Origin of the sequence: Aneurinibacillus thermoaerophilus (assembly GCF_900099925.1) — a bacterium.
GTDB classification, from domain to species: Bacteria; Bacillota; Bacilli; order Aneurinibacillales; family Aneurinibacillaceae; genus Aneurinibacillus; species Aneurinibacillus thermoaerophilus.
The window spans coordinates 1-41,948 of the sequence record NZ_FNDE01000034.1 but is presented as its reverse complement, the minus strand read 5'-3'; the positions used below and the strand labels follow the sequence as shown (position 1 = coordinate 41,948).

At 42.9% G+C, this 41,948-nt stretch carries 38 protein-coding genes, 2 pseudogenes and 1 riboswitch; of the genes and pseudogenes, 36 read left to right on the top strand and 4 right to left on the bottom strand.

Features of this window, described 5'->3' with window-relative positions; all coding sequences use genetic code 11:
- The first annotated feature begins 213 nt into the window (after nucleotides 1-213).
- The 11 genes from BLR88_RS19650 (at nucleotide 214) to rfbB (ending at nucleotide 8,642) form a co-directional block, all read left to right on the top strand.
- Entirely contained in the window at nucleotides 214-372 is a 159-nt protein-coding gene (locus BLR88_RS19650; RefSeq protein WP_175493642.1) for a hypothetical protein, read from the top strand.
- On the top strand, nucleotides 344-763 hold the full coding sequence (locus BLR88_RS14670) for an integrase core domain-containing protein (protein WP_091261037.1): 420 nt from the start codon (nucleotides 344-346) through the stop codon (nucleotides 761-763). The genes BLR88_RS19650 and BLR88_RS14670 overlap by 29 nt, the downstream gene beginning before the upstream one ends.
- A 22-nt stretch (nucleotides 764-785) precedes the next feature.
- The gene (locus BLR88_RS19645) at nucleotides 786-944 is read left to right on the top strand and encodes a hypothetical protein (protein WP_175493641.1); all 159 of its coding nucleotides are present in this window, start codon (nucleotides 786-788) and stop codon (nucleotides 942-944) included.
- Nucleotides 945-989: 45 nt separating this feature from the next.
- Nucleotides 990-3,191: a hypothetical protein gene (locus BLR88_RS14665; protein ID WP_091261035.1), complete on the top strand. Its 2,202-nt coding sequence runs from the start codon at nucleotides 990-992 to the stop codon at nucleotides 3,189-3,191.
- A gap of 34 nt (nucleotides 3,192-3,225) precedes the next feature.
- Nucleotides 3,226-3,645, top strand: coding sequence for a TDP-4-oxo-6-deoxy-alpha-D-glucose-3,4-oxoisomerase (gene fdtA, locus BLR88_RS14660; RefSeq protein WP_091261033.1), 420 nt, complete (start codon nucleotides 3,226-3,228; stop codon nucleotides 3,643-3,645).
- Between the two features lie 62 nt (nucleotides 3,646-3,707).
- On the top strand, nucleotides 3,708-4,286 hold the full coding sequence (fdtC, locus tag BLR88_RS14655) for a dTDP-3-amino-3,6-dideoxy-alpha-D-galactopyranose 3-N-acetyltransferase (RefSeq protein ID WP_175493639.1): 579 nt from the start codon (nucleotides 3,708-3,710) through the stop codon (nucleotides 4,284-4,286).
- A gap of 18 nt (nucleotides 4,287-4,304) precedes the next feature.
- Nucleotides 4,305-5,396: a dTDP-3-amino-3,6-dideoxy-alpha-D-galactopyranose transaminase gene (fdtB, locus tag BLR88_RS14650; protein WP_091261031.1), complete on the top strand. Its 1,092-nt coding sequence runs from the start codon at nucleotides 4,305-4,307 to the stop codon at nucleotides 5,394-5,396.
- Nucleotides 5,386-6,318 carry a glycosyltransferase family 2 protein gene (locus BLR88_RS14645; RefSeq protein ID WP_091261025.1) on the top strand — a complete coding sequence of 311 codons (933 nt, stop codon included), beginning with the start codon at nucleotides 5,386-5,388 and terminating at the stop codon, nucleotides 6,316-6,318. The genes fdtB and BLR88_RS14645 overlap by 11 nt, the downstream gene beginning before the upstream one ends.
- Nucleotides 6,311-6,670, top strand: coding sequence for a GtrA family protein (locus tag BLR88_RS20585; protein WP_091261023.1), 360 nt, complete (start codon nucleotides 6,311-6,313; stop codon nucleotides 6,668-6,670). Before BLR88_RS14645 ends, BLR88_RS20585 begins: the two co-directional genes overlap by 8 nt.
- A 30-nt stretch (nucleotides 6,671-6,700) precedes the next feature.
- The gene (gene rfbA / locus BLR88_RS14635) at nucleotides 6,701-7,618 is read left to right on the top strand and encodes a glucose-1-phosphate thymidylyltransferase RfbA (protein WP_091261039.1); all 918 of its coding nucleotides are present in this window, start codon (nucleotides 6,701-6,703) and stop codon (nucleotides 7,616-7,618) included.
- Nucleotides 7,611-8,642, top strand: a complete 1,032-nt coding sequence (rfbB, locus tag BLR88_RS14630; RefSeq protein ID WP_091261020.1) for a dTDP-glucose 4,6-dehydratase — start codon at nucleotides 7,611-7,613, stop codon at nucleotides 8,640-8,642. Before rfbA ends, rfbB begins: the two co-directional genes overlap by 8 nt.
- 66 nt (nucleotides 8,643-8,708) lie before the next feature.
- Here rfbB and BLR88_RS14625 read toward each other — a convergent pair.
- A pseudogene (locus BLR88_RS14625) lies at nucleotides 8,709-9,750 on the bottom strand (IS630 family transposase).
- A 118-nt stretch (nucleotides 9,751-9,868) separates the two neighbouring features.
- Between BLR88_RS14625 and BLR88_RS14620 the strand changes: the two are divergent.
- The 14 genes from BLR88_RS14620 (at nucleotide 9,869) to BLR88_RS14555 (ending at nucleotide 28,389) form a co-directional block, all read left to right on the top strand.
- The gene (locus BLR88_RS14620; protein WP_057897468.1) at nucleotides 9,869-11,263 is read left to right on the top strand and encodes a sugar phosphate nucleotidyltransferase; all 1,395 of its coding nucleotides are present in this window, start codon (nucleotides 9,869-9,871) and stop codon (nucleotides 11,261-11,263) included.
- Between the two features lie 16 nt (nucleotides 11,264-11,279).
- The gene (locus tag BLR88_RS14615; protein ID WP_091261018.1) at nucleotides 11,280-12,449 is read left to right on the top strand and encodes a glycosyltransferase family 4 protein; all 1,170 of its coding nucleotides are present in this window, start codon (nucleotides 11,280-11,282) and stop codon (nucleotides 12,447-12,449) included.
- Nucleotides 12,340-13,611 carry a glycosyltransferase family 4 protein gene (locus BLR88_RS14610; protein WP_091261016.1) on the top strand — a complete coding sequence of 424 codons (1,272 nt, stop codon included), beginning with the start codon at nucleotides 12,340-12,342 and terminating at the stop codon, nucleotides 13,609-13,611. Before BLR88_RS14615 ends, BLR88_RS14610 begins: the two co-directional genes overlap by 110 nt.
- A complete protein-coding gene (locus tag BLR88_RS14605) occupies nucleotides 13,611-14,642 on the top strand; it encodes a glycosyltransferase family 4 protein (protein WP_057897471.1) in 1,032 nt (343 codons plus the stop codon). The genes BLR88_RS14610 and BLR88_RS14605 overlap by 1 nt, the downstream gene beginning before the upstream one ends.
- A 101-nt stretch (nucleotides 14,643-14,743) precedes the next feature.
- Nucleotides 14,744-16,171: a sugar transferase gene (locus BLR88_RS14600; protein ID WP_091261015.1), complete on the top strand. Its 1,428-nt coding sequence runs from the start codon at nucleotides 14,744-14,746 to the stop codon at nucleotides 16,169-16,171.
- A 183-nt stretch (nucleotides 16,172-16,354) separates the two neighbouring features.
- Nucleotides 16,355-16,849 carry a tetratricopeptide repeat protein gene (locus tag BLR88_RS14595; protein ID WP_057897473.1) on the top strand — a complete coding sequence of 165 codons (495 nt, stop codon included), beginning with the start codon at nucleotides 16,355-16,357 and terminating at the stop codon, nucleotides 16,847-16,849.
- A gap of 18 nt (nucleotides 16,850-16,867) precedes the next feature.
- The gene (locus BLR88_RS14590) at nucleotides 16,868-18,442 is read left to right on the top strand and encodes an O-antigen ligase family protein (protein ID WP_091261013.1); all 1,575 of its coding nucleotides are present in this window, start codon (nucleotides 16,868-16,870) and stop codon (nucleotides 18,440-18,442) included.
- Between the two features lie 594 nt (nucleotides 18,443-19,036).
- Nucleotides 19,037-21,316, top strand: coding sequence for a copper amine oxidase N-terminal domain-containing protein (locus BLR88_RS14585; RefSeq protein ID WP_091261012.1), 2,280 nt, complete (start codon nucleotides 19,037-19,039; stop codon nucleotides 21,314-21,316).
- Between the two features lie 94 nt (nucleotides 21,317-21,410).
- Nucleotides 21,411-22,550 (top strand): TolC family protein, encoded by a 1,140-nt coding sequence (locus tag BLR88_RS14580; RefSeq protein WP_175493638.1) that lies wholly within the window; start codon nucleotides 21,411-21,413, stop codon nucleotides 22,548-22,550.
- A 267-nt stretch (nucleotides 22,551-22,817) separates the two neighbouring features.
- Complete coding sequence (locus BLR88_RS14575; protein ID WP_057897477.1) at nucleotides 22,818-23,354, top strand: competence protein ComK; 537 nt, start codon at nucleotides 22,818-22,820, stop codon at nucleotides 23,352-23,354.
- Nucleotides 23,355-23,510: 156 nt separating this feature from the next.
- The gene (locus BLR88_RS14570; RefSeq protein ID WP_057897478.1) at nucleotides 23,511-24,038 is read left to right on the top strand and encodes a sigma-70 family RNA polymerase sigma factor; all 528 of its coding nucleotides are present in this window, start codon (nucleotides 23,511-23,513) and stop codon (nucleotides 24,036-24,038) included.
- Nucleotides 24,039-24,168: 130 nt separating this feature from the next.
- Nucleotides 24,169-25,104: an SLAP domain-containing protein gene (locus BLR88_RS14565; RefSeq protein ID WP_175493637.1), complete on the top strand. Its 936-nt coding sequence runs from the start codon at nucleotides 24,169-24,171 to the stop codon at nucleotides 25,102-25,104.
- A gap of 268 nt (nucleotides 25,105-25,372) precedes the next feature.
- Nucleotides 25,373-27,544, top strand: coding sequence for a copper amine oxidase N-terminal domain-containing protein (locus BLR88_RS14560; protein WP_091261005.1), 2,172 nt, complete (start codon nucleotides 25,373-25,375; stop codon nucleotides 27,542-27,544).
- Nucleotides 27,545-27,873: 329 nt separating this feature from the next.
- The gene (locus BLR88_RS14555; protein WP_091261003.1) at nucleotides 27,874-28,389 is read left to right on the top strand and encodes a hypothetical protein; all 516 of its coding nucleotides are present in this window, start codon (nucleotides 27,874-27,876) and stop codon (nucleotides 28,387-28,389) included.
- A 29-nt stretch (nucleotides 28,390-28,418) separates the two neighbouring features.
- On the opposite strand, the gene BLR88_RS14550 is transcribed toward BLR88_RS14555, so the two are convergent.
- Together BLR88_RS14550 and BLR88_RS14545 are read right to left on the bottom strand one after the other, a co-directional pair.
- On the bottom strand, nucleotides 28,419-29,372 hold the full coding sequence (locus BLR88_RS14550; protein ID WP_139184991.1) for a hypothetical protein: 954 nt from the start codon (nucleotides 29,370-29,372) through the stop codon (nucleotides 28,419-28,421).
- Nucleotides 29,373-29,469: 97 nt separating this feature from the next.
- The gene (locus BLR88_RS14545; protein ID WP_057897483.1) at nucleotides 29,470-30,930 is read right to left on the bottom strand and encodes an MBOAT family O-acyltransferase; all 1,461 of its coding nucleotides are present in this window, start codon (nucleotides 30,928-30,930) and stop codon (nucleotides 29,470-29,472) included.
- 175 nt (nucleotides 30,931-31,105) lie between these two features.
- Between BLR88_RS14545 and BLR88_RS14540 the strand changes: the two genes are divergently transcribed.
- From BLR88_RS14540 to BLR88_RS14510, 7 genes are all read left to right on the top strand, one after another.
- Nucleotides 31,106-31,759 carry a phosphodiester glycosidase family protein gene (locus BLR88_RS14540; protein WP_057897484.1) on the top strand — a complete coding sequence of 218 codons (654 nt, stop codon included), beginning with the start codon at nucleotides 31,106-31,108 and terminating at the stop codon, nucleotides 31,757-31,759.
- 95 nt (nucleotides 31,760-31,854) lie between these two features.
- A complete protein-coding gene (locus BLR88_RS14535) occupies nucleotides 31,855-33,300 on the top strand; it encodes a S41 family peptidase (protein WP_139184990.1) in 1,446 nt (481 codons plus the stop codon).
- A 140-nt stretch (nucleotides 33,301-33,440) separates the two neighbouring features.
- Complete coding sequence (locus tag BLR88_RS14530; protein WP_139184989.1) at nucleotides 33,441-33,923, top strand: hypothetical protein; 483 nt, start codon at nucleotides 33,441-33,443, stop codon at nucleotides 33,921-33,923.
- Nucleotides 33,924-34,004: 81 nt separating this feature from the next.
- Nucleotides 34,005-34,155: riboswitch (SAM riboswitch) on the top strand.
- A gap of 153 nt (nucleotides 34,156-34,308) precedes the next feature.
- Nucleotides 34,309-35,517 carry a methionine adenosyltransferase gene (metK, locus tag BLR88_RS14525; protein WP_139184992.1) on the top strand — a complete coding sequence of 403 codons (1,209 nt, stop codon included), beginning with the start codon at nucleotides 34,309-34,311 and terminating at the stop codon, nucleotides 35,515-35,517.
- A 165-nt stretch (nucleotides 35,518-35,682) separates the two neighbouring features.
- Entirely contained in the window at nucleotides 35,683-36,894 is a 1,212-nt protein-coding gene (locus BLR88_RS14520; protein ID WP_236781944.1) for a sensor histidine kinase, read from the top strand.
- A 19-nt stretch (nucleotides 36,895-36,913) separates the two neighbouring features.
- Entirely contained in the window at nucleotides 36,914-37,630 is a 717-nt protein-coding gene (locus tag BLR88_RS14515) for a response regulator (protein WP_175493636.1), read from the top strand.
- A gap of 55 nt (nucleotides 37,631-37,685) precedes the next feature.
- Entirely contained in the window at nucleotides 37,686-38,120 is a 435-nt protein-coding gene (locus tag BLR88_RS14510; protein ID WP_091261001.1) for a hypothetical protein, read from the top strand.
- Between the two features lie 102 nt (nucleotides 38,121-38,222).
- On the opposite strand, the gene BLR88_RS14505 is transcribed toward BLR88_RS14510, so the two are convergent.
- On the bottom strand, nucleotides 38,223-38,660 hold the full coding sequence (locus tag BLR88_RS14505) for a tetratricopeptide repeat protein (RefSeq protein WP_057897491.1): 438 nt from the start codon (nucleotides 38,658-38,660) through the stop codon (nucleotides 38,223-38,225).
- A 209-nt stretch (nucleotides 38,661-38,869) separates the two neighbouring features.
- On the opposite strand from BLR88_RS14505, the gene BLR88_RS14500 reads away from it, so the two are divergent.
- The 4 genes and pseudogenes from BLR88_RS14500 to BLR88_RS14485 form a co-directional block, all read left to right on the top strand.
- On the top strand, nucleotides 38,870-39,076 hold the full coding sequence (locus BLR88_RS14500; RefSeq protein ID WP_057897492.1) for an AbrB/MazE/SpoVT family DNA-binding domain-containing protein: 207 nt from the start codon (nucleotides 38,870-38,872) through the stop codon (nucleotides 39,074-39,076).
- A 12-nt stretch (nucleotides 39,077-39,088) separates the two neighbouring features.
- The gene (locus BLR88_RS14495) at nucleotides 39,089-40,675 is read left to right on the top strand and encodes a DEAD/DEAH box helicase (protein WP_057897493.1); all 1,587 of its coding nucleotides are present in this window, start codon (nucleotides 39,089-39,091) and stop codon (nucleotides 40,673-40,675) included.
- Complete coding sequence (locus BLR88_RS14490; protein WP_057897494.1) at nucleotides 40,672-41,436, top strand: ComF family protein; 765 nt, start codon at nucleotides 40,672-40,674, stop codon at nucleotides 41,434-41,436. The genes BLR88_RS14495 and BLR88_RS14490 overlap by 4 nt, the downstream gene beginning before the upstream one ends.
- Nucleotides 41,437-41,505: 69 nt before the next feature.
- A pseudogene (locus BLR88_RS14485) lies at nucleotides 41,506-41,948 on the top strand (hypothetical protein); the annotation flags it as partial.

The following is a 41,948-nucleotide window of genomic DNA, read 5'->3' as shown; positions in this document are numbered from 1 at the left end:
CGGAAAACATGGAGAAATTGATTTCTCTATGGTTCCGGTCCTTGATGCCGAAGAAGTTGTGAAAGAAAACGAACAACTTAAACGGTTACTTGGCGAACAAGCATTAGAACTTGCGATTTTACGTGATTTGATAAAAAAGAAAAACCCTCACTTGCTGAAAAACTTGAAGTAGCGGAACGCTATATTCAGCAGGGCTATCCAAAACGGCTAGTCTTGCGTTTTGCCCGGATTCCACGCTCCACGTATTACTACCATCGAAAACGAAAAGGGCAGAACGTGGAACCAGTGAAAAGTGAGGGACGAGCCATACCGGGCTATTCCCTAGAGCAGGACGGCTCGGTCATTGCGTATCATAATTGGTCTGTCCTGTGAGGCAAAGGATGCGAGTCGTACGGTACAACAGGCATTGTTTAAACGGCAATTATTTGGAGAAACACGTCCCGTTCTTCGTTCCGATAATGGCCCACAGTTTACGTCTCATCATTTTATACAAGCATGTGAAACGTTTGGAATTGTTCATGAGCGTATTCCGCCACGAACACCGAATATGAATGGGCACATCGAAGCGTTTCATCGCATCCTGGAAGATGAATGTCTGGCACGTTATGAGTTTATGTCCTATGCAGAGGCGTATCAAGTTGTAACAGATATCCGCTTTTATAACGAGAGACGAATCCATTCGAGCATTTGCGATTTAGCTCCACAAGAGTTTTATGCGCTTCAAATAGAACGTAAGTTCGTAATTAGAGAAGTGCGAGTATAAGCGAGGAATTTTACGAAAAAGGATGAATAAGGTTGTTTGTGTCCAAGTAATGGGGGTTAATCCGGCCTCTTTGCTTGGAATGCAAGGAGGGAAGTTTGTTAATGAAAATTTTTCCTGGGACATTATTGTAAAGAAATATAACAATTTCTTTTCTGAATTATATAGAGATATGTCTGAATAAACATAAATGGAGTTTATTATAGAAGTAGAGAGGGGAAATAGACTAATGGGAAATAGATTTTTTCAAATAATTAATTTGAAATCATTTTTTGCCTATATAATAATCACGTTATTAAGTTTTTTGATGTTAGTATATATAATGGAGCTATGGGATGTTGATTTAAATGTTCCGCTTGTATATTTAGGTGATGGTTTATCAGCAGGAATGTTAGTGAAAAGCGTAATTGATAATGGTTGGTTTTTGGAAAATCAATATTTAGGAGCACCTATAGGTGCGAATTTATATGATTATCCATTATCTGACGGATTTCATTTTCTTTTAATGAAATTAATAGCCTTGTTTCACCCTGATTATGCATTTGTAATGAATTTTTATTTGATACTTACATTTCCGTTTACAGCTATAGTATCATTTTTTGTTTTTCGACAATTTAACATTTCTTATATTCCAGCCTTTGTTGGTAGTATGCTGTATACTTTTTTGCCATACCATTTTTTTCGGTGGGCAGGTGGGCATATCTTTTTGGCTGCATATTATACAGTACCATTGGTAGTTATGGTTTTTTTATGGATGTTTTGTGAGAAAAATTTTCTCTTTTTCTATAATGAGGACAAAGGCAAGTATAAGTTTGAGTTATTTAGTTTTAAATCCATGGTTAGTATAATTGCTTGTCTTTTAATCTCATCTAGTGGTATATATTATGCATTTTTTACGTGTTTTTTTCTTGCTGTTCAAGGTTTAGCTATATCTATTTTTAGGAAAAGATTTATACCTATAGTAGTTGCTGGTTTCTTAATATCTACGGTATGTATAGGAGTTTTGGCTAACGTAGTTCCTAATATAATTTATACACATTATAACGGGGAAAATAGCGAGGTTGGAAAACGAAGTCCATTAGAAGCCGATCTATATGGTTTGAAGATTTCACAATTGCTTCTTCCGATTTCTGGACATAGAATTAGTTTTCTTAAGGAGTTGAAGGAGAAATATAACAGTTCTTTTCCTTTGGTCAATGAGAACGATAATGCATCTTTGGGGATTTTAGGAAGTACTGGTTTTTTAATCTCTCTATATATTTTCTTATTTAGACGTGAGCAAAAAAATGATATTAAGCAAAATTTAAGTTTCCTTAATGTTTGTTCGATACTCTTTGCTTCAATAGGTGGTTTAAGTACGTTATTTTCAATTTTGATATCTCCTCAAATTAGGGGGTATAATCGTATAAGTGTATTTATAGCTTTTTTTTCTATTTTTATTTTGGTACTAGTATTTAACGACTTTAAAAAAAAGTTTATTAGTAATAGAGCTTTGAAAATAGTTTTTAATACTTTCTTGATAATAATTTGTCTAGTGGGAATTTTGGATCAAACAAATAAAAATTTTTTCTTACCCTATGAAATATTGGAAAAAGAATATAAAAATGATAAGGAGTTTATTCGAAAAATTGAAGTTTCCCTACCAAAAGGAGCAATGATTTTTCAAATGCCTTATGTTTCTTTTCCTGAACAGCCTCCTGTAAATCAAATGGGTGGATATGATTTGGCAAAAGGGTATTTACATTCTACCAACTTAAAATGGAACTTTGGAGCAACAACTGGAAGAGAAAGTGATGCATGGCAAAAGAATACCATAAATAAAACTTTGGATGAGATGATTGAAACATTATCTTTAGCAGGTTTTAAGGGAATATATATTGATCGGAACGGTTATGCGGATAAAGGGATTGAGATAGAAGGGAAACTCTCATCAATACTTAAAACTAAGCCGTTAATTAGTGAAAATCAAAGATTATCTTTTTTTAATATGGAGACGTATAATAAGGAAGTTGAAAATAAATACACAAAAAATGAATTGAATTTAAAAAGGGATAATGCTCTACATCTTGTTTTATTAACATGGAAAAATGGATTCTATGGTTTAGAGCAGAATGAAAGTGGTAGCTGGCGATGGAGTCAGGATAAGAGTTCGATGATAATTAATAATTATTCTTCAAAAGAGAGAATTGTTACTATCGAAATGTCTTTTCAAACAGGATATGAACAATTGTCTAGTTTGTTTATAGAAACCCCGACGTTTAAAGAAGAGTTAAAAGTAAATAATAAAGAAAAAAAATATATAAAAACAATACGGATTCCTTCGGGAAGTTACATTATTAAATTTACTAGCAATGCTGAGAAGGTTAATGTGCCTGATGAATCACGTAATTTATTTTTTAGAGTAAACAACTTTAAAATAGACTATAAATAATAGCATACACTAAAATTTTTGTAGAGGATAACATATGGAAAATAAAGTTATTAACTTCAAGAAAATTATTGATTCTCGAGGTTCCCTAGTAGCTATTGAGGAAAATAAGAATATCCCATTTTCAATTAAGCGTGTGTATTACATTTTTGATACGAAGGGAGAAGAGCCAAGGGGATTTCATGCGCATAAAAAATTAGAGCAGGTACTTGTTTGCTTGAACGGGAGTTGCCGTGTTATTCTCGATGATGGAAATATAATACAGGAGATAACTCTTGATAGTCCTGCAGTTGGTCTTTATGTAGGACCTGCTGTTTGGCATGAAATGCATGATTTCTCAAGTGATTGTGTGATGATGGTATTAGCTAGTGATTATTACGATGAAACGGACTATATTCGGCAATATGATAACTTTAAAAAGTATATCGCTAAAATTAATCTAGAAAAAGAAGGATAAACTGTAATTTCGTTTAGAATATTATCGATAATATATGTGTTATTATTAAGGAGAGAAAGTTAATGTCTAGTTCTAGTGAAACTTGTTTTGTTCACCCTAACGCAATTGTAGAGACCAAAAAGATAGGAAATAATACGAGAATATGGGCCTTTGTTCATATTCTTCCTCAGGCAATGATAGGGGATAATTGTAACATTTGCGATCATTGTTTTATTGAAAATGATGTGTTTATTGGGAATAATGTGACTGTGAAATCAGGTATCTATATTTGGGACGGAGTGTATATTGAAGATAATGTATTCTTAGGGCCTAATGTTGTATTTACTAATGATGTTTTCCCACGAAGTAAGGTGTATCCAGAATCGTTTGGGAGAACTATAGTTAAGAAGGGTGCCAGTATTGGTGCTAATAGTGTTATTGTTGCAGGGAATATTATAGGGGAGTACGCTATGGTTGGGGCAGGATCTGTTGTAACCCGTGATATTCCTGATTATGCATTGGCTTATGGTAATCCTGCAAGAATAAAGGGATATGTATGCCAATGTACTTCTAAATTAAAATTTATAGATAATCAAGCTGTATGCCAATGCGGAAAAAGATATAAATATGCTGATGGTATTGTTTCTCAATTAATTATTTAATGTAATAGGTGGGGTATGATGATTCCTTTTTTGGATTTAAGACAAATAAATATGAGATATCAAAAAGAGATTCAACAAGCAATGAATAGAGTGCTTGAATCGGGATGGTATATTTTAGGGGGAGAAGTGGATGATTTTGAAAGAAAGTTTGCCAGTTATTGTGGTGCAAAATATTGTATTGGGGTAGCAAATGGACTAGATGCTTTAACATTGATTATTAGAGCATATGATATAGGATTAGGAGATGAGGTAATAGTTCCTTCCAATACCTATATTGCTTCTATTCTTGCTATTTCAGCAAATGGTGCTACTCCTGTTTTGGTTGAACCAGATATAAATACATACAATATTGATCCCCTAAAAATTGAAGAGAAAATAACTTCGCGTACAAAAGCGATTATGGTTGTTCATTTATATGGACAATCATGCGATATGGAATCAATCAATTTGATAGCTAAAAAATATAATTTAAAAGTAATAGAAGATTGTGCACAAGCGCACGGAGCCATTTATAATGGAAAACGGGTAGGAAGTCTTGGAGATGCGGCTGGCTTTAGTTTTTATCCAGGGAAAAATTTAGGAGCATTAGGTGACGGTGGCGCGATCACAACAAACGATGCTGAACTAGCTGAACGCTTAAATGTTTTACGTAATTATGGTTCACATAAAAAGTATGAAAATCTTTTTAAAGGTGTTAATAGTCGCTTAGATGAATTACAAGCGGCGATCCTTAGTATAAAACTTTCTTACTTGGATGATGATAATCAAAGAAGACGGGAAATTGCAGCATATTATTTAGAACATATAAAGAATCCGTTTATTCATTTGCCAACTGTTACGGATGATAAGGCTCATGTTTGGCATTTATTTGTAGTTCGAGTAAAGGAAAGAGAAGCATTTCAGTACTATTTGGCAGAACAAAACATTCAAACCCTTATTCATTATCCGATTCCGCCACATAAACAAAAGGCTTATAGTGAGTGGCAGCAAGAAAGCTTTCCGATTTCTGAACAAATACATAGTGAGGTTGTTAGTTTGCCCATAAGCCCAGTTATGAGTAGAGAGGAAGTCGAAAGGGTTGTGGAGGCTGTTAACAGGTATGGATACTAGAAAAAAGTTTTCTATTCTTGTTCCTATTTATTTTAATGAGCTCAATATCCCGTATACAGTACCAAGGTTGCAAAATTTGCAAAATATATTACCTGAGTATGACTTAGAATTTGTTTTTGTAGATGACGGTTCTCAGGATAATTCCTTATCTTTGCTTTTAGAGGCAAAAAAGAGTGACGAACGAATCAAAGTAATTAAACTTAGTAGAAATTTTGGTTCAATGTCTGCTATTTCTGCGGGACTTCATTACGTTACAGGAGATTGTGTAGGAATTATCGCTGCCGATTTGCAAGATCCACCAGAATTATTTGCAGAGATGATAAAAAGTTGGGAGTCGGGAAAGAAAATAGTTATGGCGACCCGTTCTGATCGGGAAGAGTCTTTTTCGCAAAAGTTGTTTTCAAACTCCTATTATTTCCTTATGGATAAGTTTGCAATAAAAAATTATCCGAAAGGAGGTTTTGATTTCGTTCTTCTGGATAAGCAAGTTGTGCAAGAATTGAATAACATAAACGAGAAGAATACGAATATCATGAGCCTTATATTCTGGCTAGGACATGAACAGGACTTTATTCCATATGTAAGGCAGAAGAGAGAATTAGGCAAATCCCGATGGACAATGTCGAAAAAAATAAAGCTATTTATTGATTCATTTGTTAGTTTTTCTTATGTTCCAATTCGCTTTATGTCATTAGTTGGTTTTTTTACGGCACTTCTTAGTTTTTTATATGGTATATTCGCTGTTTTTAATACATTGACGGGTAATATTACTGTCCCTGGTTGGACGTCGGTTATTGGCCTAATTACTTTTTTGCTAGGTTTAATCATGGTTATGTTAGGAATTATTGGGGAGTATTTGTGGCGGGTATTAGATGAAGCGCGAAATAGACCGCATTATATAATTGACGAAGTATATGAATAAGGAATTTTTTCGTTTTCTTATTGTTGGTGGACTAAATACGGGAATTACATATGGAATATATCTTGTTTTATTATTAGGATTCCCGTATGTATTAGCGTACTCTGGTTCTTATATTATTGGAGTTTTTATATCCTATTATTTAAATTCGAAAATTGTCTTTCAAACAAATTTTAGTATAAAAAAAATGCTTCAGTTCCCATTGGTTTATGTTGTGCAATATGTCATAAATACAATGTTTCTTTATTTTTTGGTGCAAATGAACATTAGTGAGAAATTAGCACCTATTTTGGTGGTTATTTTATCTATTCCTATTACTTTTATTTTGAGTAAGTATATATTAAAAAAGTCTTAAAGTATAGTTTTTCTAAGGAGATGAGGATTGTTGAAAGGGATTATTCTCGCTGGTGGGAGCGGAACAAGGCTTTATCCATTAACACGTGCTATTTCTAAGCAACTGTTACCTGTGTATGATAAACCGATGATTTACTACCCTTTATCTGTACTTATGCTAGCGGGAATTCGTGATATTCTTGTTATATCTACCCCTGAAGACACACCGCGTTTTGAACAACTGTTAGGAGATGGAAGTGAGCTCGGTATTTCGCTTTCTTATGCAATTCAGCCTTCGCCTGATGGGCTAGCTGAAGCTTTTATTATAGGTGAAGATTTTATTGGACAAGATAATGTTGCACTTATTTTAGGAGATAATATATTTTATGGTCAAGGCTTCACTCCATTATTACAAAGAGCTGTAAATAGAAAAAAGGGTGCAACAATATTTGCTAATGTTGTGAAAGACCCGGAACGATTTGGTGTTGTCGAATTTGATGAAAATAATAAAGTTTTATCCATAGAAGAAAAACCTGTATATCCTAAATCTAATTTTGCTGTAACGGGACTTTATTTCTATGATAATGATGTTGTTAAAATTGCGAAACAAATCGAACCTTCTGCAAGAGGAGAATTAGAAATCACTGATGTAAACAAAATATATCTTGAAAGAGGAGATTTAAATGTTGAACTTTTAGGGCGTGGTTTTGCCTGGTTAGATACAGGAACACATGAATCTCTTCTTGAAGCTTCCCAATTTATACAAACAATAGAGAAAAGACAGGGGCTTAAAGTGGCTTGTTTAGAGGAAATTGCTTACTATAAGGGATATATAAATAAAGAGCAATTAATTAGATTGGCTGAACCATTAAAGAAAAACGAGTACGGAGCATATCTATTAGAACTCGCAGAAAAAGGCTCCCTACAAACCGGATCAATAAATACAAAGGAAGCGGTGCTTTATGGATAAAGAAGAAAAGATAAATTCGATTCTTGTTACAGGTGGAGCCGGATTTATAGGCTCAAATTTTATCCCTTATTTTCTAGAAAAATATAATAATTACAGAATAATAAACTTAGATGCTTTGACATATGCAGGAAGTTTAAACAACCTTCAAGAAGTTGAACATCATCCAAGATATAAATTTGTAAAAGGTGATATTAATAACCGTCAATTATTAGAATATCTTTTTGAACAATTTAATATAAAAGGTGTTATTCACTTTGCCGCAGAGTCACATGTTGATAATTCAATTAAAGGGCCAGACATTTTTATTGAAACGAATGTGAAAGGCACATTTACATTATTGGAGACTGCGCGTAAATTTTGGATGATTGCTCCTTTTAAGTATCGAGAAGGATATGAACAATGCCGCTTTCACCATATTTCAACAGATGAGGTATATGGGACATTAGGAGAAGAAGGTTATTTTACGGAAGAAACACCTTATGCCCCTAATAGTCCATATAGTTCTAGCAAGGCTAGCTCGGATATGATAGTACGTAGTTATTTTCATACATATGGGTTGAATGTAGTAACTACAAATTGTTCTAATAATTATGGTCCAAAGCAGCATGATGAAAAATTAATCCCAACTGTTATTAGGAAAGCACTTGCGAATGAGCATATTCCGATCTATGGAGATGGGAAGAATGTACGTGATTGGCTATATGTACTAGATCATTGTCAAGCTATTGATGCAGTTTATCATCGAGGAGTATGTGGTGAGGTTTATAATATCGGTTCTAGAAACGAGCAAAATAATTTACAGATTGCTCATATGATTTGTGAATTGCTAGATAGGATGAAACCTATAGCAAAAGGAAGGAGTTATAAGGAATTAATAACTCTTGTACAAGATCGCCCTGGGCATGATCGTAGGTATGCGATTGACCCTAAAAAAATTGAAACTCAATTAGGCTGGAAAGCAGAAGAAAATTTTGAAGATGGGATTAGAAAAACGGTTCAGTGGTACTTAAACAAATATGAATAAGAAACATTTTTTACCACTTTTTATTTAAAAGGAAGTTGTTTAACCTATATAAGTTGAATTTAATTTTTACATCTTAATACAAAGTCTATCAATGACTATCTCAGGCATCTGGTTAATAGAGGAAATAAACGCTTGTACATGTTTGCGGATGTCTTGGACAGATTTGTGGAACACATTGTAAATGACGGCACTTTTCAGCTATTTCCACAATCCTTCAATCAAGTTCATTTCCGGGCTGTATGGCGGCAAGAATACAAGCTCTAGCCGGTTCTGATTTTCTTCTAAAAAAGGCTGAATGAGACGGGCATGATGAATGCGGGCATTGTCTAACACCATGACAATCTTGCCTGTCGGGTACTGTTTCGGCACATGCTGAAGAAAACGCAGAAAAGCTTCTGCATCGTATTGTTCCTCTTCTACGCAGTGTACGCGGCCTGTTTCATAGTTCAGTACGCCAATGAGCTTAACTCCGTGATGCTTGCCATAAGTCGGAATGATGCGCTGCTTTCCGCGCAGAAACCAGGTGTACTGCACTGCCTGATAATCACGAATCATGCACTCGTCCTGAAACAGAAGATGAGCGATTTCTTCATCCATCAGTTTTTTTTAAAGCAGGAAATGTTTCTTCCCGGAACCCCCTTTGCTTCTCAGGGTCTGCTTGGGCAAGAGTATACGTTGGCTTGGTGTAGCTCAGGCCAAGGCTTCCGAGCAGACGCGACATGCCACGTAAGGTGTAGGTTTTCTGCCATTTCTGTTCGACAAGTGCCACAATAAGAGCCAATGTCCAGTTGTAGCGGGCTTCAAATCCTACATCTACCGGAAGATGATTGACGATGATGTCTACCAGTTCCTGTTCTTGTTCTGGTGTCAGTTTGTGAGGCGCACCGGGCGATGCATGGCGCACGAGCCCCTCTAAGCCTTGTTCCCGGTAGGCTTTGACATATGTGCCCACCGTTTTTTTATTCCGGCCAATGATGGCACTGATTTGCTCATATTTGTATCCCTGCAGAAATAAAGAGATGGCTTGGTAGCGTTCATACATTCGCTTGTCTTTTGTCTGTTTCATCGCTTGTTGTACAGTTTGCAGTTCTGTTGGATGAATATTCATGTCTATTTCTCCTATCCCGTTCCTAGTTTGTTTGCTTCTATTGTAACACAGGATAGAAGAAGAATTTATTTAATTCAACTTATATAGAAGTATATTTAATGTAAGGAGACACTATAAAATGAAACTCATTTTACTTTCCGGTGGCTCGGGTAAACGATTATGGCCATTATCTAACGATTCGCGATCTAAACAATTCTTAAAAGTACTCAAAAATGATAACAATGAATTTGAATCCATGGTACAACGAGTATGGAACCAGCTTCATACAGTTGGTTTAGCAGAAGACTCTTACGTTGCCACTAGCAAATCACAAGTAGACATGCTGCATGCCCAATTAGGAACTGAAGTTCCTCTTATTATCGAACCCGAACGTAGAGATACATTCCCAGCAATCGCTTTAGCAGCCACATATCTATACTCCATGGAAGGAGTACGAGAGGATGATGTGATTTCTGTTCTTCCTGTTGATCCATATGTGGAATCGCGTTTTTTTGATCGGGTTAAAGATTTGGAAACAGCACTTGTACAATCATCTGCAGAGTTAGCGTTAATAGGGGTAAAACCAACCTTCCCTTCTGAAAAATATGGCTACATTGTCCCCAAAAAAGGTGAACATGATGTTGTAGCGAATGTATTAGCTGTTGATTATTTCGTTGAAAAGCCAAGTACAAGCCGTGCGCAAGAACTTATGAAGCAGCAAGCATTCTGGAACTGCGGAATTTTCGCATTTAAGTTGGGATACCTTATTTCTCTTTTAAAAGAAAAAAAATTACCAACTGATTATGAAGAAATGCTTCATACATATAACCAGTTGCCTAAGATCAGCTTTGATTACGAAGTGGTAGAAAAGGCTCAAAATATTATTATGCTTCCATACGAAGGCGAATGGAAAGACCTTGGAACATGGAATACACTAACCGAAGAGATGAATACGAATCTTCTGGGAAAAGGTATCATTAGCGAGGGGTGTGAAAACACGCATCTGATTAACGAACTCGATATTCCAGTTACCATTCTAGGAATATCTAATGCGGTGATTGCAGCCAGCCCGGACGGTATTCTTGTTACGGATAAAGAAGCCAGTCCCCGAATCAAAGATATTATGAAAAACTTTAATCAGCGCCCAATGTATGAAGAGCGGCGCTGGGGATGGTACCGTGTACTGGATCATACGAAAGTAGAGAATGGAAATGAAGTTTTAACGAAACGCATCGGGGTTCATGCCGGGAAAAACTTAAGTTACCAAATTCATCATAAGCGGAGTGAAGTATGGACGATTATTTCCGGTGAAGGACAATTTGTTTTAAACGATCAATTATATCATGTAAAACCGGGAGACGTCTTGCAGATTCCTGTGGGTGCTAAACATGCCATTCGTGCTATTACCGATTTACAGTTTGTCGAAGTACAAACAGGCAGTGAATTGATCGAGGAAGATATTATTCGCCTGTGTATGACATGGGAAGAAACGCTAGACTGTTGCAAGGATTGCATAGTAAAAGTTATTCGCTGATATTCTCTGAGGCCCTTTGGGAGATAATCTTCAAGGGCCTGTTTTTTTAGGAGGGATTATCATAAAGGTTTTATTTGAGTCACAGCCTTTATTAGGACGACGCACCGGCATTGGGCGTTATGTAGAGAGACTAACGGCCAGCCTGCAGGAGAATCAGGATATTGATTTGTTTTATTGGTTTAATCAACAGTTCAATGTAAAATTATTGCAAATGTTAGATGTTCCGTCGACTAAGATCAGAAATTCCCGGTATTTCTATAAGGTGATTCGGCGTTTAATGAAGCCTAACTTTTTGCATGACTTGCCTGTCGACTTAGGGGAATCGTTCGATATTTTTCATGGAGGTAATTTTATTACTTATCAAACCAGAAAGGCAAAAAATGTACTTACCATTCATGACTTAGCTTTTCTTCAGTTTCCAGAGGTGGCCAGTGAGCAGACGTATCGCCATCACTCCTTATGGCTCCCTTATTCAATAAAAAAGGCAGACCATATTATTGCTGTATCACAGCATACTAAAGAGGATATTATTCGCTATTATGATGTACCTGACGAAAAAATCAGCGTCATTTATTTGGCGGCAGACGACCAGATTAAAAAAGAGGACAGGCCTTTAAAGGAAGAAGTACAAGCGAAATATAATTTACCGGAAAAATACGCGTTGTATGTAGGGACAATTGAGCCAAGAAAGAACATCCCATTTATGCTGGAAGGATATGCTCTTGCTAAACAAAAATATAAATTTCCTCATAAGCTTGTGATTGCTGGGGCGAAAGGGTGGAAGTACGAAAAAGTATATGAGACGTTTGAAAAATATCGGTTGCATAACGATGTAATTTTTACTGGTTATGTGGAAGATATGGACTTACCTGTTCTGTATGAGAATGCGGATGTGTTCCTGTTTCCATCACGATACGAAGGATTTGGTATTCCCGTATTGGAAGCCATGCAATGTGGGGTAGCCGTTATTGCTTCTAATGTATCTTCTCTTCCTGAAATTGTAGGAGAAGCGGGGAGATTGGTATCACTGGAGAAACCGGAAGAATTTATCGATAGTATTGGTGAGCTATTGACAAATGAGGCGAAAAGAAGAGAATACGAAGAAGCGGGCAGACGACAAGCCCGGATGTTTAGCTGGAAAAAAGCCGCTTCCGAAACGGTTACTGTCTATCGGAGCTTATTGTAAGAAGAAAGTAAAAAAACAGGAGTTATATATGAAAATATTACAAGTAAATAAATTTTATCCCCCGGTCATTGGAGGGGTTGAAAAAGTTGTATATGATTTGGTAGAAGGAATGTGTTCACTTGCGGAAATGGAGGTGCTTGTTGCTAATACTGAATGGAAATATGTACAGGAAATCGAACATAAGGCAAAGATACATAGGGTTCCGAGTATTGGCACTTACTTTTCCATGCCGGTAGCTCCTACGTTTCCGCTTTGGCTTAAAAAAATTAAGACCGATATTATACATTTTCACTTTCCTTTTCCGTTAGGAGAGTTGTCTTATTTGCTTGTAGACAAGATAGCAAATATACCGGCGAAAACAGTCGTAACATGGCATAGTGATATCGTTAGGCAAAAGCGTTTTTTGAAGCTTTATCACCCTTTTCTAAAGAGATTTCTTGAAAAAGTGGACACAATCATTGCGACTTCACCGAATATGGTTGAGGCCTCTCCATACTTAAAAGAGCATAAAGATAAATGTCGGGTAATTCCGCTTGGAATTGATGTTAAAGAATGGGAAAAAACAGACAAGCTTTTTGAGAATGTGAAAAAGGTAAGAGAAGAGGTGGCTATAAAGCCTATTATTTTGTTTGTAGGACGTCTTGTTTATTACAAGGGTGTCGAATATTTAATTGAGGCGATGACAGAGATAAATGCCTCCCTTTTTCTTGTTGGCGAAGGGCCTTTAAAACCGTTATTACAAAAAAGAGCTGAGGAACTAGGAATTACGGAAAAAATAAACTTCTTGGGAGGGGCAAGCAAAGAGCAATTAGTGACATATCTGCATGCTTGTGACATTTTCGTTTTACCTTCTGTAGAGCGAAGTGAGGCTTTTGGGATTGTCCAACTTGAAGCCATGGCGTGCGGAAAGCCTATAGTAAGCACAAATTTAGCTACAGGTGTGCCATTTGTAAATCAGGATGGAAAAACGGGAATTGTAGTACCACCAAAAGATATAAAATCCTTGACACAAGCTCTTACTTTCTTAATTGAAAATGAATCTGTTCGAAAGCAATATGGTGAACGAGGGAAAGAAAGGGTTTATGAGCATTTCACACGAGAGAAAATGGTACAAAGTGTATATACGTTGTACCAGGAACTCCTGGAAGGTGGAACAACATAATGGGAGATATTTATGTAAATGCTCGTTTCATGAATCAAGTTGTTACCGGAGTACAACGGTATGCTTGGGAGATTACTAATCATTTACGGGATAGAGTTCATATCATACAGCCGGGCAAGAGCTTTTCCGGAGAAGCAGGTCATTTTTGGGAGCAGATTGTACTTCCGGGCAGAATGCCGCGGAATGCTCTGCTTTGGTCGCCAGCGGGGGCGGGGCCTTTATTAGTATCTAAGCAAGTTGTAACGCTCCATGATATTGCCCATCTTGAACACCCGGAATGGTATAGTTCGAAATTTGCGGCTTGGTACCGCTGGTTGTTGCCTAAGCTTACTCGAAGAGTAGAACATATCTTGACGGTCTCGGAATATTCCAGAAGTAGAATAATAGAAATATTAAATGTGTCACCGGAAAAAGTAAGTGTTGTTAATTGTGGCATAGAAAATCACTTTTTCCAAGTGTCTCCTAAACAAATTCGACGTGTTCGACAGAAATATGGATTGCATGGGGATTATATTTTAAGTGTATCGTCCATTTCGCCTCGCAAAAATTTTGAGCGTATTTTTAAAGCCTGGAAAATAATAAATACGAAATATAAGCATGTATCACTGGTTATTGTGGGAAGTCGAAATTTGGCGTTTGCCGCAAATAAAGAGCTTGGAAAACTGCCGGAAAGAACGATTATTACGGGGTATGTGGAGGGCCAGGATTTACCGGCCATTTACGCGGGAGCCTTATCTTTTATTTATCCTTCTTTATATGAAGGTTTTGGGATTCCGATTTTGGAAGCGATGGCTACGGGAACATCGGTGGTTACATCGAATACGACGTCGATGCCGGAAGTTGCAGGGGATGCGGCTATATATGTAAATCCTTATGAAGTAAAGTCAATAGCAGAAGGGATCGAAAGGGTGATAGAGGAAAAGAAACTGCGTGAAGAGCTTGAGAAAAAAGGAAAAATAAGATGCAAACAATTTTCATGGAAACGTTCTAGTGAACAAATATGGAAGATATTATCTACGTATGCGGAATAAATCGTGAAAAAATTTCCTCCACATGTAGCATTTTGTCAGGTATATTGTTAATGAATGGAGGTTTTTATTGAGAAATCTTATTTTTTGGGGATGGCAACGGTATGAGCAGAAATTCAGTAGTCAAATTTTATAAAGTTTTGTTTTCTATTTTTGATTTATTTCTAGTAAATGTAGGAATTATTTTGGCCTTCCGTTTAAAGTTTGGTGAAGTTATACCTATGTATAACTGGTCTTCTTATATAACTATCTGGCCTTTCTTGTCTTTTGTAGCGCTTATTATTTTTTACATGTTTGACTTGTATTCCAATTGGAGAAGGAAAAGTCTATATCATCTCATTTACACCATTGTTCTTTCCATTGGGATGTTGAGTTTGTTTACGATGGCGCTTACCTTTTGGTACCGGGGATTTTCTTTTCCACGAAGCATTATCGTACTTTCGTTTATCATTCAGGTTATCCTTTTTACTTTAGTGCGTTCATTTATTTGGTGGATAGCTAAGCAGCGGTATGGACGCAGGAAAGTATTGATTATTGACGAAAATTTGGAGCAGGGCCTTCAGTTTGCTCGAAAATTTATGCAGCACACGTCCGGGTGGTTCATTATTCATAACTTTGTACCGGTAAGTGAATGGAAGCGGATGATGAACCTTATACAAGAAGTGGATGTCGTATTGCTTAGCCCATCGCTTAGCCGGGAACAGCAGGCTGATATTTTGAGTTATTGTTCCCGTTATGGTAAGGAAGTGTTGCTTGTACCGGAACTGTTTGAACTCTTTATTCTTGATGCCGAACCCCAGCAAATTGACGACATGTTGGTATTGTCCGTACAGCCTCCGGGATTAACCGCTGCACAATTGTTTTTGAAGCGTGCATTTGATATCGTGATGTCCGCGGTTTTAATCGTATTGTTAAGCCCTATTATGCTTGTCTTGTTTATTCTCGTTCCGCTTACATCGAAAGGGCCGGCGATTTTCAAGCAGGAACGAATCGGCCGGAACGGCAAAGAATATATGATTTACAAGTTCAGAAGTATGGTACATAATGCGGAGCAGAAGACAGGCCCGACCCTGGCGACGGATGACGATCCGCGCATTACGCCGTTAGGGAAGTTTATCCGGGCCACAAGGCTGGATGAGATTCCACAGCTTTTTAATGTATTGAGAGGGGATATGAGTCTGGTCGGGCCCCGGCCAGAACGTGCTTTTTTTATCAATCAATTTAAGGAGAATTTACCCGATTACACATATAGAATGTCTGTGAAGCCTGGCATCACCGGCCTGGCGCAGGTGATGGCAAAGTATAGTACGACGGTAGAGGATAAGTTACGGTTTGATTTAATGTATGTACGTAACTATTCGCTGGCGCTTGATATTAAAATTTTGTTGCAGACATTGCGGGTCGTTTTTCAGTGGGAACAATCGAGCGGGGTAAACCATAATCAACAGCTTTATGAACAAGATCTAATCAAGAAATTGAATCTTGAAATAGCCGCAGGACGAGGAAAAATCGTGGGCAAAAGAAGAAGCTAGGCATTTTTACAGGGAAGCTCCCTGTTTTTTTGTCGTTTTCTTTTCAACTGACGTACTACAAAGCGGCTGTTCGTCTTCTATGTGGAAAAAGATAAGCCAACGAGTTTTTTGTTGGATAGGCAGGATGATTAGCAAGATTTGTCGAAACGAGTAAAGGGCAAAAGGAGAAATGGAGGAAGTGCAATGGAAGAAAAGGTCTCAGGACGAACGCGAAATAATATTGTATATAGCTTACTTGGGTTGACACTTATCGGTATCATCACTGCCATAGTCATGGGAGGAAACCAGGATAAAGTGTATCAAGCGGATGCGCAAGCATATATGCAGGCGCAAAAACATTTGCAGCAAAACCAATTTGCCGAAGCGGAGAAAGTACTAAAACCGTTGCTTGCCACACATTCAGACAGCTACATATTGCAATGGCGATACGCTTCCAGTTTTGCCGGTCAGGGTAAATATGATGAGGCGGAAAAATATTTTATTCAGGCGCGGAAGCAAAGGCCATTTTTAGTGAGGAATCAGAAATATCTTGTTCAGTATGGAGAGGTACTATATAAGAAGCAAAACTATCAAAAGGCAAAAAGATATTTAGAAGAAGCGAAGAAAGTAAATACGAATCCACAGTTATCCGCACAGGCAGACGCCATGCTGAGAGAGATGGCGACGAAATATAAATAACGAAGGAGGGGAAATAAAGTGAGCACAAAACAGGGAATGAATATTGATCAAATGCTGAATATGGAAGGACAGAAAAGCGCGGATCGAGTCTTAATCTGGGGGTTACTGTTTGCGATTGCTGTTATTCCATTGCTAACAAGAGCCGCCATTTTTCCCTTCTTCTCTCCTGTGATTACAGGTACGTCACTTGATACGGGGATGAAGGCGGATATTTTTACATATTACAAATTTATCTGGCTTATGCTTGTAGTTGCATTTGCTATTTGTGTTTTTGTATACAAGATGTTGGCCAAAGGGTATCAGATTCAACCAAGCTATATAAATTTTCCGCTTCTTATCATGTTTGTGTTTGTCCTGTTATCCGGTGTATTTGCGGAGTATAAAACGCTTGCGATGTTTGGACAGTACAACCGACATGAGGGAACGCTGACGTACCTTGGCTATTTTATTCTTTTCTTTATTGCCGCTAATATTTTGTATACAGAAAAGAAAATGAATCTTCTTATTTATGCGCTGTACCCGCTTTTATTCATCAATGCCGGGCTTGGTCTCGCGTATTTTTATGGTTACGATATACTGAATAATGCCTTTTTCCAGGGGATTCTGCTTCCGGCCGGATTATCGAAAGAATCATTAAACGGATTCGTGAGCAGTACCATTAACAATCCTAACTATGTTAGCGGGATTGCCGGTATGCTTGTTGTACTGTTTTTGACAAAAGCCTTGCTTTCTGGCCAAGGAAAGAAGAAGGCATTGGATATTATTTGTGCCGTTGTTGCGTTTGCTCTTTTGCTTAGTTCGTTGTCAACCAGTGGCTTTGTTACGTTCGTTGTGCTATTGCCGCTTATTTTTGTAATGGTTTTACTAAGACGAAACAAAAAAGCCGCGCTTTTACCAGCATTAGTTATACTCATTGCGTTCCCGTTAGTTTTCTTTGCTATGAATAGCCATAATTCGCTAGTATGGAAGGAGAGTTTAGGCTTTTTCTTTGGAACTTCCAGCGGGGCAATGGAAGGGAAGAACAGCGCAGGCGAAGCAATTGGATGGAAAGATTTTGTACAAAAGCATTCCCCGTTTTCTGTGCATGTTGCTAGTGCGGCAACCGAGTCTGGAAATGCAGACGACGAATTCAACTTACCGCCGCAGGGCTGGGCAGCGGGAACGGGGCGTGTCTATATATGGTCCAAAACACTGGAACTTATTCAGGCAAACCCGTTCCTTGGCTATGGAATGGATACGTTAGCGTATTACTTTCCGCAGGACGATCCGTATAAAAATTCGGGAATCAATGATCCGAACACGATTGTGGATAAGCCGCATAACATGTACATTGGGCTGGCATTTGGTTCAGGGGTAATCATGTTGCTGGCATTTCTCGTTCTTATTGTGCGTCATGCCTGGCAGCATGTGCTCCTTTTTAAAAGACGAATTCAGACAGAACGGCAGGCGATTCTCGCCAGCTTGTTTGCCGGATGGTGTGCGTACCTTGTACAGGCTATGTTCAATGACTCGGTTATCGGGACAGGGTTTATTTTCTGGATTTTGTTTGGGGTTAGTGTTTCTTTGCTGAGAGAAGAGAGAACCGAATCTTAAGACAGAATCAGTTCATGAAAAAACGATAGGTTTTTGTACCTGCCGAAAAAAATTTTTTTCGGCAGGTGCAACTTTTTAAAGGTTTCATCGTCTAATAAGATGTAAGTCAAATGACAAAGGATGAATATTTCAAAGAGAAAGTAGCAAACAAAAAAATACATTAGATTTTGCGCAACTTTTCTCTATGAATATTCGTCTATATTAATGCAGTATATTGCAGATATGTCTAACAAGTAAAGAGATGCATTTTTTACTAGCTTCTCTATTTACTTTTAGACTGGGGCATTGTATACTGTGCTTTGTGAGACATGAAATAGTAGATTATACCAGAGTCATTCTATGATTTAGTCTCACGTGAAACTTTCATTATACTACATTGTACATAAGAAGAGCTCTACTCCTCGAAAGGGGGTGAAGGTACATAGTGGGAGTAAGAGGCTCGAGATATATAGATAAACAATACTCTCAACCGAACCGAAAGCGGAAATGTTCCTTCACAATGAAGACACGTGTTTACTGACGGCTAAGAATCGGAATGGTAAACACGGTGGCAAATTCCGCAAAAATATTACCCTAACTTAGGAGGAAAAAAACGTGAAGACGAATAAAGCTCTTAAAGTTTTAACGACTTCTGCGCTTCTTGCTTCTGTAGCTGCTCCGTTCGGCGCAGGTGTAGTAAGCGCGAACAGCACAAACCTTGTTGATAAGAGAGTGCAGGTAGGTAGCAATAGTGAGATAAATGGCACATCTCATCTTATTGTTAAAGAAGATGACACAAAATTTGGAGTATCTACAGGCGATACGTTCCGTGTGGAGCTGCCGGCTGGTACTGAATGGAAATTCTCTGACTCTGAATTTTATGTTGATGGTTCAGGTAATGTTTACAGCAGTGAATCTTCTGCTAGTCCTGACACGAAAGCAAAAGTTAATGTCATTTCAAGCAGAACGATTGAAGTTCGTCCGCTAGGAAATGGTTTTAAAAGTGGAGACCCAGACAGCAAAAATGCGATTAACATTCCGCTGCATGTGAAAGTGAATGGTGCCAGCGGTGAACTGAAATTGAAAATTGATAGCATGAACAGCACTGTTACTTCCGGCGAATACGTATTTGCTACAGTAAACACTGGCAATACACGTGCTGTTGTCGATACTGTTCGTTACATTGGTAAGAACGGTATAGGCGGACAAATTCGTATTGACGAAAACTTTGCTGGAGCTATTTCAGCAGGCACGCATTCTCTGAAATTGAAGTTACCGTCCAACTTTGAATGGGACGATATGTCAAGTGGTGAAATTAAATTTGGCGGTAGCTTTTTTGGAAATGCAAAAGTAGATGGAGCAATTATCGGTAATGGTGACAACACGTTAACGATTCCTGTAAAAATTTCTCAAAGCACTAGTGGTGCTACTCCTGGTTACATTTACATCACGCCAAAAATTAAAGCGAAAAGTGATGCTGCAAAAGGCACAGATGTAACTGTTAACATTAGTGGCGGCGATTTCTCTGATGCTGACCTGACAGTAGCAAAATATGGCGATTACGATGCTAATATTAAAGTTGAAAAAGTAGAAGAGCTAGTAGCTGGTAAATTCGATGAATATACGAAGACAGCTAAAATCACGATTGAGGAATCTGTACCGGGTTCTTTCTACAAAGATCGCGATATTGATGTGAAGTTCCCGTCTTGGGTGAAAGTTGTTGAAGTGTCTGACTGGAGCACATCTGGAGTCAAAGCTAATAAACCGAAAAATATTGACGGTACAGACGATGAGTTTAGCATTAAAATTGAAGAACCAACTACTAAAGAAAACACAACGCCTGGAAAAATTGAATTTAAAGTTCGTCTGAGCATCGATGCTAACAAAACGGGCGACATTGAAGCTACTGTTTCCGGTGGCGGTATCAAAGAACAAAAAGCAGTCGTTGCGAAAGCCATCGCTCCGGCAGCCGTTTCTGTGGAAGGAGACACTTCAAAACTGAAAATTGGTGCGCAGGATCAGGAAGGTCCTACCTTCTACATTACAGAAGCGAAAAAAGGTGTATTTGAAAAGAATGTTGAAGGTCCGAGCGGAAATGGAGAAATCATCGTTCGTCTCGCTAGCGGCGTGAAATTCTCTAAAGTACCGAAAGTTGAAGTTGTAGAAGGCGACGGCACGATCGATACAAGCAACGTTCGCCGCATTGAAAACGATAATGCGCTGGCTATCCCGATTAAAGGGGAAAGCACTTCTAAGCCGATGAAGTTGAAAGTTTCTGATGTTCGTCTGACGCTGGATCGTACCGTTCCGGAAGGCGATATCGAAGCGAAAATCGGTGGCTCTGCAGTTGTTGAGAACTATGTGAAAGACTCTAAAGGTTGGGTAGGAACAGGCCTTTATACAGGAACTGATAATAAGAATCCGGGCACATTCAATACACAACATGCTGTAACTTTCAAAATTGGTTCAACGATCACGCCGGCTCCGTCCGATACAACAGCGAAGAATATTGTATTCAAGCTCAACAGCAAAACATACACGGTTGACGGCAAAGAAATCGAAATGGATGCTGCTCCGCTTGTAGGCTGGGATCGCGCTTACCTGCCGGTACGCTTCGCTGCTAATGCGCTGAACGTATCCGACGATCAAATCATTTGGGATGACAAAACAAGCACGTTCACGATCTTCAAAGGCGACCGCGTAATCTCCGGTAAAGTCGGCGACAAGTTCCTGACAATTAACGGTGTGAAAACTCCGATGGATGTTCCGGTATGGCGCAACAAAGAGAAAACAAACAACCGCGTAATGGTTCCGATCCGTTACCTGGCTAACGCGCTGAACGCTGAAATCAACTGGAACAAAGAAACGAGCGAAATCACAATCCAAGTGAAATAATAAGCTTGACAACTACATGAAAAAGGGGCTCCCATCTGGGAGTTCCTTTTTTCTTACAACTCTATTTTCCTTTTGTTAGAGGGAGATGAAAAATATGAAAAAGCTACCTGCTTTTGTCCTTTCTACTGCTCTATTATTCCCGCTTTCCCTTCCGGTATACGCGGCTGAAACAACTTCGGTCGTCCAGAGCCAGTCGCTTACGTATGAACAGGCGCTGGAACGGGCGTTTAACGCAAGCATCCCGCTCAAAAATGCGGCGGATGAAATCGATCGCTCGTTTGAAATTCGACAAACTATCGGCTCCGGTATTCAATCTTATCCTATCGGTGTAGGCAACGGAGAGAAAGAAGCAGCAGAGCGTGCCAAGGCGAAAGCTTTAATACAAGCGGATACGGCTTGGGGCATCAGCAAGCGCAAATATGATCTGGAAAAAGACAACATTATTTATTCGGTGAAAACAGCTTACAACAATGTTTTAAAAGCGCAGAAACAGAAAGAGCTGGCTGAGGCCAATGTCAAAAACCAGGAAGTGCAAAAAAATGTGGCTTTCTATAAAGCATCAGAAGGGGCGCTGAGCCAGTACGAATTAAGCCAGGAAGAAGGAAAATACAACTCTGCCCTTAAACAAAAAGCTGCCGCGGACAAAGCGCTGGATGATGCCTGGACGAAGCTGAATGCGCTCATTGGTGCTCCGCAGGAGGCACGTTTTGCGCTTGTGGATGAACCACAGTTCAAGCCGTTTGAGAGAAGCGAAACCGACCTGGAAAATGATATAACGTACGTCGTCTCCAACAGCGATTTGGTCGATATGGCGGAAAAACAGTTGAAAATCCAGCGTTTGAATGTGGAGCTATATACGTATAATGCAAGTAGCTCAACTTCTTACAAAGCGGAAGAAATTGGAGTACGGCAAGTGGCCAATAAAGTGGATGATACGAAGAAAAATTTAGCCGACGGCATGCGTGCTATCTATTATTCTATCAAGCAGCTGGAAGATCAGTACAAAGCGCTAACGATTGAGCTTAAAAAAGCGGAAGAAACGTTGAAAATGGCGCAAGTACGCTATGATACCGGCGTAGGAATTAAAGCTGACGTGACCGCTGCCGAGCTGGCAGTAGCCGATAAGAAAAAGAAAATTTTTGACACATTGATTCAACTTGATAATCTGAAGCTGGCATATGAGAAACCTTGGGTTGTCGCGGGAGCATCCGCTGGCGGCGGTTCCGCCCAGTAATGTTTGTTGCATAAGGCGCTGCGAAATACACTTGCAGCGCTTCTTCCTTTGTTGCAAAAAAAGGACGAGCGGGCAGGGAACATGAGGTTCTATCATACAGATGTCGAGACGGTAAAGATAGCAGGATAGATTTTTGTTGAAAAACAACAAATATTAGGAAATCATCATGAAACTTGCGATGAATCATATCCTGATTTTACAAAAAATGTTGATATAATATACCTAAGGACATTATTCCTAAAAATGTAGTATATAGGGAGGGATTATATGGAGGAGTTTGTCGAAGTGGCAGAAGCGGTTGAGCAATTTGCGCGGCATGGCCATGCGTTTTATCCAGCGCGGCAGCCGGGTGTGGGGGATGTTACGGTTTTATATGTTGGTGCAGATACTTATTATGTAGTCTGCAACAGCAAGGATTTTTGTAAGCGTTTAATTCGCTGGTTTTGTATGAGCGAAAAGCTTCTTTTACGTTTTTCCTATGAGATACTGGGTCAGCGTAAGCATGCGCCGTTCGTGCTTTCCGCCGGGCTGACGCTCATACCGTTTTGGTATCCGCGGTACGACAACGCGGCACACCGAACAGCGTACGTAAGTATGTCTTCTATCCAGTCCTACCGTTTCCATTCGCACGATGCCTCTGTGACCCTTGTCCTTGAAGATAACCATACGCTGGAGCTTCCGTATTCATTCCAGCGCTTGAAAAAGCAGCTGATTCACGCCGAGTTTGTGTATTATAAATTTACGGCCCGCATCAGGAAAGAAGCTCAATTTTCCCCTATTACGGCGGAAAAGTGTAAAAACTGACGCCTATCTCGTGATAGTCGCTATGTCCCATATGAAAAGGTGAACAATTTTTCTCTATTCCATAACCGTGTTCTGCGCCGAATGCGCGCTTCCGCTAGGATGAAAGTGCGCGCAATCTTTGCAGGGCCGGCCCTCGCACAATGGGGGACAAGAAGTATGGAAGAGAAAGATTGGGCACTTTTTTTCCAGGAATATGAACCGTTGCTGGAGCGCTGGATATCCCGTTACTCTGCCGGAGTGGTGCGTGAGGAAGCGAAACAGGTGGCGCGAATCGCCTGCTGGCAGAAGCTCGGGCTGTATAATCCGGAACGGGGCGCTTCGCTTTCCAGCTATTTGTTTATGGTTGTGCGAGGCGCACTACTGAACTGGTACGCGCAGGAACGACGCTGGTATGACCGTCATCGCCTTCTTACGGCACAAGGGGATGAAGAGGAACAGGAAGGGACACCGGAATGGGAAGACGCGGACTTATTGCCGCCGGATGCGTCCCTTGTCTGGGAGGCGTGGATGGCATATTTGTCGGAGATGGAGGCGCTTTGCCTAACCTTGCATATTCGTGACGGCTATTCTTTGCGGGCGGTTGCCAGGCGGCTGAATGTGCCGTATGAACGTATGAAAAAATGCAAGCAACGGGCCTTGGGCAAGCTGCGCCGCGCGTTATTGCAGGAGCGGGAACAGAAATAAGAGAAAAGACGACGGAACGGCTTGTTCTGTTCTGCCACCGGAGATTTTTCTTACTTTCCATTGTTTTATCCTTCTGCTTTGCATGCAAAAAGGATATAATAGACAAGGAACAAAAGGAGGAATTCTACCTATGATTTCGTTTTTTAAAAAACTTCGCTCTTCGGGTGCAGCGTCGGAAGCGGAGACAGCAGAGAATACGGTAAAGAAAGAGGAACAAGCGGAAGCGGCCGGCGAAGTAGAGGAAACAAATACGAGAATGAAACTTTATTTCCTGCCGGGGCACGATAAGAGTTTTTCTCAGGAGGAAGGATACGTACTTCAGTTCTTCATAAGCGAGTTGTCCCCGATTGCGGAAGGACAGGTTGCGATTGACGGCTATAAAATCGAGCAGGAAGTGAACGGGCTGAAGCTGACGCTGGTGCTGCGCAACAATATGGATGCGGACATTTCTCTGGAACGGCTGCCGCTGGTGTTACAGGATGCCAATCAAAATACGGTGGCCCGCAGTATGTTTGACATGAAGGAGACGGTGATTCCCGCGCATAGCGCGGTGCCGTTGCGCTTTTTGTTTCCACACCATGACTTTCTGGTACCACAGGCCGACTTTTCGTCTTGGAAGGTAGGCTTCCATATGGAGGATGGCTCGGTTCGCCCGGTCGTTTCGGAGCTAGACTTTGAACCTGCGGTACATTTTTCGATGCGTGAGTACATGGAAAAACAGGAACAGCAAGTGACGGAAAATATTCGAAAAGCGATTCAAGAGACGGAGGCCCAGATCAACTTTATTGGTGCCGCGGTGGATGATGCGGAAGATGGAAGCTTAGTGGTTGACTTATTCCTGCGCAATGGCCGAACGGAAGAAGTGGCGCTAAAAAAAGATATGGCGTTCGTGCTGCGCGATGCGGCCGGAGATGTCGTCGCTGCGCAGGCTTTTGATTTATCGCAGGTGAAGCTTGCGCCGAAATCAGTCACGCGCTGGAAGCTTGTGTATGATAAAGAATCACGGAAAAAGCAAAATCCTGATTTCAGTGAATGGTCGATTCAGGCGGCGGAACATTTCGGATAAAAGGTTGATTGTGATGGAGAAAGGGAGGCAGAACCATTTGATGAGACACTTGCGAGTGTCTCCTATTTTTTGTCTCAAAGAATATTTTAAAAAGAATGATTATTTATATTTTTTATTGACGATTCCAAAATTTTGTATATATAATCTAAATATATGAAAATATTAGAATTTTTTAGGGGGTGAGTGCTCAAGGAAATGATAGCGCTTTCTATTGATCGTGTTCTGGCATGGTGAGAGGCAAAAACAAGAGCATAAAAGGGGGAAAGTGATGAAAAGAGGTCACAAAAAATGGTATAAAGGAGTACGGCAGGTTTCTTTTGTGGCACTAGCGGCGCCTCTGGCAGTGATGCCCTGGATGTCTTCTATAGTAGAAGCGAACAGCAACAATTACGTAGACCGGATTTTACATCTTTCGTCTAATTATCATGCTGATGGCAATCCGGCTGCCAGTTTGTATGTAGGCGAAAAGGATATCGACTTTACTACTAGAGACACATTTCGTGTGACATTGCCGCCAGGAGTGGAATGGAATCGAGTTCCGGCGGGTTTGGAAAACGCCACGGCGGTACTGATGACGGAGAGCACTCTGGTCGTTACACCGGCAGGCCCGAATATCGTGAACAACGATGGGGATCAAGCGGACAAGATACGGATTCCCCTGGATATCAAAGTGAATGGTGCGACAGGCGAACTGAAGGTCAAGGTGGAGCCGATGGATAGCACCATTACTTCCGGCGAGTATACGTTCGCTATTGTTCGGACAGGCAAGACGATAGCCGTTGCTGATACGGTAGAGGCGATAGGGGAAACGGAAGCTGACACAGGTATAGTACGGATTGAAGAGGCTTCTCCAGGACAGATTACGCGGGGCTCCTCTACGCCGGTTACGTTCCGCTTGCCGTCGCAGTTTGAATGGCGGGACATCAAGCTGACAGGTACGGGCGGATTTACCGGAGCGACTTTTACAAATATTATTAAGGATGGGAATACATTACGGGCAACGTTGAATATTCCAGCAGGGAGTAAGGATCGCGGTTTTCTTTATGTAAAACCGAGGGTGAAGCCGAAAGACGGAGCCGTTCCGGGGGATGTATACGTATCGATTTCCGGTACGGAACTGAGCGATGCGGAAGTGGTTGTGGCGAAGTATCAGAAGTGGGGAGCGAATATAAAGGTAGAGCAAGTTAACCAGATTCTTTCCAGTAAATTTGATGACAAAAAAGTTGTCAAAATGACGATTGAAGAAACTTCGCCAGGCGCGTTCATAGGAGGGCGGGAAGTTGAAGTCGAGTTCCCGAGCACTGTGAAAATCGTTGGAACGGTTACGCCTTCCGGCAATATAGTGAGGCATCTTATCAGTTATTCAGGCAGCGACGTGAGAGGCGTTGTCAACAGCGATAGCAATCGGATTACGTTCACCATTCCTTCCACGTCCACGCCTTCCAGCAGCAAGCGCAAGCTTGTCTTTGAAGCAGCCATCGCCGTGAAGACAGGTACCCTGGGCGATATCGAGGCGACGGTTGAGGGAGCGGGTATCGAAAAGCAAAAAGTTCTCGTCGCTAAAGTCATCCCCCCGGTGATTCCTAAAGCGGCGGGGGAAGGAAAGTTGAGAATTGGTTTGCAGGGGCAGGAAGCACCTGATATTTTCCTCGCTGAGACAATGCCGGGTGCCATTAGAAAGGCGATCGATATGGGACCGCTTGGGACGGAGAACGGATTCGTCGTGGTTTATCTTCCAAAAGGGGTTACATATACCACGACGCCGAAAGTTGAAGTCATAGAAGGGGATTTGAAAATTGATACAGCTTCCGTGCAGATTGTAAAGGCGGAATCTATATACGATGCGATTACATTCAATGTGAAAGCGGAGAGCACCAAACCTTCCAAAATTAGAATTTCGGGAATTAAGCTTGGCCTGGATCGGAGCGTGCCGGAAGGAGTCATGGAAGCGAAAGTTGCGGGCTATGCGCTATCCCATCCATTCAATAGCAAAGTTTTCAATGTAACGACAGGTTCTGCGTTTCAGTATGCAAGCGTTATCACGCCTGCCCCGACTGATACAAAAATGAGCGGCTCGTTTACGATAGGCAGTACTATTTATAGAATCGGCGATAACGAGAAAGTTATGGATGCGGCTCCGTACATTAAGGATGACCGTACCTATTTACCTGTTCGCTATGTCGCCGAAGTACTTGGTGTAGGGGAGAAGGATATCGTCTGGGACAAAGCAGCACATACGGTTACTTTATTCAAAGGCGATAAGGTCGTACAAATCAAGGTAGGAGAACGAAAGATTATGGTAAACGGAACGGTTGTCCCGACCGATGTGGTTGCAGAGATTAAAAATGAACGGATGATGCTTCCGGTTTATCATGTCGTGCAAGCTTTGGGCGCGAAGGCACGTTGGGATGCAGAAAGTCAGACGGTGTTTATTGAATAATGCGGCTTGGATGATATTTTATATTTATTTGTGAATGAATATTCACTCATAACTTTTCACATTTATTCACACATAAAAATTTGCAAAGAAGTCTGTTGTTTGTATAAGTGAATGAATATTCAATCATATGTTTTGAAAAGTTTTCAACTCTGACGCGAATGCATCTTGTCTGCCCGCAGTAATACAGGCCTCTGTTCCGCTTCGTCGTGGAAAAAGGGAGAGCAGCAAAGTCTACAAGTCTCCCGTTTGTTAAAAAATGTAAAATAATTGAATGCATCGATCGGCTTTTGTGGTATAATGAGTGCATAAAATCACGGGGAGGCAATGGGATGGAAGCTGTGTTGAACCGGATATTGGGCGAGCTGCAGCATGTTAATCAGAAGTTGGAAAATATAGATAATCGGCTCGACAAAGTGGAACAGCGCATGGGCAAGCTTGAACAGCGCATGGATACGCTGGAAGTGCGTATGGACAAGCTCGAACAGCGCATGGATACGCTGGAAGTGCGTATGGACAAGCTCGAACAGCGCATGGATACGCTGGAAGTGCGTATGGACAAGCTCGGACAGCGCATGGATACGTTGGAAGGACGCATGGATAAGCTGGAACAGCGCGTAGATATACTGGAAGTCGGGCAGAAAGAATTGCACCAGATGGTACACGCGATCCGAAACAATCAGCTTGAAAGCAGAGCAGTTATCGATTCTGTCCAGTATGATATAGCGGATATGAAAGGCGGATTAAAAACTTTGTGTGAAAACATGGTCACGAAGAAGGATTTGCGATTCTATGATATGAAGATCGGAGAGCATGATCGGGAAATTTTCACGATGAAGCAGCAATAAGCGCGGAAAATGGTGAGAAAGCGGCAGAGCTATAAGGACAGCTCTGCCGTAATTTTTTCTGCGCCCTTCTTGTTCACATGGTTCGCATCGCGGAAATACGAATCATCCAGCGTCGGCGGGATGATTATGAATCTCCCATTATATCTGGTCGACAGTTCTCCGACTAGATGACGGTAAGCGGCCTGCTCGGAAGCGTACTGTTTTTTCATAATGGTTTCAAACGCCTGCGTACGCGGAAGCTGGACTACGGTGAACGATACTCCCTGCTTGGACAATTCTTTCATCAGCCGTTCCAGGGCGTTCGTTTCCACGCCTTTTAACTGGTAGTCGCGCATCCATCGCTTGGCTACTTCGGCAGCATAGGCTGGGCCAAGGTGATTGGCCTCGCGGGCTTCCACAGGCGGCAGCCCCCATTTGTATTTGTATTGATCCCGCGGTGGCTGCGGCAGCTTGTCTTCCCAGTACAGCTTCGCCATCTCGGTCCACACTTCACGCAGTCCATATGAATAAAGCAGCCAGCCGAAAGCCAGATCCATTTTGTTTTCGAAATGCGGCACCTGCAACCGTTCCGCAAGCGTCGCGTGATAGCGGAATTTGTTGTCTGAAAAATCAGTAGAAGCGTTTAACTGGTGCTCGTTTACCGAAATAATGACGTGCTGAAGGTTCGGCAGATCTTGCTTGTGCTTCTCATACAGGTGCAGCATATCAACCGCTTTGCCACCGCTTATGCTCAGGTTGAACACTTCATCCGGTTTCAGGCCGTACCTTGCGGCGAGCAGCGGCGGGCGCAGCGCGTCCATGCTTTGCGAATCGCCGAGTACAAGCAGTTTGATTTTCGCTGTATTCTGGCTTTCCAGTCGTTTCTCGACATCTGTAATTTGCCCGATAAAGCTGGCCGGGCTCATTCCGTACAGCGCCGGATTGCGGAAAATGAACGCTTCGCACAGCGCCACAAGCAACAAAGCCCACAAAAATCCGCGCATCCACCACGACTGCTTCCGACGTCTCTTTGAGCGTCTTAATGTAACTTCTCCTTTCTCATTTCTGACAAGTTGAAGGAAGCTCCCTTTTTTGTTTAATTTAAAACTGAAAATAGATAAAATCATGCTTCTCACCCTTAATCATGGCGATAACGACGAACACAAGCAGGGCGTATACGATTCCACGCACAGGAGACGGAACCAGGCGGTGCCACCATGCTGCGATTCCTTCTTCATTGCGGCGCACGATATATTCCAGCAAGTGGGCAGCGTACAGCACCAGGACGATCTGTAGGTAGAACGCCTGTGATGAAATTTGCTGCACGAAATTGGCCCAGCCTGCCGGGTCAAACATGGCCGTTACATAATCGAACGCGTCCTGCACGCTTTCTGCCCGGAAAAATACCCATGTAACCGTGGTAATGTGGAAAAAGAGAACCACGGCGATTATCCGGTATAGCACGGCTATTATGCGAGAGACAGCTTTGCCTGGCGAAGGCAGCGCATCCAACAGCTTTTTCAGTCCGTCTGCATACCATTTATGAATAATCAGCAGCATTCCGTGCAGGAAGCCCCAGATGACGAATGTCCACATCGCGCCGTGCCATAGTCCCGAAATCAACATCGCCGCAAGCAGGTTGACGTCCTTGCGTAAGCGGCCTTTGCGCGAACCTCCCAGCGGAATGTAGATGTAGTCACGAATCCAGCTCGATAGTGTAATGTGCCAGCGTCGCCAGAATTCGGTCGCATTCGCGCTAATATACGGGCTTAAGAAGTTTAGTGGTAGGCGGTATCCGAACAGATACCCGAGTCCGACCGCCATATCGCTGTACGCGGAAAAATCGGCGTAAATTTGAAATCCGAACAAATATGCGCCTGTCCAGGCTTGGGCCATTGTCAAGTCAGCTGGATTTTTGAAATATTCATCAACGATGGGAGACACTTGATCCGCGATCAGAATTTTTTTTGCAAGTCCCCATAGAATGAGGTAGACACCGTATTTGAATTCCGTCGGTGTCAGCGTTAGTTTATGTGTCTGTTCTACCTGGGGCATGAATTCATGCCCACGCATGATCGGGCCCGCCAGCTGGTGCGGGAAAAACGCGATAAATACCCAGAAGCGAAGATATGAATCCGTAGGCTCGATACGACCTTTATATACGTCTGTCAGATAGGCGATAAGCTGGAACGTATAAAAGGAAATACCGATCGGAAGCACGATATGGGCCCAAAATCCGTCTTTGGCGACCAGCGTCAGGCCGGTTACCGCTTCCAGGTTTTGAATGATGAACATAGAATATTTAAAGAATGCTAGGTTGGCCACGTTCAGAATAATTCCGATCGTGAGCCAGAACCGACTTTGTCCTTTCGGAATTCGCCGGGCGATTAAATAGGAAGTAAACGACATGCCAAGAAATAGCCCGAGAAACCCCCAGCTTGCTGCCGCGTAAAACAGGCAGTTGGCTACGCTTAAAATGACAAGCCGGGCGTTGCGAAACAAGTAATAACAAATAAACGTAATAATAAGAAGAAAAAAGAATTCAGCCGTATGAAATAACATAACCGATGCCCATCCTTATGTGCCTGAAAAAATAAGACACAGGCGTGTCCCATTTTTTCAATGTTTGGGAAAGTGCATTGTATTCTGTAATACTATGTACTTTCCTCCGCAAAATATCTTTTCTATTTTACCATAAAATACGGTCGATGACGAAAAGGAGAGAACAGAGAGTAGAATGAAATATTGGAAAGAAAAGGCGGTGCATTTTGTAAAGGTTTCACGACGAACGCCCATTGAATTGCTTCCCTGTCTTCCGGAAGGGGAATGGCTTACCCGTATGTATGACAGGCTCAAAAAAGAAGGACAGGAAGTGCCGATAATTCTAATGAACGCAAACTTTTTCCACCTTGATGGCGGGTATTCCATCTCCGGCATGAAATACAGTAATGGCACGACTGTTGACCGTTCAATGGGCGGTTTTTACCTGTATCGGGATGTCGCAGGTATCGTCCGGATCGACACGGTGAAAGGAAGAACGATTGCTGATTTCCAGGAGGCGCACTGGGCGGTGGAGTCGTCGCCGCTGCTGTTGCCGGGCCTTGTGGCAAGTCCGCATATAGAAACGACGATTGCGGCGGAGTCTCATCCGCGCACGGCCGTTGGATTGACAGAGACGGATGTTATTTTTGCGGTGACGGATGGCCGCCCTTCAGGATTGACCTGTCGCGAACTGGCACATATTTTGCGGCAGGTCGGCTGTCATATCGCGCTTAATCTTGACGGTGGCCGTTCCTCCCAGTTGGTGATTCATGGGAGGCAGATCAACCGTCAGTGGATGCGGCGCAAAGTGTTTGCCGCGCTCGCTGTATACGAGGAAAAAAAAGGATAGTTGGCGCGCGCGTCGAATGATAGTTAAGAGGAAGGAAGTAAACCAAGCAGCAAAATGTGAATAGGGAGAGGAAGTTGAGTACTTTGAAAAAAACGATGAAACACTTACTTGTATGGAGCATGCTTATGGCCGTAGCAGGAAGCATGGCCGCTCCGACGCTGGCGGCGGAGAATGTGCCGAATGCCGCAAACAATCCGTATGCCGCAGAGGAAGCACGGATTCATGAAGTGCTGCAAACCGTAATGGAAAAACATTTGAACAGCCAGCTGGATGTAAAGCGTCTCACAGATGGCGCCATTCGCGGGCTGTTGGAGGAAACGGGCGACCTTTACACTACCTATTTTACGAATGAGGAGTTTGAAGAATTTTATAACAACTTAGAAGGTACGTTCGTAGGCATTGGCGTATATATTCAGCAAGAAAATAACAAATTGCTCATCGAAAGTGTATTTGAAGGTTCGACTGCGGCAAAAGCTGGTTTGCGGGCAGGTGACGAAATCATTGCTGTTGACGGCAAGCGGGTTGCCGGGCAGTCTATCGAGCAGGTTACGGAATGGATGAAAGGTGAAGTCGGTTCCAGCATAGAACTTACGATTAAACGCGCGGGAAAGGAGCAGATAGTTTCACTCATGCGTGAGGCGCTGCAATTCTCGCCGGTCGATAGTGTCATGCTGGACAATAAAATTGGATATATGGTGCTTTACACATTTTCTGAAAATAGCGCAGAAGTGTTTCGCAAGCATCTCGCCAAGCTGCGAAAGGACGGGATGAAGGGGTTGATTCTTGACTTGCGCGACAACGGCGGCGGCTACCTGGATGCGGCGCTGGAAATTGCCGATGAATTTATCGATAAAGGCGCGCTTGTATATGTAAAAGATCGAAGCGGCAAACGAACGGCGATTATGGCCAAATCCGGAGCGATCTCGCTTCCGGTTGTCGTCCTTGTAAACGGAGGAACGGCCAGCGCGTCCGAAGTGCTGACAGGCGCGCTACAGGATTACAATGTTGCCAAAATCGTCGGCACCAAAACATTCGGCAAAGGCACGGTTCAGGAATTGGTACCGTTGAAACAAGGCGGGATTTTAAAGCTGACGATCGAAGAGTATTTCTCCCCGAAACTTCGGAAGATCAACGGGCACGGCATTACGCCGGATATTATCGTAGAAAACCCGAATGAGCAGGTTATCAAGGCGATTTCGTATTTGCATGGTTCCACTGCTCTTGTTCTACATTCGAACGGGACTGCTTCGGTGGCTGGTATTCCTGCGGGCGAAAGCGTTGCGAAAAAAATCGATGGCAAATGGTTTATCGCGCTTCGCCCGTTTGCCCAATTGTATGGTTGCCAAGTTTATTGGGATGCGTCCCAGGAAATAGCGACCATGCGCTGTGGTGAAACTGTGCGCAAATATCCGAGCAAAAATAATGCATATGTACGCAACGAAAAAGGTGTCCTCTGGCTTTCGCTTGAAAAATTGGACAGCGACTTTCCGTCCATCCTTGTCGAAACGAGAGGGGATAATCTGTTCGTTTATGTAAAGTAAAGCATGGATTCACAACAAAATTCCTTCCCGGGCGTATATACAATTAGATAACCATTTATACCGTAATTGGGAGGATGGAAAAGCCGGGGAGAGATGCCCGGCTTCTTCCCTTAGATCAGTATACGCAGGGAGGAATGTACATGAAAAAATGGGGATATGGATTGGCAGGTGCCGCGTTGGCCTTGGTGATCGGGGCGGTGTCCACCGGTTTGGCAGCTACGCCTGAGCCCGGCTCCGATGCAGATCCGGTTGTAACGAAGAGCTATGTGGAGAAAGTAAAGCAGGAGATTTTGAATGTGGTGAAATCCCAGCCCGGCAAACCGGCAAGCGACACGCAGACACCGGCTGCGGCGAAGCTGATCGTGGAAAAAGTTCCGGCAGGAAAGACGATTATTGGCTATGCGGGCACGGAATTTATTGTTCGGACCGGAAAAGTGGTCGCTCATACGCCGCCGGGCGAAGGGTATGGTCTCCCGGATTTGACCGCAGGCACGAACATTACGCAGGGCGAGCCGGTACCAGCCAATCACCATTTGTTGTTGCCGCGCGATGACGGCCGTGGCCTCAAAGTTGTAAAAGGCCCGGCGGACATTATGATCCGCGGTGAATATGTAGTTCGGTAGCACGGTCGAACGAACAACCAAGTATTTTTCTTTATTGACATCCAAACCTAAATAAGATATGCTCATTGAGAACGGAAGACCCTTGTATCCCGAGCAGGCGGAGGGACTGGCCCGATGAAGCCCGGCAACCACATCGCGCAACGAGCTAGCGCGGACAAGTGTTCCCGGCGCGATGAACGGTGCTAACCAGCAGAACAGGTATGGATACATACTTGATTCTGGAAGATAAAGGGCAAAGAATGAGTAAAAAGATGACCCTTTTCCAGGATAAAATAATGGAAAAGGTTTTTTACTGCTTTGCGACAACGTTTGGGAAGGGAGTACCGTATCTTAACCAAGACCATCTATATATTCATGGTTTATAAGGAGGTACGTGAACATGGCGCTGAAAAAAGGCCGTCATCTCTTCACATCGGAATCGGTAACGGAGGGCCATCCGGACAAAATTTGCGACCAGATTTCCGATGCCATTCTTGATGCGATTCTTGAAAAAGATCCAAACGCTCGTGTAGCGGCGGAAACATCCGTAACAACAGGCATGGTGCTTGTAGCGGGCGAGATTACGACAAGCTGCTATGTAGATATTCCGAAAGTGGTTCGTGAAACGATTCGTGAAATCGGATATACTCGCGCGAAATTCGGTTTTGACGCTGACACTTGCGCGGTTCTAACTTCTATTGACGAACAATCTCCTGATATTGCGCAGGGGGTTGACCAGGCGCTCGAAGCGCGCGAAGGACAGATGACAGATGAGCAAATTGAAGCGATTGGTGCTGGCGACCAGGGCTTAATGTTTGGATTCGCTTGCAACGAAACGGCAGAATTGATGCCGCTTCCGATTTCTCTTGCTCATAAACTGTCCCGTCGTTTGACGGAAGTCCGCAAAGATGGAACGTTGAGCTACCTGCGTCCGGATGGCAAAACGCAGGTAACGATTGAATATGAAGGAAACAAACCAGTACGTGTGGACACGATCGTTATTTCTACGCAGCACGATCCGTCCATAACGCTTGAGCAAATCCAGAAGGATCTGAAAGAACATGTGATTAAGCCGGTTGTTCCGGCCGAGTTCCTCGATGAGCAAACGAAGTATTTTATCAATCCAACAGGTCGCTTCGTTATCGGTGGACCGCAGGGTGACGCTGGATTGACCGGACGCAAGATTATCGTGGACACATATGGTGGATATGCTCGTCATGGTGGCGGCGCTTTCTCCGGTAAAGACCCGACCAAAGTGGATCGCTCCGGTGCGTATGCGGCGCGCTATGTAGCGAAAAACATTGTGGCCGCGGGGTTGGCGGAGAAGTGTGAAGTGCAAGTAGCTTATGCGATTGGGGTGGCGCAGCCTGTATCCATTAATGTAGATACATTCGGGACAGGCAAGGTGGATGAAGAAATTCTTGTTCAGCTTGTGCGCAAACATTTTGATCTTCGTCCAGCAGGCATTATCAAACAGCTTGACTTGCGTCGACCGATCTACCGTCAAACTGCCGCGTATGGACATTTTGGTCGCAATGACCTAAATGTTCCATGGGAAAGAACGGATAAGGCAGAAATTCTTAAGAAAGAAGCTTCTGAACTTTCCGCTCGCTAATAAAAATAAGACTAAAGACCCAACACATCAATAGTGTGTGGGTCTTGTTTTGTTTATGTGGGATGAATGATACAATAGGAAAAGAGTTTTTGTTCTTCTTGCCTATAAAGGAAGTCAACCAGTAGGGAAGAGAAGCGTAGAAGGTAACAATTCGAATGGTACTTATTGGCTAATGATAGAGAGGGGATGTACGTGACCGAGGCGAACATTGATTTTCAACTGCTTGATGAGGTCATGAATAAGACGATTTCGTCGGTGGAAGAAAGTAGGGAAAAGATTTTTGATATCGCGGAAAACGCGCATAAAGAAAGCAATTATATCAGCCTCGAACTGGAAGCCCTAAAAAGAGAAATCGAATGGGTCATTAGCCAGACGGATGAACTTGAACTGCAGGCGAGAAAGGCGCGCCAGAAGCTGGCTAGTATTAGCCGTAGTTTCCACCAATATAGTGAGGCGGAAATACGCGAAGCGTATGAGCAAGCCAGCCAGATGCAGATTAAGCTGTCGCTCTCAAGGGATAAGGAGCTCCATCTCAGGCAGCGGCGGGACGAGCTGGAGCGGCGCCACCGCAGCATTTTAAGCACCATAGAGAAATCGGAAAACTTGATTGCGCAGATGGGAATTGTGCTAAACTACCTGCAGGGCAACTTAAGGAAAGTGGGGATTGCGCTGGAGTCAGCCCAGAATCAGCAGCTGCTGGGAATTCAGATCATTCAGGCCCAGGAAGAAGAACGGAAGCGAGTGGCGCGCGATATTCACGACGGTCCGGCGCAATCGATGGCCAATGTTACCTTGCGGAGCGAAATCGTTGAGAGAATGCTTAATCAAAATCGGATTGACGAAGCTAAGGTAGAGCTTAGGTTATTAAAAGAACTTACAAGGGCAAGCCTTATGGATGTAAGAAAGATTATTTTTGATCTGCGTCCGATGGCACTTGATGATCTAGGACTTGTGCCGACGCTTCGTAAATACCTTGAGGAATATGAGAAGCGGCATGGGATCGAGACGAAGCTTACGTTGCTTACCCCGGAATGCCGCCTGCAGAATTCGATTGAAGTCGCCGTATTCCGCTTAATTCAGGAGTCGCTAAACAATACAGCAAAGCATGCAAAAGCCCGCCATGTGGAAGTAAGGCTTGAATTTAAGCCACATGTGGTGCATTTTCGCGTGCTCGATGATGGAGTGGGATTCGACCAAGCGGTAAAAGCGGAGCGGCCGCAATTTGGAATCATGGGGATGAGAGAACGGGTCAAGCTTTTGCAGGGCAAGATGAAAATTACGTCCGCCCCCGGCAAAGGAACCAGCGTCCTGTTTAGTATTCCTCTTCGTATTGAAGAAGGCAGTAAGCGTGGTAATAGCATAGAAACAAAACCTTAATGAATGTATGGAGGTTAGTATGACGGAGCAAAAGATTTCGATTCTGTTAGTAGATGACCATAAGTTATTCCGTGAAGGAGTTAAGCGGATTTTGGAGATGGAGGATCGTTTCCATATTGTTGGCGAAGCGTCCGATGGAGAGGAAGCATGCCAGATGGCAGTTGAATTTCAGCCGGATGTAATCCTGATGGACATTAACATGCCGAAAATGACCGGCGTGCAGGCTACGCAGCGCATCAAGGAACGAGCGCCGGAATCGCGCATTATTATTCTGTCGATTCATGATGACGAGAATTATGTATACAAGGCTCTTCTTTCCGGAGCGGCCGGCTATCTGTTGAAAGAAATGGATTCCGACTCGCTAATCGAAGCGATTAACTCGGTAGTGCGCGGGGAAGCTTATATTCATCCGAAAGTAACTGGCAAGCTTATTAGTGAGTTTCGTCGTCTAAGCAGCATTGAGCACAACCATGATGAGAATGTGCTGTTAAGCGATGTGAGCGAGCTTGGTGTCAGCGAGAAAGAAAGCAACATTCTGGCGCTGACGCCGCGCGAGCGTGAAGTGCTGCAATTGATGGCAGAAGGAAAAAGCAACCGCATGATCGGTGAAGAATTGTTCATCAGCGAAAAAACGGTAAAAAACCATGTCAGCAGCATTCTACAAAAGCTGGATGTGCAGGATCGTACGCAGGCGGTTGTTATGTCGATCAAAAACGGTTGGGTACGGTTGTCATAGTGTGAGAAGCCGGAAAGTTAGAAGCAAGAAACGGGCAAATAAATAATGGAGCGGTTTGTTATCAGTTTCCTTCCTGCTTTGTTCCGCATATAGTAAGAAAAAAGGGGGGAAACATGATGGGGTATGGTCAGTTGCTGCCATCACGGCGGCTGTCTATGTGATACTGGCTTGGGTTCTCGTATGGGGCGGCCGCTTCCTTTTTGATCGTTTTCCGCCGCATTTGCAGCGTACCGGAAGAAAAAGCGGTTCGCTGCAAGTGGTGCTCTTGCTCGACAATCCGGACGAACACCTGGAATACGCGGTACGCCACGCGCTTTGGGTATCTGCAGCGCATGGTGTCTCACTTCAAATATATGTGAATGAAGAAGTGAATAGTTCCACTTTACTTCCAATGATTCAAAGAGCGTGGCCCGATTTGCCAATCAGAAATATAAAACCTCAAGAACCATTGCTTCCGCTTCATACATGGTTTTTGGATTTTCCACATTAAAAAAGCATACGGGCAATCTGTTTTATTCTTTATCTTGACTTTTGCTTAATCAACAGCTGCGGACTTGGATGAGGAACATAAACGAAATGGTCGAATAAGACGCTAGCGAAGAAGAATACCAAATACGATCATTAAAATGAGAAAGTAACCTGTGAAAATCGCTGTTACCATCTGGAGCAGCGACATTTTTTTTCTTACGGGTCTCCTGCGTGTTGCTTGCGATGCGAGTTTTCTGAACCTTTCTTCTTGTTTGCGCCGGAGCAGGATCAGCGCGCCGATGGCCGCTTCGTAGTGCGGCTCTGCCTGCACTGCCTGCTTATAATAATGAAGCGCCTGTCCCCAGTTTTCTTCTTTTTCATAACGCTGACCTAAATAATAGAGAGCACGAGCGTCATAGCGGTTGTAGCGAAGTCGTTTTTCATAATAGGACGGATCGTATGTATTAATATATAGAGCGTTAACGTACTGTCCCAGCTTTAATTTTTTTGTTCGTTCGCGGAATTTCTCGCGCGCGTGCGATACATAGAGTTTGTTAGCCACCTATTCTCACCTCTTTCTTTCCAGTATTTCCGCGTTTTAGATTTGTCAGACATAAAATTTCATGTAAAAATTCGGGATTAAATGCAGAAAAAAACAAAAAATTGAAAAATAAAAAAAGGAAAATAATGGGTTTTGGCGAATTAAATAGGTACAAAGAATGACAAAATATGCATCCTTGTTATTAATTTTGGAAAGGAGAAAAAGTACCTATGAAAAAAACTACAGAAGTGAAAGTGACGAAAGACGGAGTTTTGTTTCTGTCAGAAGAAATTAGAGAAAGGGTGAATTTGCAGACAGGCGACTTTGTCGAATTTTTCATGGGGGAAAAAGGAGAAGTGATTCTAAGAAAATGTAAAGTGGATGAGGGGCTCTGGCAGGTCGCGGAAGATGACGATGAATATGATTCTGAAAAGTAGCAGGATAGAATTATGAAATGGGAAGATAAGGAGAAAATCTACAAGCTTTTTCAGGGACGGGCACTCTTGGAAGAGGAAGTGTATTGGCTGTTTCAGTTACTGTTTCGTGATGGCAGGAGAAGGATAACAGAAGAAGAAATGAAAGAGCTTCTGCAGGAATGGATACAGAGCGGGAAGGTCGAACGCAAACCAGGAGTGGAAAGGGTCTCAGAAAAGGGAGAAGGGAGTAGCTTCTCCCTTTTCGTTTCTTGGATCTGGTGTTTGATCCGAGGCGAGAAAAGCGAAGAAAGAATAAGGTACCGCTGTAACCGTTGCGGGGCGGAAGAGGAGCACATCCATATTGTTTACTGTTATCGCTGTCAGGGAGAATGTCCGTACTGTTGCCGTTGCCTGACAATGGGGCGCAGTAGTAGTTGCAGTAGCTACTATTTGTTTGCAGCTGATGAGAGAAAGCGGAATCCGAAAGGTTGCACCGAGGAAGCCCTTTTTTATTATCCGCAGTTGACACAGGCGCAACGGGCTGCGGCACGTAGTATGCTTGATTTTTACCGACAGGAGACGGGGATGCAGGAGTTTTTGGTGTGGGCAGTCTGTGGCGCAGGAAAAACGGAGGTCATGTTTCCGTTGCTGCATGATGTGCTGGCGAACGGAGAGCGCGTGCTTTGGGCAACTCCGCGCCGGGATGTTGTGCTGGAACTGGCTCCGAGGCTGCGTCGCGCGTTTCCGAACCATCCGCTTTCCGTATTATACGGCGGTGCCAAAGCGCAGGATAAGTGGAATGCGTCACGGTTCGTTCTGGCTACAACTCACCAAGCGCTTCGTTTTTACCGGCATTTCGACGTGGTGATACTTGATGAACTTGACGCATTTCCGTACAACCAAGATGAGATGCTGCCGTTTGCGGTGAATCGCGCCCGAACGTTGTCGGGGAAAATCATATACTTGACGGCTACGCCGCGCCCCGACTATCAAAAAAGAATACGCAAACCCAGCTATGCCAAGGATTTTCTGCCTCATGTCAAAATTCCGGTTCGCTACCATGGACACCCGCTACCCGAACCAGGAATTCGCCAGGAAAGCAAATTAAACGCACGTTTAAGCGCGAAAAAGCCGATTTTTTCCCTCCTCTCCTTTTTGAAGGATATCGAACGAAAAGGGGTGCCCGCTTTTATCTTTGTTCCGGCTATTCAGCAGCTTCCTCAATTATACGAATATATTATGGCATACAACAGCAAATGGCAGAATAAACTGGCGGTTGTTCATGCCGCTGATCCGGAGCGCGAAGCGAAAGTGAAAGCGTTGCGGGAGGGCAGGCTACAGATTTTGCTGACGACGACCATTATGGAACGAGGCGTGACACTTCCGGGGATTCAGGTATTGGTGTGCCAGGCGGACGCGCCGATTTTTGATGAAGCAGCGCTCGTTCAGATTGCAGGGCGAGCAGGCCGTTCAGCGGTCGCTCCTGATGGTATGGTTATTTTTATGGCGGAAGAGGTGACTGAGGCGATGAAAGCGTCTATTCGACAGATTCGGGAGATGAACCGGCTGGCGAAAAAACTGGGATATCTAAAGGCCACAAAGAGGGAGGAGAGAATATGAATTTGTTACATTGGAAACGTTGGACAGGCTGGCTTCTGGATATTTTGTATCCGCCACCGCCGCGGTGTACGCTGTGTGGGAATCCGAAGCGCGGAGAGGCGGCTGTTAAGCCTGGAGCAGGAAAAGGAGGACTGACGTTTTGCAGTGTTTGCGAATCGCAATTTGTGTTTTTGACAGATACCATTTGTCCGATATGCGGGCGTGCTTGGCCGACGAATGAGCCGTGTCCGGATTGTTGCCGGCGCAAAAGCAGGCATTTTTGCTATTCGCGCAGCGCGGTCCGTTATAACAAGCCAATGAAAGAGTTGCTTGCACGATATAAATATCGTGGAGATCGCAGGCTGGCAGAAATGATGGTGGAGCTATTGTGGCGTGCCTGGTATTTGTATTATAGAGAGATGAAGATCGACGCGATTACGTATATTCCGCTTCATGAAAAACGCTTAGTGGAGCGGACGTTTAATCAGGCGGAAGAAATGGCGCGTTTCTTGGGGCAGAGGATTGGCTTGCCTGTGTATGGACTGTTGGAGCGAAGAAAAGAAACGGAGAAGCAGAGTCAGAAAAAACGTGCGGCCCGTCTGCACGCGCTGGAAAACGCGTTTTATTTTTCGGACGCGCAAGCAGTGAATAGCTTTGAGGTACAGGCGCTGTTGCTGCTGGATGATGTATACACGACAGGAAGTTCGCTAAATGCGGCCGCTCGTGCGCTGAAAGAAGGGATTCCGGGAGCGGAAGTGTACGGGTTGACTGTGGCCAGATAAGTTGTACAGGTGTTTCGGGCTTTTATGTTAGAATGGATACTATAAGAAGCGGGAAAGGGAGCGGTAAAGATGAGCGGTGAAATGCTCGAGCGAATTCTTGAAGCTATACACGGCATTGACTCACGGATGGATCGGTTCGAGAACGAACAAAAATCGCTTAGAAGAGAAATGAATGAGCGGTTTTGTGCAGTGGATAAGAGGTTCGAGGCAGTAGACAAACGATTCGACGAGATGGATCGGAAGTTTGAAACGGTAGACAAACGATTCGACGAGATGGATCGGAAGTTTGAAACGGTAGATAAGCGATTCGACAAGATGGATCAGAAGTTTGAAACGGTAGATAAGCGATTCGACAAGATGGATCAGAAGTTTGAAACGGTAGATAAGCGATTCGATGAGATAGATCAGAAGTTTGAAACGGTAGACAAGCGATTCGATGAGATAGATCAGAAGTTTGAAACGGTAGACAAACGATTCGACGAGATGGATCAGAAGTTTGAAACGGTAGATAA

Bases quoted from the DNA above. Each gene is read 5' to 3' on its own strand.
- BLR88_RS19645 (WP_175493641.1), top strand. From the start codon at position 786: ATGAATAAGGTTGTTTGTGTCCAAGTAATGGGGGTTAATCCGGCCTCT.
- BLR88_RS14665 (WP_091261035.1), top strand. From the start codon at position 990: ATGGGAAATAGATTTTTTCAAATAATTAATTTGAAATCATTTTTTGCC.
- fdtA (WP_091261033.1), top strand. From the start codon at position 3,226: ATGGAAAATAAAGTTATTAACTTCAAGAAAATTATTGATTCTCGAGGT.
- fdtC (WP_175493639.1), top strand. From the start codon at position 3,708: ATGTCTAGTTCTAGTGAAACTTGTTTTGTTCACCCTAACGCAATTGTA.
- fdtB (WP_091261031.1), top strand. From the start codon at position 4,305: ATGATTCCTTTTTTGGATTTAAGACAAATAAATATGAGATATCAAAAA.
- BLR88_RS14645 (WP_091261025.1), top strand. From the start codon at position 5,386: ATGGATACTAGAAAAAAGTTTTCTATTCTTGTTCCTATTTATTTTAAT.
- BLR88_RS20585 (WP_091261023.1), top strand. From the start codon at position 6,311: ATGAATAAGGAATTTTTTCGTTTTCTTATTGTTGGTGGACTAAATACG.
- rfbB (WP_091261020.1), top strand. From the start codon at position 7,611: ATGGATAAAGAAGAAAAGATAAATTCGATTCTTGTTACAGGTGGAGCC.
- BLR88_RS14620 (WP_057897468.1), top strand. From the start codon at position 9,869: ATGAAACTCATTTTACTTTCCGGTGGCTCGGGTAAACGATTATGGCCA.
- BLR88_RS14610 (WP_091261016.1), top strand. From the start codon at position 12,340: ATGAGGCGAAAAGAAGAGAATACGAAGAAGCGGGCAGACGACAAGCCC.
- BLR88_RS14605 (WP_057897471.1), top strand. From the start codon at position 13,611: ATGGGAGATATTTATGTAAATGCTCGTTTCATGAATCAAGTTGTTACC.
- BLR88_RS14600 (WP_091261015.1), top strand. From the start codon at position 14,744: ATGAGCAGAAATTCAGTAGTCAAATTTTATAAAGTTTTGTTTTCTATT.
- BLR88_RS14595 (WP_057897473.1), top strand. From the start codon at position 16,355: ATGGAAGAAAAGGTCTCAGGACGAACGCGAAATAATATTGTATATAGC.
- BLR88_RS14580 (WP_175493638.1), top strand. From the start codon at position 21,411: ATGAAAAAGCTACCTGCTTTTGTCCTTTCTACTGCTCTATTATTCCCG.
- BLR88_RS14575 (WP_057897477.1), top strand. From the start codon at position 22,818: ATGGAGGAGTTTGTCGAAGTGGCAGAAGCGGTTGAGCAATTTGCGCGG.
- BLR88_RS14570 (WP_057897478.1), top strand. From the start codon at position 23,511: ATGGAAGAGAAAGATTGGGCACTTTTTTTCCAGGAATATGAACCGTTG.
- BLR88_RS14565 (WP_175493637.1), top strand. From the start codon at position 24,169: ATGATTTCGTTTTTTAAAAAACTTCGCTCTTCGGGTGCAGCGTCGGAA.
- BLR88_RS14560 (WP_091261005.1), top strand. From the start codon at position 25,373: ATGAAAAGAGGTCACAAAAAATGGTATAAAGGAGTACGGCAGGTTTCT.
- BLR88_RS14555 (WP_091261003.1), top strand. From the start codon at position 27,874: ATGGAAGCTGTGTTGAACCGGATATTGGGCGAGCTGCAGCATGTTAAT.
- BLR88_RS14550 (WP_139184991.1), bottom strand. From the start codon at position 29,372: ATGCGCGGATTTTTGTGGGCTTTGTTGCTTGTGGCGCTGTGCGAAGCG.
- BLR88_RS14545 (WP_057897483.1), bottom strand. From the start codon at position 30,930: ATGTTATTTCATACGGCTGAATTCTTTTTTCTTCTTATTATTACGTTT.
- BLR88_RS14540 (WP_057897484.1), top strand. From the start codon at position 31,106: ATGAAATATTGGAAAGAAAAGGCGGTGCATTTTGTAAAGGTTTCACGA.
- BLR88_RS14535 (WP_139184990.1), top strand. From the start codon at position 31,855: ATGAAACACTTACTTGTATGGAGCATGCTTATGGCCGTAGCAGGAAGC.
- BLR88_RS14530 (WP_139184989.1), top strand. From the start codon at position 33,441: ATGAAAAAATGGGGATATGGATTGGCAGGTGCCGCGTTGGCCTTGGTG.
- BLR88_RS14515 (WP_175493636.1), top strand. From the start codon at position 36,914: ATGACGGAGCAAAAGATTTCGATTCTGTTAGTAGATGACCATAAGTTA.
- BLR88_RS14500 (WP_057897492.1), top strand. From the start codon at position 38,870: ATGAAAAAAACTACAGAAGTGAAAGTGACGAAAGACGGAGTTTTGTTT.
- BLR88_RS14495 (WP_057897493.1), top strand. From the start codon at position 39,089: ATGAAATGGGAAGATAAGGAGAAAATCTACAAGCTTTTTCAGGGACGG.
- BLR88_RS14490 (WP_057897494.1), top strand. From the start codon at position 40,672: ATGAATTTGTTACATTGGAAACGTTGGACAGGCTGGCTTCTGGATATT.